Origin of the sequence: Blautia sp. AF14-40, assembly GCF_003479665.1 — a bacterium.
Lineage (GTDB): Bacteria > Bacillota > Clostridia > Lachnospirales > Lachnospiraceae > Fusicatenibacter > Fusicatenibacter saccharivorans.
The window spans coordinates 1-57671 of record NZ_QUHK01000021.1; the positions used below are offsets into that span (position 1 = coordinate 1).

Annotated in this window: 49 protein-coding genes and 9 pseudogenes (1 of these 58 running past the window's edge); 5 read left to right on the plus strand and 53 right to left on the minus strand. The window is 48.4% G+C overall.

Features of this window, described 5'->3' with window-relative positions:
* The 31 genes and pseudogenes from DWW13_RS13560 to DWW13_RS13715 all read right to left on the minus strand — a co-directional run.
* The coding region (locus DWW13_RS13560) for a hypothetical protein (protein ID WP_118720336.1) at nucleotides 1-645 on the minus strand (645 nt) is incomplete at its 3' end.
* An 80-nt stretch (nucleotides 646-725) separates the two neighbouring features.
* The gene (locus DWW13_RS13565; RefSeq protein WP_117682908.1) at nucleotides 726-1211 is read right to left on the minus strand and encodes a hypothetical protein; all 486 of its coding nucleotides are present in this window, start codon (nucleotides 1209-1211) and stop codon (nucleotides 726-728) included.
* An 81-nt stretch (nucleotides 1212-1292) separates the two neighbouring features.
* On the minus strand, nucleotides 1293-1460 hold the full coding sequence (locus DWW13_RS13570) for a transposon-encoded TnpW family protein (RefSeq protein WP_080786840.1): 168 nt from the start codon (nucleotides 1458-1460) through the stop codon (nucleotides 1293-1295).
* A 284-nt stretch (nucleotides 1461-1744) separates the two neighbouring features.
* Nucleotides 1745-3181: a virulence-associated E family protein gene (locus tag DWW13_RS13575; RefSeq protein WP_242995464.1), complete on the minus strand. Its 1437-nt coding sequence runs from the start codon at nucleotides 3179-3181 to the stop codon at nucleotides 1745-1747.
* Nucleotides 3096-3749: a CHC2 zinc finger domain-containing protein gene (locus DWW13_RS13580; protein WP_158568532.1), complete on the minus strand. Its 654-nt coding sequence runs from the start codon at nucleotides 3747-3749 to the stop codon at nucleotides 3096-3098. Before DWW13_RS13580 ends, DWW13_RS13575 begins: the two co-directional genes overlap by 86 nt.
* A 106-nt stretch (nucleotides 3750-3855) precedes the next feature.
* A complete protein-coding gene (locus tag DWW13_RS13585; RefSeq protein ID WP_147345089.1) occupies nucleotides 3856-5121 on the minus strand; it encodes a serine/arginine repetitive matrix protein 2 in 1266 nt (421 codons plus the stop codon).
* Nucleotides 5122-5390: 269 nt separating this feature from the next.
* Nucleotides 5391-5546: a hypothetical protein gene (locus tag DWW13_RS18875; RefSeq protein WP_158568533.1), complete on the minus strand. Its 156-nt coding sequence runs from the start codon at nucleotides 5544-5546 to the stop codon at nucleotides 5391-5393.
* 161 nt (nucleotides 5547-5707) lie between these two features.
* Nucleotides 5708-5887, minus strand: a complete 180-nt coding sequence (locus DWW13_RS13595; protein WP_055261479.1) for a hypothetical protein — start codon at nucleotides 5885-5887, stop codon at nucleotides 5708-5710.
* Nucleotides 5888-5896: 9 nt separating this feature from the next.
* Nucleotides 5897-6280, minus strand: a complete 384-nt coding sequence (locus DWW13_RS13600) for a TnpV protein (RefSeq protein WP_117682911.1) — start codon at nucleotides 6278-6280, stop codon at nucleotides 5897-5899.
* Nucleotides 6277-8160: a recombinase family protein gene (locus DWW13_RS13605; RefSeq protein WP_117682912.1), complete on the minus strand. Its 1884-nt coding sequence runs from the start codon at nucleotides 8158-8160 to the stop codon at nucleotides 6277-6279. The genes DWW13_RS13600 and DWW13_RS13605 overlap by 4 nt, the downstream gene beginning before the upstream one ends.
* Nucleotides 8161-8577: 417 nt before the next feature.
* A pseudogene (locus DWW13_RS13610) lies at nucleotides 8578-8922 on the minus strand (type IV secretory system conjugative DNA transfer family protein); the annotation flags it as partial.
* 113 nt (nucleotides 8923-9035) lie between these two features.
* Entirely contained in the window at nucleotides 9036-9761 is a 726-nt protein-coding gene (locus tag DWW13_RS20190; RefSeq protein WP_243004538.1) for a group II intron maturase-specific domain-containing protein, read from the minus strand.
* Nucleotides 9762-9773: 12 nt separating this feature from the next.
* Nucleotides 9774-10701: pseudogene (locus DWW13_RS20195) on the minus strand (reverse transcriptase domain-containing protein); the annotation flags it as partial.
* Between the two features lie 591 nt (nucleotides 10702-11292).
* Nucleotides 11293-11715 (minus strand): annotated as a pseudogene (locus tag DWW13_RS13620) (type IV secretory system conjugative DNA transfer family protein); the annotation flags it as partial.
* A 77-nt stretch (nucleotides 11716-11792) separates the two neighbouring features.
* Nucleotides 11793-13672, minus strand: a pseudogene (locus DWW13_RS13625) (AAA family ATPase).
* 37 nt (nucleotides 13673-13709) lie between these two features.
* Nucleotides 13710-15221 carry a MobQ family relaxase gene (mobQ, locus tag DWW13_RS13630; RefSeq protein WP_118697188.1) on the minus strand — a complete coding sequence of 504 codons (1512 nt, stop codon included), beginning with the start codon at nucleotides 15219-15221 and terminating at the stop codon, nucleotides 13710-13712.
* Nucleotides 15222-15454: 233 nt separating this feature from the next.
* Nucleotides 15455-15748, minus strand: coding sequence for a DUF3847 domain-containing protein (locus DWW13_RS13635; RefSeq protein WP_055228717.1), 294 nt, complete (start codon nucleotides 15746-15748; stop codon nucleotides 15455-15457).
* Nucleotides 15749-15830: 82 nt separating this feature from the next.
* Nucleotides 15831-16661 carry a hypothetical protein gene (locus DWW13_RS19440; RefSeq protein WP_070103256.1) on the minus strand — a complete coding sequence of 277 codons (831 nt, stop codon included), beginning with the start codon at nucleotides 16659-16661 and terminating at the stop codon, nucleotides 15831-15833.
* Between the two features lie 105 nt (nucleotides 16662-16766).
* On the minus strand, nucleotides 16767-17063 hold the full coding sequence (locus tag DWW13_RS13645; RefSeq protein WP_055228716.1) for a hypothetical protein: 297 nt from the start codon (nucleotides 17061-17063) through the stop codon (nucleotides 16767-16769).
* 133 nt (nucleotides 17064-17196) lie between these two features.
* Nucleotides 17197-17388 carry a transposon-encoded TnpW family protein gene (locus DWW13_RS13650; protein ID WP_006060444.1) on the minus strand — a complete coding sequence of 64 codons (192 nt, stop codon included), beginning with the start codon at nucleotides 17386-17388 and terminating at the stop codon, nucleotides 17197-17199.
* 79 nt (nucleotides 17389-17467) lie between these two features.
* Nucleotides 17468-19318 (minus strand): annotated as a pseudogene (locus DWW13_RS13655) (recombinase family protein).
* 56 nt (nucleotides 19319-19374) lie between these two features.
* Nucleotides 19375-19677: pseudogene (locus DWW13_RS13660) on the minus strand (recombinase); the annotation flags it as partial.
* Nucleotides 19674-20174 (minus strand): annotated as a pseudogene (locus tag DWW13_RS13665) (PcfB family protein). The pseudogenes DWW13_RS13665 and DWW13_RS13660, both read right to left, overlap by 4 nt.
* Nucleotides 20175-20272: 98 nt before the next feature.
* Nucleotides 20273-20584, minus strand: coding sequence for a DUF5720 family protein (locus DWW13_RS13670; RefSeq protein ID WP_008728385.1), 312 nt, complete (start codon nucleotides 20582-20584; stop codon nucleotides 20273-20275).
* A 50-nt stretch (nucleotides 20585-20634) separates the two neighbouring features.
* Entirely contained in the window at nucleotides 20635-21495 is an 861-nt protein-coding gene (locus DWW13_RS13675; RefSeq protein WP_007886611.1) for a DUF6017 domain-containing protein, read from the minus strand.
* 66 nt (nucleotides 21496-21561) lie between these two features.
* Nucleotides 21562-21852, minus strand: a pseudogene (locus DWW13_RS13680) (DUF5720 family protein).
* Nucleotides 21853-21864: 12 nt separating this feature from the next.
* Nucleotides 21865-22143: pseudogene (locus DWW13_RS13685) on the minus strand (ParB/RepB/Spo0J family partition protein); the annotation flags it as partial.
* 510 nt (nucleotides 22144-22653) lie between these two features.
* The gene (locus DWW13_RS13695) at nucleotides 22654-23895 is read right to left on the minus strand and encodes a tyrosine-type recombinase/integrase (protein WP_055195314.1); all 1242 of its coding nucleotides are present in this window, start codon (nucleotides 23893-23895) and stop codon (nucleotides 22654-22656) included.
* Nucleotides 23896-24046: 151 nt separating this feature from the next.
* The gene (locus tag DWW13_RS13700; RefSeq protein ID WP_118720340.1) at nucleotides 24047-25267 is read right to left on the minus strand and encodes a tyrosine-type recombinase/integrase; all 1221 of its coding nucleotides are present in this window, start codon (nucleotides 25265-25267) and stop codon (nucleotides 24047-24049) included.
* A gap of 84 nt (nucleotides 25268-25351) precedes the next feature.
* A complete protein-coding gene (locus DWW13_RS13705; RefSeq protein ID WP_008728422.1) occupies nucleotides 25352-25582 on the minus strand; it encodes a helix-turn-helix domain-containing protein in 231 nt (76 codons plus the stop codon).
* A 536-nt stretch (nucleotides 25583-26118) separates the two neighbouring features.
* A complete protein-coding gene (locus DWW13_RS13715) occupies nucleotides 26119-26532 on the minus strand; it encodes a sigma-70 family RNA polymerase sigma factor (protein ID WP_118375117.1) in 414 nt (137 codons plus the stop codon).
* Between the two features lie 218 nt (nucleotides 26533-26750).
* On the opposite strand from DWW13_RS13715, the gene DWW13_RS19060 reads away from it, so the two are divergent.
* Nucleotides 26751-26912 carry a hypothetical protein gene (locus DWW13_RS19060; RefSeq protein WP_015529866.1) on the plus strand — a complete coding sequence of 54 codons (162 nt, stop codon included), beginning with the start codon at nucleotides 26751-26753 and terminating at the stop codon, nucleotides 26910-26912.
* A 105-nt stretch (nucleotides 26913-27017) separates the two neighbouring features.
* On the opposite strand, the gene DWW13_RS13725 is transcribed toward DWW13_RS19060, so the two are convergent.
* Genes DWW13_RS13725 through DWW13_RS13750 form a run of 6 tightly spaced genes read right to left on the minus strand, consistent with a single transcriptional unit; the run spans nucleotide 27018 to nucleotide 33668 of the window.
* Nucleotides 27018-27386 (minus strand): metal-dependent transcriptional regulator, encoded by a 369-nt coding sequence (locus DWW13_RS13725; RefSeq protein ID WP_118505599.1) that lies wholly within the window; start codon nucleotides 27384-27386, stop codon nucleotides 27018-27020.
* 12 nt (nucleotides 27387-27398) lie between these two features.
* Nucleotides 27399-29108: an ABC transporter ATP-binding protein gene (locus tag DWW13_RS13730; RefSeq protein WP_118720342.1), complete on the minus strand. Its 1710-nt coding sequence runs from the start codon at nucleotides 29106-29108 to the stop codon at nucleotides 27399-27401.
* Nucleotides 29095-30864, minus strand: a complete 1770-nt coding sequence (locus DWW13_RS13735) for an ABC transporter ATP-binding protein (protein WP_118720344.1) — start codon at nucleotides 30862-30864, stop codon at nucleotides 29095-29097. Before DWW13_RS13735 ends, DWW13_RS13730 begins: the two co-directional genes overlap by 14 nt.
* Nucleotides 30865-30868: 4 nt before the next feature.
* Nucleotides 30869-32341, minus strand: a complete 1473-nt coding sequence (locus DWW13_RS13740; RefSeq protein ID WP_118505593.1) for an ABC transporter ATP-binding protein — start codon at nucleotides 32339-32341, stop codon at nucleotides 30869-30871.
* Nucleotides 32338-33063 (minus strand): energy-coupling factor transporter transmembrane component T, encoded by a 726-nt coding sequence (locus DWW13_RS13745; RefSeq protein WP_117485010.1) that lies wholly within the window; start codon nucleotides 33061-33063, stop codon nucleotides 32338-32340. The genes DWW13_RS13740 and DWW13_RS13745 overlap by 4 nt, the downstream gene beginning before the upstream one ends.
* On the minus strand, nucleotides 33060-33668 hold the full coding sequence (locus DWW13_RS13750; protein WP_008395298.1) for an MptD family putative ECF transporter S component: 609 nt from the start codon (nucleotides 33666-33668) through the stop codon (nucleotides 33060-33062). Before DWW13_RS13750 ends, DWW13_RS13745 begins: the two co-directional genes overlap by 4 nt.
* A gap of 180 nt (nucleotides 33669-33848) precedes the next feature.
* On the opposite strand from DWW13_RS13750, the gene DWW13_RS13755 reads away from it, so the two are divergent.
* Both DWW13_RS13755 and DWW13_RS13765 read left to right on the plus strand, forming a co-directional pair.
* A complete protein-coding gene (locus tag DWW13_RS13755) occupies nucleotides 33849-34820 on the plus strand; it encodes a helix-turn-helix transcriptional regulator (protein ID WP_008395299.1) in 972 nt (323 codons plus the stop codon).
* A 567-nt stretch (nucleotides 34821-35387) separates the two neighbouring features.
* Nucleotides 35388-35744, plus strand: coding sequence for a helix-turn-helix domain-containing protein (locus DWW13_RS13765; protein WP_005337966.1), 357 nt, complete (start codon nucleotides 35388-35390; stop codon nucleotides 35742-35744).
* Nucleotides 35745-35966: 222 nt separating this feature from the next.
* On the opposite strand, the gene DWW13_RS13775 is transcribed toward DWW13_RS13765, so the two are convergent.
* Nucleotides 35967-37379: a relaxase/mobilization nuclease domain-containing protein gene (locus DWW13_RS13775; RefSeq protein WP_118720348.1), complete on the minus strand. Its 1413-nt coding sequence runs from the start codon at nucleotides 37377-37379 to the stop codon at nucleotides 35967-35969.
* Between the two features lie 121 nt (nucleotides 37380-37500).
* Here DWW13_RS13775 and DWW13_RS13780 point away from each other — a divergent pair, with 121 nt between their 5' ends.
* Nucleotides 37501-38913, plus strand: coding sequence for an ATP-binding protein (locus DWW13_RS13780; protein WP_118720350.1), 1413 nt, complete (start codon nucleotides 37501-37503; stop codon nucleotides 38911-38913).
* 74 nt (nucleotides 38914-38987) lie between these two features.
* On the opposite strand, the gene DWW13_RS13785 is transcribed toward DWW13_RS13780, so the two are convergent.
* The 6 genes from DWW13_RS13785 to DWW13_RS19450 all read right to left on the minus strand — a co-directional run bounded on the left by DWW13_RS13785 (nucleotide 38988) and on the right by DWW13_RS19450 (nucleotide 48886).
* The gene (locus DWW13_RS13785) at nucleotides 38988-39287 is read right to left on the minus strand and encodes a CD1845 family protein (protein ID WP_055195345.1); all 300 of its coding nucleotides are present in this window, start codon (nucleotides 39285-39287) and stop codon (nucleotides 38988-38990) included.
* Nucleotides 39284-39586 carry a hypothetical protein gene (locus DWW13_RS13790; protein ID WP_015529855.1) on the minus strand — a complete coding sequence of 101 codons (303 nt, stop codon included), beginning with the start codon at nucleotides 39584-39586 and terminating at the stop codon, nucleotides 39284-39286. The genes DWW13_RS13785 and DWW13_RS13790 overlap by 4 nt, the downstream gene beginning before the upstream one ends.
* A gap of 151 nt (nucleotides 39587-39737) precedes the next feature.
* Entirely contained in the window at nucleotides 39738-40076 is a 339-nt protein-coding gene (locus DWW13_RS13800; protein WP_003526263.1) for a plasmid mobilization protein, read from the minus strand.
* Nucleotides 40077-40078: 2 nt separating this feature from the next.
* Complete coding sequence (locus DWW13_RS13805) at nucleotides 40079-40885, minus strand: DUF3849 domain-containing protein (protein ID WP_118720352.1); 807 nt, start codon at nucleotides 40883-40885, stop codon at nucleotides 40079-40081.
* Between the two features lies 1 nt (nucleotide 40886).
* The gene (locus tag DWW13_RS13810) at nucleotides 40887-47045 is read right to left on the minus strand and encodes an SNF2-related protein (protein WP_438940350.1); all 6159 of its coding nucleotides are present in this window, start codon (nucleotides 47043-47045) and stop codon (nucleotides 40887-40889) included.
* 1496 nt (nucleotides 47046-48541) lie between these two features.
* Nucleotides 48542-48886 carry a TnpV protein gene (locus tag DWW13_RS19450; RefSeq protein WP_438940351.1) on the minus strand — a complete coding sequence of 115 codons (345 nt, stop codon included), beginning with the start codon at nucleotides 48884-48886 and terminating at the stop codon, nucleotides 48542-48544.
* Here DWW13_RS19450 and DWW13_RS19455 point away from each other — a divergent pair.
* Nucleotides 48885-49487, plus strand: coding sequence for a hypothetical protein (locus tag DWW13_RS19455; protein ID WP_243026152.1), 603 nt, complete (start codon nucleotides 48885-48887; stop codon nucleotides 49485-49487). The two genes, DWW13_RS19450 and DWW13_RS19455, sit on opposite strands and share 2 nt — an antisense overlap.
* A gap of 261 nt (nucleotides 49488-49748) precedes the next feature.
* On the opposite strand, the gene DWW13_RS13815 is transcribed toward DWW13_RS19455, so the two are convergent.
* The 9 genes in view from DWW13_RS13815 to DWW13_RS13855 are tightly spaced (at most 29 nt apart) and all read right to left on the minus strand, a layout consistent with a single transcriptional unit that may run on beyond the window.
* Nucleotides 49749-49964, minus strand: a complete 216-nt coding sequence (locus DWW13_RS13815) for a transposon-transfer assisting family protein (protein WP_003526257.1) — start codon at nucleotides 49962-49964, stop codon at nucleotides 49749-49751.
* Between the two features lies 1 nt (nucleotide 49965).
* Nucleotides 49966-53217 carry a YodL domain-containing protein gene (locus DWW13_RS13820; protein WP_118720356.1) on the minus strand — a complete coding sequence of 1084 codons (3252 nt, stop codon included), beginning with the start codon at nucleotides 53215-53217 and terminating at the stop codon, nucleotides 49966-49968.
* Nucleotides 53218-53223: 6 nt separating this feature from the next.
* On the minus strand, nucleotides 53224-53502 hold the full coding sequence (locus tag DWW13_RS13825; protein ID WP_050005931.1) for a hypothetical protein: 279 nt from the start codon (nucleotides 53500-53502) through the stop codon (nucleotides 53224-53226).
* Complete coding sequence (locus DWW13_RS13830; RefSeq protein ID WP_118720358.1) at nucleotides 53499-55598, minus strand: type IA DNA topoisomerase; 2100 nt, start codon at nucleotides 55596-55598, stop codon at nucleotides 53499-53501. The genes DWW13_RS13825 and DWW13_RS13830 overlap by 4 nt, the downstream gene beginning before the upstream one ends.
* The gene (locus tag DWW13_RS13835; RefSeq protein WP_117529585.1) at nucleotides 55579-56271 is read right to left on the minus strand and encodes a conjugal transfer protein TraG; all 693 of its coding nucleotides are present in this window, start codon (nucleotides 56269-56271) and stop codon (nucleotides 55579-55581) included. Before DWW13_RS13835 ends, DWW13_RS13830 begins: the two co-directional genes overlap by 20 nt.
* A complete protein-coding gene (locus tag DWW13_RS13840; protein WP_118720360.1) occupies nucleotides 56268-56462 on the minus strand; it encodes a hypothetical protein in 195 nt (64 codons plus the stop codon). Before DWW13_RS13840 ends, DWW13_RS13835 begins: the two co-directional genes overlap by 4 nt.
* Nucleotides 56459-57223: a DUF4366 domain-containing protein gene (locus tag DWW13_RS13845; RefSeq protein ID WP_118720362.1), complete on the minus strand. Its 765-nt coding sequence runs from the start codon at nucleotides 57221-57223 to the stop codon at nucleotides 56459-56461. The genes DWW13_RS13840 and DWW13_RS13845 overlap by 4 nt, the downstream gene beginning before the upstream one ends.
* Nucleotides 57213-57464 (minus strand): DUF4315 family protein, encoded by a 252-nt coding sequence (locus DWW13_RS13850; RefSeq protein ID WP_006777886.1) that lies wholly within the window; start codon nucleotides 57462-57464, stop codon nucleotides 57213-57215. Before DWW13_RS13850 ends, DWW13_RS13845 begins: the two co-directional genes overlap by 11 nt.
* 29 nt (nucleotides 57465-57493) lie before the next feature.
* Nucleotides 57494-57671 carry the final stretch of a CHAP domain-containing protein gene (locus DWW13_RS13855; protein ID WP_118720364.1) on the minus strand. 1559 nt of this gene lie beyond the right edge of the window, so 178 of the gene's 1737 nt are visible here — the last part of the coding sequence; its start codon lies beyond the right edge, outside the window — the gene reads right to left on this strand; its stop codon occupies nucleotides 57494-57496.

Genomic DNA, 57671 nt, shown 5'->3' on the forward strand with positions numbered 1-57671 from the left:
CTTTTTTAAAGCGATCCATAAAACTATAAAAAAGAGGACATATACAATCATTCCCACCACAGTTGATTCCTGAGCATATTTTGTTGACAAATTTAGCAGTCCTTGTTCTTCTCCAATCTCTTTTATAATATCAAAATCTGCAAACTTCTCCATCCAATGTCTTAACTGCCATAGGTAATAAATGATTACAGCAAAATATATACCCGCAATTCCTCCTAATCCCAAAGTACAATTTTTCATAGATTTATTCCACAAAATTTTTTTCTTCGCAACACAGACATATAAAACAAAAATAATAGCACTTCCAAAAATAAGGATTCCCATTTCCATCATAAATGCTGTAACAATCAAATTTCCTGAAAATTTCGTAAAGTGTTCTATAATAGCGTCCAGCCCCATTTTTAAACATGCTGAAATTAAACCGAACACAACTCCAGTAAATCCAAGTTTTAAATAATTTTCATTTTCTATTTTAATAGCTAAATACAACATAGTGCTATAAAGCATCCACAAAATAAAAGATGCTATAAATAATTTATCAAAATACCCCCACGCCATATAAGGCACACCTACCAACCACTTTGAAAGCAGTCCAAATAAAATGGTTGATATGGTTACGATTGTTAAATTTTTACTATTTACCATTTGCCAAACCTTCTTTACTTATTTTGATAATTGCTTAGTGACATATTGCTTCATACTTTTTGATAAATTGTAAAGCAATATTATTCTCCTGTTTTTTTGTTACAAGTCACTTCTATCCAATATACTACATAAGCACATAAAAATATTGCAACTGGAATAAAAGATAACGGTTCAACATAATTTACAAGCTCTGATATGCCCGTAAAAAACGCATATTCTGTTTCAGACTGTGGGAAAATGACAGCATAACCATATGAATGTGATAAAAGTGTAATAATAAATGGTATTACAACACATACTGAAACTGCCATAATCGTATTCAAGACACCTAAAATAGTAGACTTGCTTGAATGTTCAAATATCTTCTTCTTTGAAAGAAACCACAATAAGATAAATACAATTCCGATTACAATAAATTCTCCAATTTGGTAAAAATTAAGAACGCTATTTTCTAATATTATTTCCCCATATCCGAGCATGGACTTTAAGAAAATTTTGGGTTGTAAACAAATAACCAACCCTAGAACTATATAGAGAACAAAAACAGCCATAGAAACATTCAGCATATTCGATTAAACCTCCTTTATAATTTCAGATTTATTACTCACATGATATCATATTTTTTCTTCATTTACATCCACCTAATTTTAATAAACTGCCATTCGGCTTGCTTCTGTAACCAGCATCCGGTTAATCTTCTCCTGCATTGTTTCCTTTGCATCTTCATTGAAATGATAACGGACAACATAGACTGTCTGCCCGATTTTCTTTGTAAATGTGTTCCCCTCTGTTTTTGTATTCATCATTTTTTCCATAATCATTTTTTCCTTTCTTTCCTGTGCCCGACAGAGAGAGGATTGTCTTTGTCCCTGCCGGAAGTTTATCTGTACACTGACAACATAAGTGTCAACATGGGGTTTGAAACTTTTTACTGGTTGTTTTTTTATTTTCCAAAATACTACTGGAAAGTTTTTTGAATGTTCTTGTTGACACCTGTAAAAAAAGCTGAAACGCCAGTAAATATAAGGGTTTTAGGTGTCAACAAATCTGTCAACAAGCGATAAATTTACAGAAGATTTGTAGCCTTCCGATATCAAAATCAGCCTTTCTCTCTGTCGGGCAGGTCAAATGGCAGCTCCAACTGTTCTGCCTTCGTCAGCTTCGTAAATCCGTCTTCGTCCGGTTCGTTGCCACCCTCTTCTGTTCCTTCCCTGACCCAGCTTCTCTGTCTGCCATATCCTTCCTTTGAAAATCTGTGGATTCCATCCCTCTTCCAGCCGGTGATCTGTGTATCCATAATGGAACAGATCTCATTTGTCTCGAATTTTTTCGGCTCCCGTTCAAAATGGTCAAAGGCTTCTTTCCAAATCTGGACGGAGCATACATGAGTTCCCTTGTAGGCATCTAGCCAGCCCTGAATCATTCCTGCCATCGTATCTTCCTGTGTGAACTGTTTCCGGTATTCACTGATCTTCTGTTCCATTTCTTTTGAGAATTTCAACAGACTGCTCTTATTCTCCGTTGACCAGTAGATTTCCATTGCTTCTGCCCATAGCTGGTCAAAATAGGCTCTGGCTTCTTTTTCATCATCAAGGATATGCTTCTCTGCCTTGCTGCTGTCTATGGCAATCGGCAGGAACCGTCTTGCCCCGGTACGGTCAAAGGGAATAAACTGCCTTGTGTTCGTTGACCCGGCAAAGATACACTGACGCTTCCGATCTTCCTCATATTTATCATAGGGATTCCGGTAAGTGTCTTTCTGCCTGGTCAGGAATGATTTGATCTCTTCATTGCTTTTCGCACTGATTGCTGCAATCATCTCTGACATTTCCATGATCCAGTGTCCCCGGAGATGCTCATATATCTTACTGTCGTTCAACTGTTTCAGGTCATCAGAAAACCAGTCATCATTCAGTGCAAGGAAACGGAAGAATGTGGATTTCCCGGCTCCCTGCTGACCTACCAAACAGAGCATTTCATCTGCCTTACAACCCGGACGGTAGATTCTGCTCAACGCTTCCATCAGGAAATGTTTCACAACCTCATAGACAAAATCCGAAGCATCAGCTCCCATATACCGTTGCAGTACATAACGGATTCTCTCCTGTCCGTCCCATTCCAGTTGTTCCAGATACTCACAGATTGGGTGGTATGCCCGGCTGTTGGCTTCTATGCGGAGTGCCTTATCCATACATTTTTCACTTGTGAGCTTGTAATACCGTTCAAAGAAATAATAAAAATAAGTCCTGCCATCATCGTCCAGTTTGCAGATTTCCTCATTCCACCAGAGTTTTTTCACAATATCAATCCTGCCTGTCAGCTTGTTGTACTTCATGCTCTCACGCACAAGCGGATCATTTCTCAGCACGACCATATAATTTCCTACCGTTGCTTTCGCAGTTCCCTTTTGTGTATATTCCAGCATCTGTTTCACTTCATCGACTTTACTTTTATCTGCCATCCGGAGCATTTCTTTCATGGCATCTTTCTGTTCTTTTGTAGCAATCTCCTTTATCTTCTCTTTCGCATTGCTCAATCTTCTCCATCTCCTTCCATTTTTCTTTGACAAGGACTTCCTTATCTGCCCTATCCCCGAAGAGCAAAATATCCAGATAATACTCAACAACCGTCAGTTCACTGAGAGAAATCATAAACTTTTCATTCCATTCTTCTGTCCATGTTTTTGGTGCATACTGCTCTTTCCATTCCAGAAGTAGGCTACGGTAATTCAGATATGCTCTCAGGCATCTTAGATATTTTTTCTGCCAGAGTTCTTCCGGTGTCGGCTTCGGCTTTTTTATTGGAACACGTCTCTTGTTCTGCAGTGATTCCCTGTCCTTGCCGGAATAAAGAATCCTAAAATCATCTGCCAGCTTCATAGCAGCATCTTTCAGTCCAATGCCAAACAGTTGTGCTGTAAAATCAATCGCATCTCCCGTACAGCCACACCCGAAGCAGTAATACCTCCGGTCAACTTTCATACTGGGTGATTTGTCATTATGAAAAATACAACGGATCAGTCCGCTCCTGTTGGGCTTCAATCCATACAATTCAACAGCCTGCCGGACAGTCACGTTCTGTTTTACTTCATCAAATAATCCCAATTCATTTCCTCGCTTTCTTATAACTGCTTCCCAAATCCGGGAATCACTTTTTACTCAAAAACAAAAAGGCACTTTGTCCTGTCCTTACGGAATCAACAAAATGCCCTTATAGTTCCAGATCACTAGAACATGATTTTCCTTTATTCAGTTGTTTTCTCTCTGCCTCTTCTCTTTGAATCTTTGCTACATTCTGTGCAAGTCTTTCCCTGATAGATGGCTTCACTTCTTTTTTGATTTCTTCTACAACAGCTTTTTTCTTCTCTGGCTGTTTTAACTGTTTAGTAATCCGTATGACCACTTTTTCCATTGCAGTTTCTATTTTTCTTATCAGCCCGTCCAGTCTTTTTATTGCATAATCCTTTTCTCTTTTGGAAGCCTTGTGTTTCGGATCCTGAATCCACTTTTTAGAATCTTCTGCCAAACGGATATCATCTCTTCTGGTAGCCAGCATTGCTTCTTTTGCTACTTTCTCCACTGCCTTGTCATAAGCTTCACTGGATACTTCATCAAGCAAGGTTTCCACATCTTCAATACGGATGGTAAGCTGTTTCAGTTCCTCTCTCTGTTCTTCAATTAGATCACCCTGCTTGAATATACGGTCTGAATTATTTGCAAATTCTGTATCCTGCTGTTTTATTTTTTCTTCCTGTGACTGAATAATTTCTTCATTTGCACGCACATACCTTGACTGTTTTGCAAGCTCCAGACGATTCTCGTTCACCTTATCAATCTGCATAAGAATTGTTTCCTGTTGATTCGCAATTTCTTCTTTCTGCTTCATACGGATATAATCTTGTTTTTCCAAATACTTTCTTCCACCATACGATGGTTCTTCATCAAGTTCCAGTCCGTGACGTTTACAGATATCTAAAAACATTGTCCGGCAGGCAGAATCAAAAACAACCTTGCGGTTATTTGTCTTTGATCTCTTCTTTTCTGGATCTGGAAGTTCAAATCCAAGTTCTTCCAATGCTGTTTCCTGTTTCGGCTCAATTTCTCCATATCGGTTTGTAGCATCGAAAACATGACGCTCATGAATATGAGGTGTTGCTTCGTCCATGTGTAGCGACCAATCAATAATATGCACGTTAGAGCCAAACCGCTTATCGAACTCTTTCTTAAACTCGTCAAATACTAAAATCAGGGTTTCCACAGAAGCATGTTCATCTATTGTTCCAAGCTGATAGATACTTTCTTCCGGACAGGTCTTTTTGTTTTTCCAAACATCTTCCACTTCTTTGCATCTGTCTGGGTGTCTGGCTTTCACATGTCTCTCATTTTGCTTCATAACGTAATTTCCATAATGCTCTTCATAGAATGCCAGCTCAATTTGTTCAAAAGAAAAATTATTCTCTTTTCCCTGATCTTCCATTGTGGTATATCCCTGATAGCAATCCCAGTAAATATTTTGCCGGACTCTTTCATTGTCGATATGCTCACTGTGTTCCGGATTAAATCTCCGATCATTATGAAGCGGATTGTAAACTCCATTTTTCCCAGATCTGCCATTATGCCTTGTTCCTTTCATTTCACATTTCTCCTTTCTTTCAAGTTGTTTCCCCGAAGGGATTGCAGCGAAGCTGCTTAAAGGCTCTGTCGCCGTTACAGATAGTACCCAGTACCATATGGCGAAACGCCATATCACTGGGCAATGGCTGCCGCCCTTAACCTGCTAAGGGCTTCGCCCCTTAACCCCAGCAAGGTGCTGCCTCCCTTTGCAATCCAGGCACAAAGGACTTCCAGTCCTCTGTACTCCCGGCAGACAAAACGTAATTCCTGCCGCTGTCCCTTCGGCATGATCTCCGTTCCGTCTGTTTTTCAAAAATCCTCTGCATCGGATTTTGTGGAAATATAATAATAGACAAAATAAAAGGCACTAACTTTTTACGGTTAATGCCATTTCCTTTACTCATTCACATTTTCAAATGCTTCCTGTGTATTTGAGAGTCCCATTCCTTTCACTGTTTCAGATAACTGCGATAGCTGTCTATCACAGAATCTGTAACACCGTTTTTGTACACTTTTCGGATATCAACAATTTTTTCATCTTTCAGTGCTTTCAGCCAATCCAACAAATCTTTTCTGCTGTTTACAAAATTACAGCATCTTCCGTCTGCATATTCAATCCGGTATCTCATAAGCCCCTCCTACACATACACCAATTCATTTAAAATGATTTCATCTACCCGGCTTCTCACATTGTTTGCCCGGCGAACCCATTCCATTTGATCTCTGCTTTTCAATTCCTCTGTAATACCTTCCTGTTCCATGATCTGATTCATGAGAAAATCTCTGTATTCTACGCACTGCTCATTTAAGTCTGCAAGGTAAGTCCAGAGTTCCCCAGTCAATGTCAGATAGGAATATAAGCCACCTTTGTAGTCTTTCAGATAGTTTCTGTGAAGGCTTCCATAAAAGCCAATATCACACTTTTCTTCCGACACAGCGATCAGTGGCAGATAGATTTCCCCGACAAGGATATAATCCAGACCATTGCTGTCATCGTGAACGATTCTTTCTAATTTACTCATGCTGATGCAACTCCTTTCTTCGGTTCTGCAGGTGGAAGCAGTGATACCGGAACGAACACACCCTTTGCAATATCTTCCTGACGGATTTTCTCTTTTTTTGCATCCATTTCAGCTTTCTTTTTTGCTTTTGTCCGTTCATAGTATTCTTGCTGCTTGCCACTTGCTTTTCTTTTCAGGTAATTCTGATGAAGCCTGTCTTTTCTGGCTTCCCGCTTCTTCATTTCTTCAATTTCCTCTGACGTCATTTCCACCTCACCGAAATGTGGCGGTAAATATTTTCCAATGAAATTAAAATAGATTTCCACTTCCTGAGTTGTCTCAATGCTTCCTTTTCGGTCACGCTCATGAACCACAATCTTTTCAACAAATTCGTTCAGCATGTAAGTGGTCAATTCATCAAAGTTTTGGTATTTATCAACCAGAGCAATAAACTTCTCCGCTGATCTGCGACCTTCTTCATAACCTGATAATTCAGCTTCCATATCTGCAATTTCTGCCGACAAATCTTTCTGTTCTTTAGAATATTGTCCGTCAAGAATCGCATAACGTTCATCTGGCAGCTTGCCAAGAATATTGTCCTCATAGATTCTGCAGATCAGTTTTTCCAGTTCCTGCACACGCTTTTTTGCTTCTGCTAATCTGCTTTTCAATCTTATGATCTCACTGGACTGCTGTGAAGTCTGTGCTTTTTTTACTGTCTCCAAAAATTCTTCACGATTCAACTGTGAATACTCCGCAACAGCCTTTAAAAGTTCCTTAATCAGCTCCATAACCACATCGGCATTAATTCTGTGCTGTGTCTGGCAGAGTGTTCCAACCGGAACTTTAGAATATGCAGAACAGGTATATTGTGGAACTCGCTTGCCATTATTTACCCGATGAACATACATTTTGGAACCACAGTCTGCACAATACATCAGACCTGTCAGTGGGTGGGCTTCTCCCCATCCATCTGGATACCTTCTCACATTGCTTCGGATTCTCTGCACATTGTCAAAAGTTTCCTGATCTATGATTGCTTCCTGCGTGTTCTCAAACACCGTCCAGTTATCCTCAGATACATAATGGCTTTTCTTATCCTTGAAATGCTTTCTGGTCTTGAAGTTCACTGTATGACCAAGATACTCTCTTTTCTTTAGAATACCGGCAACAGTAGAAGAGCCCCAGCCATAAGGATCTTTGATTTCTTCTACTCTGCCTTTCCATAATCCGGCATCTTTCTTTGCCATATGAACCGCTGGTATCTCAACCTTATCCTCTTTCAGTGCCCTGGCAATCTGATATGGTCCGTATCCATCCATTGTCATGTGAAAGATTCTCCGTACAACTACAGCTGCTTCTTCATCAACGATCCATACATTCGGATCATCCTTGTCTTTCAGATACCCATACGGTGTTGTACTTGCCACATGCTTGCCGGATTTCCCTTTCGCCTTGAAAGTGGATTTTATCTTTTTACTGGTATCCCTTGCATACCATTCATTCATGATATTTCGGAATGGAGTAAAATCATCGTCCTCCCGGAAGCTGTCTACATTCTCGTTGACTGCAATCAGGCGGACATTTTTCTGTCGCAGCAACTCCATATATTGTCCGACTTTCAGATAATCTCTTCCCATTCGGCTCATATCTTTAATCAGGATCGTTCCGACTTTCCCTGACTCAACTTCTTTCATCATGGCAAGAAAGCCTGGACGATCAAATCTTGTACCGGAGATACCATCATCAGTAAAATGAACAAGATTGGTAAATCCATGTTCTTTTGCATATTGTTCCAGCAGTTTCTTCTGATTCGAAATACTGTTGGATTCTCCGTTTAATTCATCATCACGACTAAGACGTTCATACAACGCTGTCATGAATCCTTGTTTCTCTGTCATAGTCAGATGCCCTCCTTCCTTTGTTTATTAAATTCCTGTTCTCATCCCATATCCGTTCCTGTACCGGGTGCTGATGTTTCCGGGACGTATTAACCAGAAAAGACACGCTGAATGCCTATTCAGTTCTGGTATCACTATGGGCAGGCTGTTTCGTTTTCAAAGTTCGTGTAAGAAGTAAAAAAGTTCTTTACACTAAACGAAATGCTCAGAGGTCTTTTTACAGCCCCCTTACTACATTTTTTTGATTTCGTGTCATCTTTTTAAAGTTCCTTACACAATCTCTGTACTGACGAAACAAAATACGGACATGTTTTAAAATTGTTTTTTACAAAATACAATTTTGTTCTTTAAGGTAAAAAAATAAGCCTCAAGAGACTTTTTAATCATTTTGGAGCTCCAACTCTTTAAAATTGATTGATTAAGAAGTCTCTTCAAACTTACTACACCGGCTGCCAGCTTATATTTCTTATACTGCCGCACTGCGAAGTGGTTTGGCTTTTCCGATTCCAGTGCATCAAACATCAGGTCTACGGGATTTTTGAACTCCTCGTCATCCTCCCGGACTTCCATGGCGTTGATGAACTCGATGAGGGTGGAGAAGTTTTGCTCCTCCACCGGAGCTTCATAGTGGATATATCCGATCAATGCGCAATACAGCAATGTTTCCGCCTTGACCCAGAAATCGTCTCCGGCCTTGCCCTCGCCTTTGGTATTAGCGATTAGCGTTGTCACCAGCTTCAGAATATCCTTTTCCGAGTGGATGTCGGGTAAGAGACTGGCATTGCTGCCAGCCCCTCCCCTAAGAACCGTACGTGACAGTTTCCCGTCATACGGCTCAAGCCTATCGTAAGGCCTCGTGTAAAACGAAACCCGGCTCAAATCAAGTAGTCCGGCTCATGCAGATTTCGATGACACCAGGGATGTACCATAATAGCAGGCCACTTCCTGTTGTTTTCGGTGATAAAATGCGTCTTAAATCCTGTTTCAGATGTAATTCTTTCTCCGCATACAGGGCAGCACCGTTTTTGGTTGTTCCAAATTTTAACGAGTTTTTCTCGTCCTTTGGTGCTGTTCAGCATTCTTTCCCCGTCACGTTCCTCATAATATCCCGTCCATTTTTTATCGAATGGGTTGGCTTCGGCGGTGATTTTCTTGAATCGGATGATTTTAGTATTTGCCGCGTATTCCAGCTTGAGGTATTTTTCATCGAAATCTTTACCGCGGAAAGCAGGCTCTGCTGCAAACGTCCACGTCCGGTTATCAATATGGTGCCAATATTTGTTGGCAATCCATTTCCTACCTTTTCGTTTGTGTCTGCGGCAAGCCCACTTCCATAGGCACTCGAAAATCCTGTGGTCAACTAATCCAAAAATATCCGCAGAAACTACATAGCGGTGGTAGTTGACCCAACCGCGAATCACAGGATTTAGTTTGCGAATGAGCAAGTCCTGCGTGGCGGTTTTGTTCTCCTTAACAATAGTCCGCACTTTTTTGAGGAAAGCTTTTACTGCATTCTTTGACGGCTTTATAAGCAATTTTCCGTTGTATTTCCGAATGTTCTGCCCAAGAAAATCAAAGCCGTCGCTGATATGTGTAATCACCGTTTTTTCCTCTGAAAGTTGCAGGCCGCGTTCCGCCAGAAAGTCCTTGATAAGCGGCATAACCTCGTTACGCAAAGTTTCCGGGCTTTTCCCGGTGACGATAAAGTCGTCGGCATATCGCACGAAATTAATCTGGTCGTAGATGGTTTTACCTGCCACCGTCCGTCTCATCGGGAATCTTTCTTTTAGAATCCGCTCCAGACCGTCCAAGGTCATGTTCATCAAAACTGGCGATATTGTGCCGCCCTGTGGGGTCCCTTCCTCTGTCGGAAAGATTTTTCTGGTTTCCACAAAGCCACATTTCAGCCATTTTTCGAGCATTTCCTTGTCCATTGGGATATTTTTTCATTAACCAGCTATGACTGATATGGTCAAAGCACCCTTTAATATCTCCCTCCAAAATCCATTGAGGCGAATCGGCTCTGCACAAATCGTTAAAGCATTGCCCGATGGCATCGTGTGTGCTTCTTCCAATTCTAAAGCCGTAGGAGTTCGGGTCTGCCAGAGTTTCTGCCAATGGTTCCAGTGCAAACTTATATAATGTCTGCATGGCGCGGTCTGTCATCGTTGGAATACTCAGCGGGCGTAATTTTCCGTTTTTCTTCGGGATATACACCCGTCTGAGAGGTTGGGGCTTATAGCCCCGGCGTTTGAGTTTGTCAATCGCCTCGAATTTGCCTTTTGGCGTTTTCCATAATTCATGGTCTACACCAGCGGTATTTTTGCCTTTATTACTTGTCACACGTTTCACTGCCAATGCCTTGGCATAGAAAGAGTGCGTCAACAGCCATTGCAGAGTTTTCACTTTGCTGTAATGACCGTCTTTTTGAGCCTTTACGATACGCATTTGCAGCTTTTTAACATAGGCCTCCGCTTTCTTCCAATCAATGGATTCCCAGCTTCGTGCCCTGTCAGCAGGCGCACACAGTTTCCTGTTCATTTGCAATTCCTCCTCTCAAAAGTTCTGTAAATTCTCTCGTAAAGATAGACCTGCTGGAAGTCAGCCCGCTTTCGCGTGGGATGCTGTTTCAATCCCTATCCGTCCTCATTACAAGGTCGGCGTTCGCTTTTTCCAGCGTTCCTTACCCGCGTTTCTATCGGCTTTCCTTGCGGTCAGCTTTCCGAATATACGGAGAGAGCGCGGGCTTAACACGTTTCACGTAATCAACCGTGTAGGTTAGGTGCCGCCTATCCGCCGGCAGTCATGTTTGTCCATGTGTTCCCAGCTTACAGGAGAACATCCGACTGCACACCTTTTGGTTCAGGCCTATCAGCAACTTTAGCCTGGTTCCCGCTAACGACGTTTAACAGCGATTTACTTACATTCACCATACTACACAAGCCAAGCTCCCCAGCCGGACGTTGCTTCCAGCTTTTCGCCTCTGCCTCGAGGTTTCGGCTTAACCCTTTCGGGAGGGCTACCTTTTCTCGTCATGCTGCCTCACGGCCGTTGCCAGCCGCTTCGGTGACGATAGGCTACTGCTAATGGAATAACAGGTTCGGTCAGCGCCGAACAGTTTAATTACGCGACCTCGTGTCGCGCGTATGCAAAGGGGTTATAGTGCATGGACTTCTTGAAGTTGATGGTATTTAGAACCTTGATGCGGTAAGGCTCATAAATGACCTTGCCATGCTTATCCTTCATGGGCTTTCCGTCCTTCCCCAGCTTGGGCGCACCCCTTTGGAGCATTTTTCCGCACTCCACCAAAATGGTTCCCTTCGGGTCAGTCACGACGTAGCTGCTGTGCATCTGCATCAGGTTGGGTTTCAGCCAGAATCGGGTCTTACCGGAACCGGAGCCGCCAATCACCAGTACATTTTTGTTTCTGGCAGTCTTGGGGTCCTTGGGGCGACTGTTCATGGTCAGGCTCTCCGTTTTCGTCAGAATCACATTGTTCTGAAATACAGGATCAACGTAAGGTGCAATATCCTCACGGGTTCCCCATGAAGCGTTTTGTCAAGTGCTTTTTTGAGTTATTGACGCAAATTATCGTGAAAGTGCAAAGTGCAAAGGGTCTGCGTTTTGCACTTTCAGCTTGCGGGTTCGGGTGGCTGCTTCTTCTTGATGAAGTTGTACCATTGACCGCCGACACGCCTTGCGCCTAAAATGCCGCCCATGTTGCGCTTGGCGTTCTGTACCGTCCTTTCGGATATTCCGGCTTCGGCTGCGGCTTTTACAATGTCCTCGCTGGCAAGCTCTTTCCCGTCTGCAAGCAGGTCAAGTATCAGCCTTTCGGCTTGCTCGGTCTTGGTGGCGGTGTTGCCGCCCGCGCCGGACAGCAGCTCGTCAGCGGTGATGTCGTATTCGCCTATCCACGAAAAGCCCGTTTCCGGGTCAAGGCAAAAGGCAACGGGCTTGCCCTCCGGCGCAAGGGAAGATTTGTCATGGACGATAACGCGCACATTCGGTTCTCGCTTCACGCGCCCGATCAGCAGGACGCTCCTTGCTGCGGCGCGGAAGTCGATAGAACCTAAGCCCCGGTATGCGCTCTGCCCTCCGGCAGCTTTGTTGAGATGTCCGATAAGGATAACGGCGCACCCGGTACGCTCGGCAACATCGGCAAGGCGGCGGAACATGGGGCGCACTTCGTTTGCCCGGTTCATGTCGGTTTTTCGCCCATGTACGCCTGTATGGGGTCAAGGATAATCAGACGCGCCCCGTTCTGCGTGATTGCCTTTTCTATGCGCTCATCGGACAGGGTAAGCTCCCGCTTGGCTTCATCAATCACAAGCACCCGGTCAAGGTCGGCTTCGGCTTCTATCAAGCGGGGCTTGACGGTATCGCCCAGCCCGTCCTCGGCGGTCTGGTAAATCACTTGGAATGGCGGCAAGGGCTTCATTCCCGGCAGCGTTCCCCCGGTGGTGCAGGCGGCGGCAAGGCGTAGGGCAAAGGTGGTCTTGCCCTCGCCGGGATTGCCTTGCACAATGGTTACTTTCCCAAAGGGGATATACGGCTCCCATAGCCATTCAACGGTCTGTGTGTCAACCTCGCTCATGCAGATAATCTCAACGGTTTCTTCCTGCGGCGGCTCTTTCAAGCCATAGACAGCTTCCCGCAGATATTTCCCGTCTGTGATTTCTGCCCGGTGCTGCAATACCTCGTTCCAGTCCTTGAAAAGAGGGATAAGCCGGTGAACGGTCAAGCCCTCCGGCACAAGCTCTGCAAGGCGGCTACAAGCGTCGTTTCCGGCTTCGTCGCTGTCAAGGCAGAGAAAAACGGTCTTGATGTTCGGACGGTCAGAGAGAAAGCGCAACAGGGCTTTTTCTCCCACGCCGCCCAACGCCAGATAGCTTTGCTTCTGCCAGTCCTTTTTGAACAGGCAGAGGGAAGATAAGAGGTCTATCGGGGCTTCAAAGACAAACAACCTTTCGCCCTCGCCACGGTAGCAGAAGTTAAAGGCCTTGTCGCTGCCTTTCACATCAAGCCGAAAACTCCCGGCTGTGCCGCGCTGATGGGCGTATCGCGGTATGCCGCTTTCATCTCTGCCGACGAATACGGCGTTATGGTGGGCGGCTTCCTCGTAAATATCCCCGGTGGAAAAGAAAAAGCCCGTCACATCTTCATCAATACGGCGGGCTGCTGTGAGGTAGTTCCTCGCTATGCGGTTGTCGGTGCTGCGGGGTGGCAGTCGGAAGTCGGATAGGGGCGCGGGGCTTGGTCTGTCCGGCGGCGGGGCGGCTCCTTTTTCGCCTGTCAGCAGTTCAACGGCTTCGGTGAAGCTCTTGCCGAAAAACTCCATGACAAAATCAATGGGTGCACCGCCCTTACTCTGGCTGTGCCTGTACCATTTGTTTCCCCGGACGGTCAGGCTGTCGTGCCGCTTCCAGCGGTATTCATTTCCGGCACGGGTAAGCTGCTCGCCCTGTGATTGCAGGAAAGAAACAAGGTCGGCTTGTTTGGCGCGGTCTATCTGTTCTTGGGTGTAATACGTAAAAGTTCAACTCCTTTCAGCGGTCTATATCATGCCGTTTGGTGCGGCTCTGCGTCTGCTCCGGTTGGTCGGCGCGGAGTGCAATATCCACGCACCTGCGGATTTTTTGAAGCTCGGCAACCTCGGCGCGGGTTTCTTTCAGTTTGGTATAATCGCCGTCCCTTTGTGTTTTGAGGTCAGCATATTCCTGTTCCCATTCCGCAATAGGCAAGGTCTTTGTTCCTTTCGGCAGATTTGCATGGAGATAGCGATTTGCTGCGTTCCATAGGGTCAGCTCGGCGCGGTGGGCTTCCTCGTACTTGTCGCGCTTGTTTGTCCAGCCGTTTTGCAGCTTTTTCAGTTCATCGTGAATGGGCTTGTACTCTGTGTAGTTCTTCCCGTATTCAATTAACTTTTGTAGCTTCTTCATGCGTTCCTCGGCGGTTTTCATTCCTGCCCGGATTGAATAGGCTCTATCACTGACAGAGGAAAGAGAAGCGTCCAGCTCGTCAAGATTAGAGATGCCATGCTCGGAGAGATAGTTGACCGCTGCCGCTATGGTTTTCAGTTCATCGGCTGTGTGCTGTTGTTGCCAACGCTGCGAATACTTCCGGCTCTTTTCTCTCTGAACGCTCAAATACTTCATCAACAGATTTGCAAGGTTGGGAGATTGCGGCGGCTGCTTCGGGGCGGTTTCCCACACTTTGAACAGGTCGGCAATCCATTCTTTGAGCTTGCTAACCTGCGCCCGGATTTCCCGTATAAGGCGGTTTGCTTTTTGGATATTTCGGTTCAGTTCGCCTTTCTCGGTGGCTACACCTTTCTTCTCCATTTGACAGGCGGCTACGCCCATATGGACGGTCGGTATTTCGTCAATGCCGCGCTCGGCGTTACTGCGGTGGTCGATACGCTCCGGGCTTCCGGCACGCTCAAGATAGTCGTTTGAAATATCAGCCCATGCCTTGCGCCAAACAAGCGCATTCTCTTGGCTGTTCCAGCCCGTGAGGTCAACCTTGTGCGTCTTATATCTGCCGCTTGGCAAGCAGATACGCTCACCGTTTTCATCAAGGTCATATTCCTTTTTGGACTTTGCCGCCCACGCGCCGCGCTCGTCAAGGGGGCGCATAGTCAGCATGATATGACAATGGGGATTGCCGCTGTCGGTGTCGTGAATGGCAAAATCCACACACATTCCTCTGGAAACAAATTGAGAGGAACAGTATTTCCGGACAAGCCGGATCTGTTCCTCTCTGGATAATTCTATGGGGAGTGCTGCGTCAATCTCACGCGCAAGCTGGGCGTTCCCGGCTTTCTCGTAAAGCTCCACGCTGTTCCACAAGGTTGAACGGTCAGAGAATGAGGGCGGCGCGAGGGGCGGCAGCATGATTTCTGTATGGACAACGCCGCCTTTGCGAGTGTAGTCATGGGTCATTCCGTCCCATTCGTTTGTCAGCTTTTCGCCGCTTCGGTAGGCGGCGGCAACGGCTGATTTGCCTTTTCCTCGGCTCACAATGCCGATGTTCCAATGGTAAATGGCTATGGGTATCACCTCCCGGATAGGATGATAAAACCCTCAAAAATGGTACAGACGCCAAAGGCGGGTGTACTGTTTTTGTGGGTGTGCAGGGATAGCCGCGAAGCGGCGCAAGGGGTGCAGCCCCTTGTTGCGGCAAAGCCGCCATATCGGAGCGCGGGGAAATCTCCCTGTGCGGAGATAAGCCCTCGGCAGAGCGCACACGCCCGTAAGGGTGTATAAGTGCGCCCTTAGTTCCTAAGGGATTTTCAGCTTGTCGTTTCCTCGGCTCGTTTTTTCAAAAACTCCTGTGCTGGCTCGCTCGTCAGGGCAAGCCGGAAAAAGGTCTGCGCATCCTCGTCCGGCATGGCAATAAGCTCCGGCACAAGGCTTTCCATGAAGCCGCCGCGCTTGCAAAGCCTGTGGTTTCTCGCCTTGCGTTCCTCGACGGATAGCTTCTGCTTGATGATTTTCTCCCGGTTCTCAAGCTGCCGGATTTTCTTCTTTCCGTCCTCAATCTCGGCTTGCAGCTCCTCGCGGGTTTTCTCTCTTGGCTTTGTCATGGTTGGTCGCTCCTTTCTGCTCATAAGCATAGAAAAAGGACAGTCGATTTTCTCGGCTGCCCTTGTGGGTGGCTATTCAATTTTAGTCTGCTGTTTTCAAATATATAAAATAGCTTGCTGTTCCGCCATAGCCATTTTCAGTATTCCATTCAGCTGTTACTTCATAAATATATCCGCCCAGTTTAAGAGTGAGTACGTTTCCAACAATAGTTACATCTTCGCTGTTTGCAGCAGGCTCTCCCCAATGTTCGTCACTCCAGCACTGCACACTTAAAATTGTATCTGGGTCTTCTGTAAATCTTAATGTAGCTGTTGTTTCTGTTGTTTCAAATGGCGGGGACAACAGATCCTTGCACTCTAACGGGTGTGGGCTATCAGCTATTGTGCTTTCAGCAGTTCCGTCAATATTTGTTTTTTGCCACGAATAAGTTCCTAATACTGCACCGATAGCGGTTTCGTCACTCACAACGCTTAATGTGGGCGGTTCTTCCAAAATTATATTGGCAGTCCCAGAGTTTAGTAATTCATTTGCATAGTTGTTGAGTGCTTCACATGGCTCATATTTTGTCTTATAACCGATACCGTCAATGACAATAAATGGGTTATACGCCATAATATCTGTTTGTGTACCGTCTACCATAGTCAAGGTAAAAACAACGCCTTGTCCAGCATACTCTGTGTAAGAATTATCCTCATTATAGACAACAACATCATTCAAATATTCAACTAATTCTTGGATATTTTCAATCTCAATCGTTTTGTCTGGCGGTGTTAATAACACTTTAGCGGAAACAATCTGCGCTGCGTCCAAATCCTTATACGGTTTTTTCCCCTGTTGTGAAAAAAATACGATTACCGCGATACCTACTAAAATGATACAAGCTATTGCAATCATCAATCTCTTTTTTCTCATGGAACAAGCCTCCTGTTCTTCTCTGTTACTTGTATAGATGAAAAAATTGAAAGGAAGTTTCACTATCTATAAATATCATAGCACATGGTTATGAATAAATCCACCTCATTTCAGCCTGTCAGTGGCCTTGTTTTCTCTGGCAGACCGCCGCGCAGCTTCCCGCCGTTCCTCGTTGTATGGGGCGGTCAGACGGAAAGAGAAGCGCCCCTTTGCAATCTCAAACTCCATGCAGCCCGTTTCGGGGTCTGCGTCGGTCTGGCGGCACTGGTCGGGGTGCTGTCTGGTGTAGGCGGCAAGCCGCTTCTTTAAGTCGGTGTTGTGGGTGCGGATATGGATAAGGGGGTCTTTCTCGTCAAACCAAATATCGGTGGTCTTTTCCTGCTTCGTAAGCCCTGTTCTCATGTAAGCTCCTTTCTGCGCCCCTGTTACGCAATAGGGGCATTTTTCGGGTGTTTTTTCCGGCTCTTGACTTGGGGGAAATGAGAATTTTCAAATAGAAACCGTCCAGACAGGGAATGGTTCGTCGGGGCGGCTGTTATCGCAAGATTTCCGTTTTTTCCGGCTCTTGACCGTCAGACGCAGATAAACGCGAACTGTCGGCAAGTACCAGTTTGAGCAGCTTGTCGCGGAACGTTTCTGTGCTGCTGTGATTGAAAAACAACTCCGCAACAATGGTCTGCCCGTTCCTCTGGGTTGTGATGATACTGTCGGGGGTCTGTTCTGCCATAGGCGGCTCCTTTCTTTGGGCGCAAAAGAGGGATTTCCCGTAGTTCGGAAAATCCCTCTTGGTTGACGGTTATTCTGTTTTACTGTGTGGGCTGTGCGGCGGCAGCCTGTGCCTTTCGCCTTGCCCGGTATTCCCGCGCTTTCATGCGGTCATACTCCCGCTGCTTTTCAAGGTTTCGCGCCCGGTACTCCCTTGAATACTGCCGGTGGTATGCGCGGCTCTTTTCCTTTTTGGCTTCTTCGATTTCCTCCCGCATTTGCCGGATTTCCTGCTCGGTCGGCTCTGCAAGCTGTGTCACTTCATTCTCAAACTTGCCGATATAATTGAAATATATGCTGATGTGCTGGATTGCGTATCTCGCCCTTTTCTGGTCGCGCTCATGCACTTCAATCCGGCTGATAAACTCGTTGAGAATGGCGGGGGTCAGGTCGGTAAAGGCGGCATGGCGTTCCGTCAGCTTCAAAAACTTCTGCGCCCGTCCTCCCGCGTTCTCATAAGCGGATAGCTGCTCTTGGAGCGTGGCAAGCTCCGCTTTCAGCGCATAGTATTCTTCCGAATACTTCTGCGACATTTGCTCATAACGGTCTTGCGGGATAGTGCCGAGGGCGTTGTCCTCATAGAGCTTATTCAGCACCTTGTCAATCTGTTCAAGGCGCGTCGTGATTTGCGGAATACGCTTCTGCTGCTTTTTGGTCTAGTCGGTCTGCTGCATGGCAAGGTTCTTTTTCACTAAGGCTTCAAACTCCGCCCGATTGCTGATAGAATAGTCCTCGATTTTCTTCAGCACTTCTGCGATGGTCTGCATGAGCAAGTCCGCGTCCATGATGTGCGGGGAATTGCATTTCAGATTTCTGGCTTTCCCCTTGTGGTACTCGCTGCAATAGGCAACATGCCGCTTGCCGCCGTTTCGGTAATCTATACGAATGTGCATTTTTGCGCCGCAGTCCTTACAGAAAAGCAAGCCGGACAGAGGGTGGATTTCCCCGTCCCCGTTGGGGCGTTTGACGGGTGCGTTTTCCAAAATCCGCTGTACGGTTTCAAAATCGCTGCGGCTGATAATCGGCTCATGCACATTTTCTGTGATGTGCCACTGACTCCGGTCTACATAGTGGTTATGTTTATCTCGGAAATGCTTTGTGGTCTTGAAGTTGACCACATCGCCGCAATACTCCTGCCGTGTGAGGATATTGGTCAAGGTGACTTTGTTCCACTTGCAGCGGTTATCCTCGTTGAGCGTCTTATTTTTACAGGTTCCCCACCCGCGGTCTTTCATGTAGAAAGTGGGGGTTGGGATTTGCTCCTGTGTCAGATATATGGCGATTTGATTGCGGTTCTTCCCACCGATAAACAGACGGAAAATCAAACGGACAACCTCGGCGGCTTCTTCGTCGATTATCCAAAAATCCTTGTCGTCCGGGTCTTTGACATAGCCGTAAGGGGCTTCGGTGACAATCGGCTTTCCACTCATGCCTTTGGTCTTAATGCCCGTTTTCACTTTCTTGCTGATGTCCTTTGCGTACCACTCCGACATGATATTGATAAAGGGCGCAAACTCCAATGTGTCGGGCTTCTCGCTGTCAATGCCGTTGTTGACCGCGATAAAGCGCACATTGTTCCGTCTGAATATCTCCATAGCGTTTCCGACTTGGAGATAGTCACGCCCCCAGCGGGTAAGGTCTTTCATAATGCAGACACCGATTTTCCCGTTTTCCACATCGTCCATCATGCGGGAGTATGCGGAACGGTCAAAAAACCTGCCGCTTTCGTCATCGTCGATGTAGTGCCGGATATTCGTCAGCTTTAACTGTCTGGCGTAGCTTTCCAGAAATTTCTTCTGATTCTGTATGCTGTTGCTCTCGCCGCCGTCCCTGTCCTCGTCGCCCACGGAAAGGCGGGAGTAAAGGGCTGTAATTTTGCTATAATCAGTCATGTGCATAACCTCCTGTGCGTCCATGTATGTGTCATTTACACTTAAAATTATGCACTCCAGCGGGCCGAACCATATTCCAAACCATGTCGATATTTCTTGGCGTTCTTGCTTTTAAGATACACCGCCAGCCTCAGACTGCCTCCACAACACAGCCCTACCAACAAGTCCAATGGATGCAGGCTTGGCCAGAAACTTTCCAGCGCCCCAGGCAGAACCGCAATCAGCGAAAGAAACTTTTCTGAAGCATCCGCCCCTTTTGCCATTCGCCATGCCTCTCCAAAATTGGTAGCAAACAGTCCCATCAGGATATACGGCATATTCAGCAAAATGAGCTTTTTGATGTCCAATGTCTTTTTCATCGTTCCAGCTCCTTTCGCTTGGTGCGATCCACCACAGCATTTTTAACCATCTCTTTGAACTGGTTAAGTTTTGCCAGTACGGACGAGCGCTCTGTTTTCGTTGCCTTTTTGACCTTTTTGTTGGTGTACTCTGTAAAAGCTGCTGTCAGAGCATCTGCATCACGGCCTTTGAAAAAAATTAGGTACTTTGGCGGAGAACTGCTGCGGTCCTTTTTCACCGCATAATCCACACCATATTTCCGGGCGATTTTCTCAAACTCCTTGATAGAGGGGTCTGTGATCTCAATGTTGGATATTCCCTAATTCTGCCCGACAAGCTGCTTCACAGTCTGTTTTCCATGCGGAACAACCGGTGCATCACGGCTTCTCTGTTTTTCCAGCTTCTTTTCCTTGCGATGTGCCATGTACTTGCTTATGGCAGCCTTTAACATTCTGCCGGTAAACTTTGTTCCACTGACAACCAGCGTCAAAGTTCTGTTTTCCACTTCTTCCTGCATTTTCTCGCCTCCTTTCCACGAAGTTTGCAGGGAATCTCTTTTTTTGCTAAGGCGGAACCACCAGCCGCCGCAGAAGATAACGCTTCATACCGCCCTCCTTAGCGTAACTGGTCAGAACGGTCATAGTGCAGATTGCCCTGACGTACCTTTGCGTGGCTCAAAATCTTAATCTGCCCCTTTTCCTGACTATCCAGTGCTTTTTCATAACCGGTATCCGACAGGAACAGGCGGGTTCGTTCGCCTTTCCAGCCAACAGGGGAATCGTTCGTCAGCACATCAAAAATAATCATGTGCCGGGTGTCCTCCGCAAAACGCTGGAGATCCATATATCCATGACCGTGATAATTCTGCGCTCCTGCCTTTGCCCGCATTTCTTCCATCAGCTGCCCTATGGTCTTTCCCTCAGACATCATGCTTGCTCCTTTCTCCCGGCAGTTCCGGGCAATAAAAAAGCGACCATTTACCAGCCGCCATACAGATCGTGATTTACTTGTGAGGTGTAATGATTGCTTATCGTGGTCGGTGCATTGAACAGAACGGTCAGAAGATACTGCTTCATGTTACGAATTTCCGTGGTGTTCTTCTGTAAACAGTCCATGACAAACTCAATGTGCGAGTTATCCAGCTTCAAGAATCTGGAACGAACGATTTCATGCGGAAAATCACTTCCTGCAATACGGGTGGTCTTTCGCTTTGCACAGACCGTTTCCACGATTAGCTCCACAATCTCATCCAAATCCTCCCGATAAGTTTCATACTGCTGACACAGGTATTCATACCCGATATTCTCCTGAATCAATTCCCGATAACTCTCTATCTCTGTGAGTGACATCGCATCCCTTCCTTTCCGTTCCGGCAGACAATCTGCCGCGCAATCCCGGAAGGGAATGGAATCGGTACTTGATCCATAAATATTTTGTTTTTGAGTATTTGATTTCTCTATATTTAATTCTGCGGGCTTTTCCGTATCCGGTTTATCCATATACGGGTTTTCCGTATCTGGTGAATCCGTATCCGGTTTTCTAAGCTGTGGCTGCTCGTATATGACATACTCTGTATCGCTGATGCGTCCCTGCCGGTCACGCAGCTTGTGCCGCACAATGTAACCGGCAGCCTCCAATTCCCGCAACGCAGCGCCTATGGCATCCACGCCCTCCTTACAGATCTTTGCAAGACCACGGGTGGTGTAATTCCAGTCCTCTGGCAAAGATAACATCATGGAAAGCAGTCCCTTGGCTTTTAACGACAGGTTTGCATTTCGTAAATGATGATTGCTCATCACGGTATAATCACGGGTCCGTTCAATGCGAAAAACGGCCATCGACCTCACTCCTTCCGAATTTTGGGTACAAAAAAACCACAATCCTAAATCAAAGAATTGTGGCGTTCAACTTTCTCTATATTTTCTTGTGCATTTCTTTCCCGGCTTAAAGTCGAGGATGTGTCCCTCAACAACACGGGCATACCGCTTGATTTTGATTTTCCGGCGCTGATGATCTTGGAGAGCGTTCTAATAGCTGTCCTCTGCAAGAAACAGACGCATTTCATCACCTCTGCTCCCGTAAGCACTGCACGGATGGAGAACAACAAATTCAATCATCCATCGGGTGCTGTCCTTAAAGCGTTCCACAGCAAGAATGTTATGTCCTTTCAGCTCCCTTGCTAAAATATCTTTCATAGGCGGCTCCTTTCATCGCTCCTGGTCTCTCTGACGTTTACGCTGCCATTGTTCCAATAGCTTGATAATGGTCTTCTGCATCCTGGCTGGTGTGTAGCTTCTGGGAAAATACTTCCGCAGAGTGTCAGAAGTAAAAGTAACCCTGTCCAGCAGTTCGGGAATCAGTTCTGTCAGTCGAATAAATCTTTGAACCTGATTTCTACTTGACCCCGCCTGTTGTGCCAAAATTTCGTCAGCCCGCAACTTCGTCCCAACTTGGGACGAAGTTAAATCCACTCGCTCTCCCTGATGCAAGCACGATAGTCACTTTCCTCCTCGCCATGACAAAAAGCACCCAGTTATTTGTTACTGAGTGCCTGCATTAGAATCGTATTTAATTGTTCAGATTTGGTCAGATTATGCCAAACCCTCCAGCGAAAAATCCGGTGTCTGAGAGTGCCAAATCACCCTCAAAAATACCCCCGAAATTGTTCTCTGGTTGTCCTATTTTTTAACCACTAAGACCGTTTTTTGACCCCATTTTTGCCGACTGTCCTATATTTAACCACTAAAAATCGGGTGAAAACGGCTCTCGTTTGGTCAAATGAGGTCAAACTATATCAGCCTGTTTAGGTATAAGAAAACCCCGGAAAACCTTGATTTTCCGGGGTTTTGTAAACCTTTTGATATAGTCTGAGCAGTCGATTATCGCTTGCTGAACTGCGGTGCTCTACGAGCTGCTTTGAGACCGTACTAAACATCTCTATGGTGCGTTTTTCCTTGATATTACGGGCTTTTTCGCATTTTCTGTTGTCGGTTGTCCTATTCCTTAACCATAGAAATCGGTGATTTTTCATCGAAATTCTCCTGGTTCAAAGCATCATTCACTACCTCGAAAAGTTCCTCTGGTTTATTATACTTGACCCTCGCGTAAATGTCCATAGTTGTCTTACTATTCTCATGCCCTGCCAAATACTGAACTGTCTTAGGGTCAACGCCCGCATAGAGCAGATTCGTGATGTAGGTATGCCGCAACAAGTGCGGTGTTACATCGAAATTCAGGGTATAGCGAATCTTGGGATTGTTCCTCTGCGTTGTTCCTAATGTCGGCTTGACGGTATATTTAATGCTCTGTCCATTCACATATTTATAGTAGGCTCTCTCTTTTGCAGAACGAACAACTACATACTGCCAAACTCTTGTAAACTGAGAATAGGAAAGCGGCTGTCCCTCGCTGTCGGCAATCACATACTCCGATATGGAATTTGCTTTTGCTTCCCGCAGACAGTCCACCAGACACTTCGGAATGGGAATATCCCTTTTTGCTGCTTTTGTCTTTAGGACGGTAGAAATCACCGGCCTGTTATGCTCTGCACGCCATGCACGTCTCACAGAAATATATGGGGTGGATTCATCTATGAATACACAGTCCCATTGCAATGCAAGAATTTCTTCCCGACGCAAGCCGGAATACAAACCAATCATAATAAAAAGATATGGCGGAAGCTCTTTCACCGTATCCAGCAGAATTGCAACCTGTTGATCTGTTAAGGCGTCTTTCTTTTTCGATGCTTTTCCGCCCTTTGCTGAAATTCCTACACACGGATTATCGGTTATCAGCTGACTGCGCTCTGCCGAATAAAACACACACTTAATCAGCATATTTACCGTATCATACAGTCCTTTCGATTTTTGAGACAGCGGAACAAGCGCCAGACGAATATCATCCGCAGTCACTTCCTCCATATACATATCTCCCAGAGAGTTAATGACATAATTCTTCATATTCTGTCTGTATCCTTTTATAGTAGCCGTAGACACTTTTGCTGACTGCATCAGCAGCCATTTCTCACAATACTCGGCAACCGTTGGATGCTTTCGGTGAAAGATGATCTCCTCCACCTGTCTCCGGGCCTCCAACTGCTTTTCATATAATTCTTCACAGGTGGTCGCATATAAGCTGACCTGCTTTCCATCGGCATCTGTAATTCTGGTTCTATAATACAGTGTTCCTTTTCTTGTAACCGTTCCGTACTCTGGAACGCTTTGTTTTTTCTTAGCCATACAAATCTTCCTTTCCTGATAATGAGGGTTCCTAAATTCACACCTTCGTTTTATCAGAAAGCACCCACTTAATCAAAGATACGGATTATGTAAAACAAAGAGCGAGACATCCTTGCCTCGCTCCAGCTTTGTTTCCTGCTCTTTATAATTGTTATGCCTGTGCTGCATCCCACTGGGCAAATGCACCACCCATTGTTCTTACCAGCTCATCCGGTCTGTTGTATTTGACCTTTGCGTAAATATCCATCGTAATTTTACTACTCTCATGCCCCGCCAGGTATTGAACCGTTTTCGGGTCCACGGACGAATGAATCAGATTCGTAATGTATGTATGCCGCAGCTGATGCGGCGTCACTTCAAAATCCAAACTGTAAATCACTTTGCCGTTATGTGCTGCCTTTTCACCGAGGACCGGCGTAACCGTGTGCTTTACACGTTTTCCATCCTCGTAGCGATAATAGAAACGCTCCTTGACTGTTCGGGTTACAATGTACTGCCAGAGCCGCTTGAACTGTGTATAGGACAGCGGATCACCATCCCGGTTCGGCACTACATATTCTGACTGTGAATTAGCTTTTGTCTCTTTCAGACACTCTGCAAGGCAAACCGGCAACGGAATATTTCGTTCCGCAGCTTTCGTTTTCAGCTCGTCCAGAATGACCGGCCTGTTATTTTCTGTATGCCATGCCCTCCGTACCGTTAAATAAGGGTAATCCACATCCAGATATACAGAATCCCATTTCAGGGCAAGAATTTCTTCTCGTCGCAATCCTGCATACAGCCCCAGCATCACAAACACATACGGTGGAAGCCCCTGAATAGCATCCAGCAACCTGGCAGCCTGTTCATCCGTCAATGCTGCTTTATCCTTTTTCGGAACACCTCCGCCTTTGGCTGTAAGGTAAATTGTTGGGTTGGTATCAATAATCTTACTTTCCTTTGCTGCCCGGAAAATGGATTTATATAAGATAACCACCGACTTATATACCGAAGCAGATTTTTCGGAAACAGGGACAAGTGCAAGCTGAATATCATCCAGTGTCACATCTGCCATCCGCATCTGTCCCAGTTCTTTTATAATGTGCCGTCTGACCTTTGATGTGTAATCTATCAGCGTAGTTGCCCGCACGTGAACCGACTGCATCAGAAGCCATTTTTCACAGTAGTCTGCAACCGTCGGGGATTTCCGGCAGAATGTATCGTTGTCAATCTGCTCTATCGCTCCCAACTCTTTATCATATAATTCTTCCGGTGTTCGCGCATAAAGAGCTACCAGCTTTCCATCTGTGTTCTGAACTCTCGTTCTGTAATAATCTATGCCGTTAAGCGTAACTGTACCATATTGTGGAATTGCTCTTTTTCTTTTTGCCAATTCCGCCACCTCCTAAGAATATACTCCAGCGCTGTATCTATGTTTTATCAGACCATTATGATTTCGACAAGGATACGGACCGGCTCACACTCCAGCTCTGCGAGGTTTACGATATGTTGCGTTCTTTTCTGCTGGCTTTGCTCTGTGGGTGCATTTTGCGATATACTCCTGAAGGCCCGCCGAGGTAAAGTACACACAGCCATTCTGCACATATTGCACATAAGAAATAAGGCCATTGTTACGGGCCGCGTCCAGCGTTGCAATGCTGATACCCAAAATTTCTGCTGCTTCTTTTCGCGTAATAAGTTTTTCCATAAAGCATATTTCCTCCAATCCGTCAAGTTTGTCATCGTGTTTGTTCAAAATCACATGAATACGCTGGCAGCCGAAACCACCAGCGCATGGTATCTGATTTTGAACAGAAAGCGGCAAACGCTTCCTATTTATATTTCTCAGCTTTCGTCACATTTGCCACGCCCCCTGACGATGGGAACACAATAGGTCTCCGCTGGCGCGGATGTCATAACTCCGCAGCATCGTTCGTATCGTGTGCCGCAGGGTTCCCCCCAAGTCTTTGGCGGGCCGTGAGGAAGTATCTTTAAGCCCCCATGTAGTCATCGCGCCAAATCTGCCACCATTCTTTTATGAAATCGTAGATCGCTCCGAAGCAGTGCTTTCATCACCTCCCTGACTGCTCCATCCTCGCGGCGTTTCATATTCGCTCGTACATGGGTTATGTACCTGTTGTGCTGTCTATTCGATTGTCAATGTGCAGATGAAGGAGGAAAACTTGTCCTTCTTATTAACACTGACAAAAAAGGCAAAAAACAGGCGCATCAAATGAAACTTTATCAAAAATATTTTCCGAGCTGCTTTAAGCCACGGCGGATACTGTCTCGAACACGGCTTGGATCTACACCTTCTACTTCGGCAATTTCATTTACCGTCATTCCCAGATAGTATCGGGCATAAATTCGCTTTGCCTGTTTCTCCGGCAGCTTCATCACAGCGGCATAGACCTGCTCCTGAAACTGTTTTTCCTCCAGAAGCATCTCCGGTGTCTGCGGCTTCAACAGCACCGCATTTTCAATGCCATTCTCGCAATCCAGAGAATACTGTGCTTTATAACGATACATCTTTCGCTCATACGCAGCCTCCGCACGTTCAGCTGCTCGAATAGTCTCCATTACTTCCTCTGTCACATCTACAAAAAAGTCTGTTGTATAAACATCAGGATAAAGTTCCCGAAGGTTAATTTTCTTCATTATGTACCTCCATTTCGATTCACGGGTGATTGACGAGTGAATCGAATGGAGGTGGGGAACGACACCGGTATACAGCCGGATTATCTCCGAAAAAAAGGCAACAAAAAACGCCAGATTCCCGCAATGGGAAACTGGCGCACCAAGAACAGTCATTATTATGCTGAATCACATGGAACGATAATGCCGATGCAATGCTATACTTGCCCGGAGGAGGGGCAATGCTTTTTTTAATTGATGTAGATCATGGGAGCTTTGAAAAAGCAAAAGAGACACGGCAAATTAACCTCCAAGCGGCTACCGTGTCCCTGCAAGTCGTCATTAGTTTGTGTAAACGCAAAGAAACGGCGGCTCTGAAATTGTCCTTCAAAACCGCCGATTGAGTTTAAACCTTAAAACAGCGCACGAAATTATCTGCCCCAGTCAACGGTTTTTTTCTTTCCCCGGACGGGGCAGATAACTTATTATGCAGAGCGAGCCGATGTGCGCTAATCGGTTCCTTGTACTTTCTCCTTCAGCTTTCGGAAAGATGTATCACTGATGGCGTGTTCAATGCGGCAGGCGTCTTGTTCCGCTGTTTCCTGATCGACGCCAGCAGCGATAAGCTGCTCCGTGAAAAATCGGTGACGCTCATATATTTTCTCAGCAACCTCATGGCCTATGGCGGTCAAATGGAGGAATCCATCTTCATCCACAGTTAGAAAACCACCGTTCTTCAAAATGCCTACCGCATGGCTGATACTCGGCTTGCTAAAACCCATGTGCCGGGCAAGATCAACAGAACGAACCATGCCTTGCTTCTTTTGGAGTATCAGCACAGCCTCCAGATAATCCTCCCCGGACGCATGAATCTTCATCGTAGCCTCCTTTTAGGCGGAAAGCTGCTGTTCTGCGTTCCACATGGCAGCGTACTTTCCATCCTTTGCTAACAATTCTTCGTGTGTACCAGCTTCGGTGATCCGGCCATCGGAAACCACCAGAATCTGATCGGCATTTTTTACGATGGATAGGGTATGTGCGATCATCACCACGGTTTTTTTCTCTTTCAGTAGGTTCGCAATCGCCTGCTTTACCGCCAATTCATTCTCAATGTCTAGGGAGGCCGTCGCCTCGTCAAGCAGCAGGATCGGGCTGTTTTTCAAAATGGCACGTGCTATGGAAAGGCGCTGGCGTTCGCCGCCGGACAGGAGATTTCCATTTTCCCCAATCGGCGTATCATAACCCCTCTCCATCTTGCGGATAAAGCCGTCACAGTTTGCCTCTCGGCAGGCCACTTCAATTTCTGCGTCCGTAGCATCCGGACGGGCATGGCGGATATTCTCCCGCACTGTATCATCAAACAGGAACACATCCTGGTCCACCATAGAAATCTGGTCTAATACCCGTTCCGCAGCTACATGATTGATCGGTCTGCCTCCTATGGAAATCGTGCCGCCAGATACTTCATAGTATTTTGCAATCAGGTTCAGGATGGTAGACTTGCCGGAGCCGGAATCCCCCACAATGGCGGTCAGCTTCTGATCCGGCACAGTAAAGGAAGCCTGTTTTAACACCGGTTCCCCGGGAACATAAGAAAAGTTCACATGGTCAAATACAATCTCATGGGAGGCTGCCTGTAGCGGCTCCATGCTGCCGGTTTCTTCCGATTCCTTCATCACAGCCATGATTTTATTTTTCGAGATCATCAGATTCTTATAGCTGGTGAGGTCTACAAAAATGGAATTTGCCAGCTTCGCACAGAATAAAGGCAGCATACAAATCAAAAGATAGGACACGGTATCTAAAGTTCCGGCTGCCCAGGGGCCATAGGCCGTCCAGATCACAACCGGGCAGGACAGCCAGCTCAAAATACCAAATCCCGCACCTATCGGGAGAACCTTGGCTTCATACACAAAGCTGATCCTGCTAAACTCCTGCATGGCATGGATCACGGTTTTGTTTTTCAGACCGCCAACGCCATAGGCCCGGAAAGTCTGGATACCGGATACATACTCCACAATGCTGCTGACATTCTCTGCACAAATATCGTTCTTCTCTTTGCCATACTTCGCTACCTGCCGGAAAGAAAGCCACAATCCGGGGAGCAAAAGCAGGTCGGCAATCAGGAGGATCAGCCCGGCTGGAAAGTAGATCGTCATCACAAAAACAATCAACATCAGCGACAGGGCAAAGCTCTTTGCAATGTCCCCGATCTTATGGGTCAGAATTTTTTCATAGTTATTTACATCACTGGTAATGGTGTTGATATAATCGCCTGTCTGCCCTTGTGTAAACCGGGAAAGCGGGATACGCTTGAGATGGTCGCCCATAAACAAGCGGATATTTTTACTGACTTTTGCGCCGCCGATCTGTGCTTTGGTATAGCCATAGCTGTATATCAAAATACGGAGCAGAAAGATAAATGCAATAACACCTGTCAGGACCAGTACACGGTTCATATCAAACTGACCGTCCCATAAAAACCGCATGACGGAATAAAGCAGCATAAACAGGCTACCGGAGAGCAGCCCCTCCAGGACAGTCCCGGCAACGCCAATATAAAACTCCCGGTTCTTCTTCCATACGTTATTCGGATTCATTCTGCCCGCCTCCTTCCAGTTGATAAGTAATTCCCCTCGCTGTTTCGTAGTCCTCCCATGCTTTCCGATAATAAGCGTTCTCTTTCCGCACTTCCTCATGGGTACCGACGCTGGTGATCGTATGACTCTCTACCACCGCCACACGGTCGCACATTTTCAAGGCGCTCAGCCTGTGCGCTACCACAATGACTGTCCTGCCTTTGCAGAGGTTCTGAATGGCCTTATCAATTTCCATCTGATTTTCCGGGTCAGAGGCGCTTGTCGCTTCGTCCAGAATCAGAATGGGAGCATTTTTCAAGATCGCCCTTGCAATAGCAATCCGCTGTTTTTCCCCACCGGAGAAACGGGAGCCGAAGCTGCCTACCTTTGTGTCATAACCATCCGGCAGCGACATGATGAAGTCATCAATCTGCGCCTCCCTGGCGGCAGCCCGTACTTCCTCCAGGCTGGCGTCTGAACCCATGCGGATATTTTCCAGTACACTGTCACGGGTAAGGAATGTCTTTTGAAATACAATGGCAATATTCTTCAGGATGGTATCGTAGTTCAGTTCATTCACGTTGATCCCGCCGATCAGCACCTCCCCCTCCTGCACATCATAAAACCGGGAGATCAGTTCAATCACGGTACTCTTGCCCGCGCCGGACTGTCCCACAAGTGCCATGCGTTCCCCATCCCTGATCTTGAGGTTGACGCCTTGCAGGACATCCGTTTTCCCATCGTAGGAAAAACGTACATTCTTAAGCTCAATATCATGGTTTTCCGGGAAGTCCATTCCACCTTCATAAACAGGAACGTCCAATATTTCTTTCGTTTTGGTAATGGCGCCCAGGACATTCGCAAAGTTTGTCCCCAATTCCTGTAAAGGCCGGATCTCCGTCAGATACATGGAGCCGACATAGACGAACAGCAAAAATGCACTGGCCGCCAGGGAGCCTTTCAGAAAGAACATCCCGCCCAGGGGAACCATCAGCAGCATCCCACATTCAATCAGAACCACAAAGGTTGCATAAGGAGGCCCCATTCTCCGGGAGGTTTCATTCCACATGGCATTCTCTTCCTGGATCGCACCGGAAAATTTCTGGAACGATTTGCTCCCCATGTTGTACGCTTTAATCAGTTTCATACCGCTGATATACTCGATCATAACGGAATTGAGCGTTGTAATGGATCGGTTCGCCCGGTCCATCAAATCGTCCGTATTCCGAAACATAACCCCCATTACCACAACGGCCAAAATCAACGGCACCAGGGAAACCAGTGCCAATGGGATATTTACTGTCATCAAATAAATGAAAATTGCTACCGGCCCTACCATATAGCACACAAGGTCTGGAAGGTTATGGGCTAAAAACAACTCCAGCTTTTCAATATCTTCATTCAGAACCGTTTTAATATCCCCGGTCCGCCGCTCATTCAATGTACCAAGGGGGACTTTTGCCAGATGTTCCGCCACCATGCAGCGCACCTTGAACAAAGCACCGTAAGCACCTTTATGGGCCGCCACACCGGAACACCCGAATAAAACAAAGCGCAGGGCCACAGAAACGGAGATCATCATTACCGTCTGTACGACAAGCTCTTTTGTGCAGATATGCTGGAAAGCGGCATCCATCAGGCGATAAATCCCGATATACGGGACAATGATACACAGGCCGCTTGCCATGGCCAGCAGGATTGCCAACAGCAGCCAGATTTTTTGCTCACCGGCCCATTGAAGCAGCAGTGCAATCCTGTTTTCTTTTTTCTGTTTCATCACTTCACATCTCCTTTCTCTCTGAAACAGAGAACAGTTCCCGGAGCTTTTGAAGGGAATCCATCACAACAGGGATGTCATCCGGCATTTCCCCTTCATCAAAATGCAGGACACGGGAGCAGGTACGGCAGACAAATTCAAAATCGTGGGTGACAATAAAAATGATTTTCCCCTGTTCGGATAACCGTTTTATCAGACCTGCCACCTGCGCCATGCTGTCAAAGTCCAGGCCGCTGGTGGGTTCATCGAACACCAGCAAATCTTTTCCACAGATCATGCTGACTGCCACAGCCACACGTTGCTTCTGTCCACCGGAAAGCGTGTTGGGATGGCGTTCCCGGTAGGCTGTAAGCCCCAATTCCTTCATGGTTTCCTCTACTAAATCTTGATCCGGGTTTCGGATTCCGAAGGAACATTCTGCCTCCACACTCTCCGCAAACAATTCATAGTTCACATCCTGCATAACCATATAAGAGCGTTTCAACCTCGCCTTGTGTTCCATCGGCTGGTCGTCCCAAAGGAACGCGCCTTCACAGTCTTTATGAAGCCCACACAGGGCGCGAGAAAACGTGGTCTTTCCGGCTCCATTATGACCGACCACCCCAATGACTTCCCCCTTTGCCGCAGAAAGAGCAATCTGGTGTAGAATCGTCCGTTTTTTATAGCGCAGAGTAACATCATGGAGTGCTAATGTGGGAGAGGAAATGGGCGGATGACTGGCCGGAGGGAGCACCCTTGCCAGATCAACCGCCCGCAGCCCCATGTGTTCCCGTTCGGTTTCGGGCAGCCGGAGAAATTCCTCCGGCGTGAAAATCCTTGCTATTTCTCCATCTTCCAGATAAACAATGCGATCTGCCAGCTCCATCAGATAATAGAGTCTGTGCTCCGCAATCAAAATGGTTTTCCCCTGGCTTTTTATCAGCCGCAGATGTTCTTTCAATTCCTGGATGGAAGCCATGTCCAGATTCGAGGATGGTTCGTCCAGCAGATAGATTTCCGGGTTCATGGCATAGACAGACGCAAACGCGATTTTCTGTTTCTCCCCACCAGACAATTCAAAAATGTTGCGGTTCCGTAGCTTTTCAATATGCAAATCTTTTGTTGTCTGTTCTACCCGTTCCTCCAGTTCCTTTACCGGCCTGGCTTCATTTTCAATTCCAAACGCAATCTCACTGTCCGTATCCACATTGAAAAACTGCGTCCGGGGATTCTGAAAGACGGAGCCCACCTTTGCGGCGATCTGATACATGGGCAGGTTGCTGATTTCCTGTCCGTCCACCAGCACACGCCCTTGAATTTCTCCCTGGTAAAATTGTGGAATCAGGCCGTTTACCAACCTTGTGACCGTTGTTTTTCCACACCCGCTACGGCCACAGAACAAGACACATTCCCCGTCTGCAATTTTCAGGCTGATTCCATGCAGACCACCATGCTCCTGTCCCTCATAAGAAAATGATACATTTTCAAATTCAATCACCCGGTCACACCTCCCCGCATACATAATTCAAAAATAAAGAAAGCAACAGCAATCAACATCGCCATCCAATCTGCAATCCCGCATTTTATCTGGACAAGGCAGGTCCGGGGATTGGGATTCTCAATCCCGCGAGTAACAGAGGCAATGGAAAGCTCGTCCGCTGCTTTGGAGGCCATCATCATCAGCGGCACATAAATACACTCTACCGTCATCCCCGGATGGGAAAGGAATCCGCCCAGGGAGGGCGATACATCCCGCATCCGCATGGCGTCCTTAACAAAATGCCAGTCCTCCTGGATAGTTGGAATATAGCGCAGCATGACCGCAAATGTGATGACAAATTTTTTCGGGGCATGGATGCGGTTCATGGCAGATAAAAACTCGCTGACTTTCGTTGTGGACAGGACAATCCCTGCCAGCATCCCACAAGCATAAACTTTATGGTACAGTCCAAGGAACGCAACAAACATGGTCCGTAGCGTCCCCGTCATGGCCGCCATGATCCAGACCGTCAGTACACAGACCACGGCATAAAAGCAGACCCCTTTTATGGAATATTTCCACTTTCCGCAAAGCACTCCCAATACAGCAATCAGCAGGACAAGTGCAAACTGATACGAAAGGGAAGGTGCGAACATGGAACACAGTACGCACATTAAAATAAGAAAGAGCTTGGCCCGCGGGTCAAGCCAAAGCCCTTTCTGGACGGTGTTACCCATCATGCTGTAATACCTGCTTTTTCAAACTGCTTCTTCAGCATTTTGCAGCCCACAAATGCACTGATAGAAGCTGTTACAAGGAGAGCGGCAAACATGGCGATAAAGATTCCCGCGTTTGCGGTCGCCTGCATGGTGTCGATATAGCTTTGCTCGGTTCCATTTCCCAACATGGTCTGTGCCCAGCCCTGGGGATCAGCGAAGAAAACAAGGTACGACCCTGTTCCGCCCAGGGAGAAAAGGATATAGGACAGGCTGTTGATTTTCTTGCTCTTGTACTGCTTTGTACCGGCGACAAAATCCGCTACGACGGCCATAATGAGATAGCCCAGCGCAAACGCCCAGTGCATACCGGTGACAAACCAGATGATGGCCATTATAACGCCCATGATCGTGATACTCCAGCGCTTATGTACTTTTGCGATCATCAGCAGATAAACCGGCCCGGCAAGCAGAGCACTCCCGGCGGGCATGAAAAAGGTCAGCATCGGGTTGGTAGCAAAAAAGACGCCACCCACCATGATGAATACGAACAAAAGTGCGGTGAAAATCCCTGTTGTTACTAAGTCCTTGACGGACAATCCTGCCTTTGCATTTACTTGATTACTCATATTTTTTCCTCCTGCTTCAAGAACGGTTGACCTACCGCCTGAAATCTGTTATATTATGATTAGTTGCTGCTAACCACGGTCTATATGATACTAACTTTCCGGGCGGTCTGCAATACGTTCCGGGCATCTTCGTCCTTTCATTGCAAAGCTCCGTCCAATCGTTTCAAAGGAGGCCGTCATTTGAACAATAGCATTATTGCGGATTACTATGAGCCGCTTTTAACAGATAACCATTTTATCCCGGTAGATAGCAATAACCGCTTCAATTCTGCCGGACAATGCTGGCGGTTATCGCCTGAATTTGGGGAAGGCCTTTACTGGGTCTATGCGAAAAAAGACCTGTACGACATTAAAATCCACGATTTCTATTTTCACGAAGATTTCTTCATGGAATTTAACCTGCCAGAAGCCTTAAGCATTACCCAGTATGAATCTATCTCCGGGGAGGAATTAAATCCCTATCGGCGGATGTCTGCCGGATGTATTAAAGCCTTTATCGGCGGTTACAAGCCATACAAGGCGCTGATCCACAAAAAAATCCCCATCCGTTCCATCGGTATCGAAGTCATGCCGGCATACTATGAGGATTATCTCCAAAAGCAATATCCAGGGGATTATATCAGCCCGCTTGCAGCTTTCCGGCAGATCGATCAGACAACAGATTTCCCAGCTATGGCTAAATTGCTCCATGAAGTAAAGGTCTACCGTGGGGATGGGATTGCCGCAGGATTATTCTATGAAGCGAAAGTAGCCGAGGCCGTATCTCTTGTCGTGGAAGAACAGAAAAAAATTCTGTCCCGTAAAGAGAAACGTTTGTCCGAGCAGGATGTGGCGCAACTGAAAAATGTGATTGCTTATCTCAATGACCACTATGCTTTTGATATTCCATTAGAACGTCTTGCAAAAATCGCCTGTATGGGAACCACTAAGCTGAAAACATCTTTTAAGCAGCTGCAAGGCTGCACGATCACAGAGTACATTCAACAGCGCCGCATGAGCCAGGCAGAGCATTTGCTCATCGATACGGATTTCACAATGGGACAGATTGCGGAAATGATCGGTTACTCTACTTCTAGCCGGTTTGCGGAATTATTTCGCAAGAGTACAGGCCTCCTGCCGATTGAATATCGGAAAATGGCTCAGCAAAAATAAATTCACAATGTAATGCCACGACAGATCACTCTACAACGGAGTTTCAGTCGTGGCATTTTTCTGCTTTTCTTTACGGATATAGCCATTTTCCCCTTTCCAAATTGTAGTATTAGTAGAGAGAAAAATAGAAGGTAAGGCTTGATAACAAGCACAGCAAGCGAGTACCCGCTTGCGATTTTTCGTATTTTCAGATCTCTTGACCGAAAATGAAAAATGTTTGTTGAGATAATCTCAAACTCTTATGAAGAATGGAGGCAGCGCATGGCGAACCGGAAACGGAATATCCAGATGAATTTTTATGTCACAGAGAATAAAAAACGGCTCATAGATGAGCGGATAAAACTGCTAGCCTCCCTACCGCATTCAATATCATTCTCGTTTGGCAACGAACTAAAAGCTGAAATCTGCAATTCATCCTCATAGTTCAATTAGTAGCCGGAAACGCCATAATCATGGAGCAACCATGTTATCAAAAAGGAATCGGCATAATCAGTCCTGTTCTCAAGCACAATAAGGTTATTCCTTTGTGCAAATCGGAACGATAAAATATATTTGAGGTGAACGATTATGCCGATTGATGATTTAACTGCTTTAGGGCAAAAAATGCGGGAAGCCCGAAAGAATAAAGAACTGACACAACAGGAACTTTCCGATCTAAGCCATGTTTCTGTAAAGCAAATTGCCAATATCGAAAAAGGGAAAATGAACCCGTCCTATTTGATTTTGAGAGCATTGGCAAAGGTCCTGCACATCTCTTTAGATACGCTTATAAATCCAGATGTTTCTCTGGAGGATGAGGGTGTCAATCAGATGAAAATGCTTTATTCCAGCTGTCCGCCAGAAATGCGTGACACCCTGCTGCATCACACCCAAGAAACGGTGAAGGAACTGACAGAGTTATCCGAGAAATTTGAAACGAATTGAGCCAGTGAGTGAAATTTAACGATTCTCTCACTGGTTCTTTTTATTTCCAGAGAAAAGAGGCAAGCAATGCCTGTGTTAATACACACAGGCCCGCAGAGAAGAAAATCCCTTTGTGATTTTCCTCTCTGCTTGCTTGTTGAGGGCAACGCCCCCAAGCCCCTTTGAACACAGAATTTCATTCTGTGGCTGCGCGTTCTGCGAACGCTTTTGACCAGGACCAGCTTACCGCTGGCCGTGGTCTTTTTCTTTTTCAACATCCTGTTCTACCTCCATTTTCAGCACTCGATCCACATTGGCCTTTGCCGTTAAAAGCTCGCGCATTTCCTCACGGGAACGCCGGTACTCGGCATAGGTCTTTTTCTTTTCTTCCAGCAATTTCGCGTACTCCGTCTGCAACTCTTTGACCTTGGGAAGTTTCTTGACTCCCATCTCATCAAAGGCATTCTTAGCAGCCTGGTGGAGCAGAATTTCTTCCTCATGTTCCCCCCGGAATTTCTTAGAGTAACCCGCCTTGCGGTATGCCACATAGACCTCACGGGTTTTAGCATAATTTACGATGTGAGTACGCAGAACAGCAATCTCTGCCATGCGCTTTTCAGCCGCTTTAATCTGCGCCGAAAGTTCATTGTGATGTGCCGTGGCAGCCGCAGCCTTTTCTTCCAAAACCGCATACTCCAGCAGGTTATTCTCTGACAGGTAATTCATGGTCTGCGCCATTTGCTTCAGATTGAAAACTTTAGCCCATCGCGTATAGCCAGCACCTTTTCCAGCCTGCAATTTTTCCTGAATGTCCACCAGCAGATTGATCTTTGGCGGCTCTGCCCGTGTGACTGTTTTCTTTCGCGGGGTATGTGCTTTCTTCCCTAAGAGAACTGCCCGCAAATCTTCCAATCCATATCCTTCGCCAAGACTGTCCATGCGGGCGGCTTTCTCCCAACCAGAGAGTTTCAGTCGATACGATTTTCCGCGCTTTGAGACTTCACAACCATACTCTTGCAACAGTTTCAGCAGTTCTTCAAAGTCAGCAGGACTTTGTGATAATGCGTTGTCAATCGCCACACGCAGCAGCTCTCGGTGAGAGGGCTTTGCCTGATCTCCCAGCCACTTGTTATAGCTTTTTCCGTGAGGTTTCGGATTCTCTACAATGGACAGTCCGTTTTCAATGCAGATTGTATCACTTAACCGGCGAACCGCCTTGGTGCTGCCCCAAAAGTTTCGGAATTTCCGGTCATATTCTAAGCTGACCGATGACCAGATAATGTGATTATGAATGTGCGACTTGTCTATGTGAGTGCAGACCACAAAGGCATGATTGCCTTTAGTAAAACGCTTTGCAAATTCTACGCCCAGCCGGTTTGCTTCTTCCGGGGTAATCTCACCAGGGCGGAAGGACTGGCGCACATGATAGGCGATCACATCATCTGCGCCGCGCACCCGTCCGGTAGCGGCAATGTACTGCCGCTTTGCCAGAAGGAACTCCGCATCCGCAGTCCGGCTGTCACACGCATAGCCGGTAATGAGCTTGCCGTTATCTGTTTTCTGTGGATTTGCTACATAGTCGATGATGTCACTGATTGCCCGACTTTCTGTGCGACCCTTGCCAACATGAAGCGGCATGATTCTTGTAGTTGCCATAATAGAAGGCCCTCCTCTCATAAATATTTTTTCGCTGAACTCTTTGCTTCTATCGTTGCAATACCTTTCTCCGCTGGGTATAATAAAAAAGAACATTCTACAACCTCAAAGGAGGGATTTTATGATAGAACAGCTCATTGCCGAAGCAACGGAATGTGATTTCAAAGTTGCTCTCGAAACAAAAAAGCCAAAAAGCTGGTTAAAAAGTGTCAGTGCCTTTTCCAATGGGATCGGCGGCACTCTGTTTTTCGGAGTCTCTGATGACCGGGAGCCTATCGGCTTGTCAGATGTTCAAAAGGATGCTGAAGCGATCAGCCGCTTAATCAAAGAACGAATCACACCATTACCTCAGTTCATCTTAAAACCATTACAGGAAGATGGTAAAAATCTATTAGCTCTGGAGGTTTCTCCCGGCCGCAGCACCCCATATTATTACAAGGCAGACGGCGTGATGGAAGCATATATCCGTGTTGGAAATGAAAGCGTAATTGCCCCTGATTACATTGTGAATGAACTGATCTTAAAGGGAACCAATCAGTCCTTTGATACCCTAACAACAGACGCGGTAAAAAAGGATTACAGCTTTACACTTCTGGAAGCAACCTATCTGGAACGGACCGGTCTCCGCTTTGAGCCATCCGATTATGTTTCCTTCGGGTTGACTGATAAAAATGGACTCCTGACCAATGCCGGAAAACTCATGACCGATCAGCACACGGTTTATAACTCCCGCATGTTCTGTACCCGGTGGAATGGCTTGGAAAAAGGCTCTATCTTTGATGATGCGCTGGACGATAAAGAATACGAGGGAAATTTGATTTATTTACTGAACAGCGGCAGTGAATTTATTCGCAATAATTCCAAAGTCCGTTTTGTCAAAAAGGCACAGTATCGTGTAGACAAGCCGGATTATGCTGAACGAGCTGTGACAGAGGCTCTTGTTAATGCGCTTATCCATCGTGATTATATTGTGCTTGGCAGCGAAATCCATATTGATATGTTTGATGATCGGGTGGAAATCACATCTCCGGGCGGTATGTTTGGCGGCGGCTCAATTCAGGAATACGATATTTACAGTATCCGTTCCATGCGACGAAACCCTGTGATTGCTGACCTGTTCCACCGCATGAAGTACATGGAACGCCGTGGAAGTGGCCTACGCAAAATCGTCAGTGAAACTGAAAAGCTGCCTGGATACACAGCGGCATATAAGCCTGAATTCTCCTCAACAGCGACAGATTTCAGAGTCATCTTGAAAAATGTAAACTACAACTTAGAGGGTGACACCCACCAAGTTATCCACCAAGTTACCCACCAAGTTATTGAACTATCAACGGTATCCAAACAGATTTTGACTTTTTGCACAACACCAAAATCCAAGAAAGAGCTTGCAGTATTTTGCGGCTTCAAAGATTTAAGAAACTTCACTTTGAAACATATCAATCCGCTTTTAGAATCCGGGCAATTAGAAATGACTATTCCCGATAAACCTAAAAGTCGCAATCAAAAATATATTACAGTTCGTTCCGAATAAACAGAGAAGCAGGGCATTGGGTCTCATCTCCCATTGTCCTGCTTCTTTTTCATTCCAAATTATATTCACATCATTTACCTATACACCCAATCCTGTATCGCAAATTTCAAACTCTGCACCTTTCCCAGTAGCCAGATCGCAGCCAGCGGCAGCCCCATCGGGCTAATCAAAAATGCCATAACCAGCAAAATCACACCATTCTGCGGGGAATAGGTAATCAGCACAGCCACGCCAAGCAGAGCAATTACCGTGCTTAGTAGACCAAGCACCAGACCGGATATGTAGATCAGCCCCGTGCAGAGCCAGACAAAAAGCGTCAACACCAAAATGACCGGTGCAGTTACGATCATCAGCAGACATTTCAAAATCTTCATTTCTGTTCCTCCTTCCAACGCTCCAGATACTGTTTGCATAGGGCATCCGCTTCTCTCTCATCATCTTCCGTCACTTCCCGTTTTCCTTTGGTCAGTTCAATCTCCAGATAAGTCCGGTAATCATCGGCTAAGAGGTCGAACAGTTCCTTGGGAGTATGGCACACCTCGCCAGAGCAATAGTGAAAATCTTGGTCAAATTCAACTCTTACACATCCATGGCGGCTGATATAAACTTCTATGGTCTCGTCTGCGGTTAGGTAATCCGCAAAAATCTCCAGCACCTTTTCAAAGGTCAGCATCTGTTTTCACTCCTTTGCTACGCTTCTTATTCTACTCATATTATCCGGTACGGACAGGCAAAAGACAAGGATACAGACAAAAAGAAAAAGCGGAGGAAGGTGCGGCGAAGAAACGCCGTTCCTCCCTCCGCAAATGGAGTATCTATCCCTGTTATGAAAGTTTGGAGAGTTGGGTAAGGATTTCCTTCACACCCTCCCACAGTTGTTCCTGCCGCTGGGATATATCCTCCAAGTCAGCATTATAAACCCGCCCGGTCTCATGCACTTTGCGGGTCAGCTGGTTCAAGTTGTTGCTGCTTCGGCGCATCAGGGAGACCAGCTCCTTCAGCTCTGGCAGTTCCAGCTTGACCACATAACCATCCAGCGCCATTTTCCGCAGATAAGCGCTCAAATTCTCTGTCCCGTATTGCTGCATCTTTTGATGGATCAGTTCCAGTTCTTCTGCGGACACCCAAAACAAAACCGGCACATCCCGCTTGCGCTTTGCCATGGTTATCGCTCCGGCTCCCGTTTTTTCGGGGTGGCAGGCTTGCGGGCAGGCGGTTCCTGCTTGAGCTTTTGCAGGACAGAGCTTTTCTGCTGTTCTTGAGCGACTTTTCGGAACTGTCTGGTGAACAGGTCGGTCAAACCGGGATTGACCTGATCTACCACCAGATAGGCACAGTGGCGGGAAGCGCCGCTGTCCTCCAGCGTAGGAATGGTTTTTGCCCATGCTTTATTGTCCTGAGAGATACGCCCGTCATAGTTCTTGCGCTGGATGGTGTTGGCAAGAATAAACTGTACCCGTTCCGTCCCGAACTTTTCCAGCACATCTTTGACCGCAGCCTCCGTATCCAGCCGATTCTCTGCATAGTGGGCGCTGATGGTCTGCTCAATGGCTTCTTTGCAGGCGCTGTTCGCCTGATATGAGAGGTTGTACTGTGCCATTTCCCCATGCTCGGACGCATAGGCAGCAGAATATGGATAGACCGGTGTTGTTCGCAGTTCCTCTTTGGCTCTGCACACATCGTCGGCACGGCTTTCAATGCTGTCCCGGATCACACCCATATAGCCGGTCTCCAGCTTTTCAAAATAGCGGTACACATCCGTCAATGGAGAGGGAGATTCCAAAAGTGCCTGAGCCTGGGTGTCGGTCAACTCCAGTTCCTCCATTGCCATCACGATGTCCTCGCGGATGGTGTACTCATAGGCATGGTTTAAGACTTCTTCCGGGGGCTGGCTTTTCAGCCAGTCCCGGAACTTGTCCTGTTCGGCAGCCATCTTTTCATAAAGAGCTGTATTCAGATCGTTAGTATTCATGTTACCGCACCTCCTCATGCTGTTTTGGTTTCTTGTCTGTACTGCGGGGTTGCACCGGGCGTTTTAGGTTATCCAGCACCGAAGGCCGTGTGCTTTTGGCAACAACAGACTCGGTGTGTGCCTGCCCCTTTCCGTCGATGTTGAGCAGGGTATCCAACTCCACCAGACGGGCGTTTTTGCTTGTCAGTTCTTCTTCATAAAGGAATGGCTTTCCGACTTCCTCCTTTGCGGCAGCCTGCTGCTGATAGAGGTTATCCAGCTGGGCCTTTGCCGCCTCCAAACGCTGGGGCATCTGGGCGAGGGCATTGTCGATACGGGTAAGATTTCCGCGAGGGTCTGTACCAAGGGTTGCCCGGTGGGTCATCTGTCCTTTCAGCAGGAGCGTATACTCCTGTTTCCAAGCGGAAAATTCCACGGACATGGCATAACCCCGGTAGTTGCCGATCTGCACCGGATCGGAGGTTTTGACCTCCTTGCAGGCATCCAAAAGGGCTGCACCGGCGTTCTCCTTATCGGTCAGCAGGTCTCCACGAATCTCCATACCAGCAAAACCGTCCTCCGGGTGCGGGTGAGCTGTCAAAACCTCCAGATCGGATTCAAAGCCCTTGATAAAACCTTTGTGCTTTTCAATCTCCTCCGGGAAGTATTTGAGCAGCTGGTCCTCCAGACGATATTGCTTGCTCTGGTGGTCGGCTTTCATCAGCTTCAGGCGGGATACCTCCACATCCAAATCCATACGCTCCTTGATGCGGGGATCTCCGGCACACAGAGCCTTGATCTCGGCAAAACTGAGGGCTGTTTCATCCACATCATCGCAGGAGCGCACCGGCGATTTAGAAGTCATGATCTGACTGATGAATTTCTGCTTGTTCTCCACCGTCTGCCAGAGGTATGCGTCAAAAGTTCCTTCTGTCACATAGCGGTACACATGGACAAGGGGGTTCTGGTTGCCCTGGCGCTCGATACGGCCCTTGCGCTGGGCAAGGTCTCCCGGTCTCCACGGACAGTCCAGGTCATGAAGTGCCACCAGACGGTCCTGCACATTGGTGCCTGCGCCCATCTTGGCGGTGCTGCCCAAAAGGACACGAACCTGACCGGTACGGACTTTAGAGAACAGCTCCTTTTTCCGCACTTCGGTATTGGCTTCATGGATAAAAGCGATCTGGTCGGCAGGCATCCCCTGGGCAATGAGTTTCTGACGAATATCGTCATATACCGTAAAGACCGGTTCCTGCTCCGGCAGAGGCACAGCGCCTTCCAGTGCGTGAAGCAGTGGATTATCCAGCGTTTTCGCCGCCTTGCTTACAGGAGCTTTTGCCTGCGGGGTAGAAATGTCGCAGAACACCAGCTGGGTCAGCTTGTCAGCTTTGCCGTCCCGCCAGATCTGCATGATGTTGTCCACGCACTGATTGACCTTTGTTCCGGGTTCATCCGGCAGCATCTGGTTGACGATCCTCTGGTCAAGCCCCAGCTTGCGGCCATCCGAGGTAATCTTGAGCATATTATCCTGGGACGGGTCAACGGTTCCGCTGTGTACCAGCGATGCGCGCTCCGAAAGAGCCTTGACCATTTCCTGCTGATGTTCGGTGGGTTGCGCCACGATGTTGTGGTACTCCACTTCCGGGGTAGGGAGATTTAACTGATCGGCAGTCTTAATGTCGGCCGCTTCTTTGAACAGGTTCATCAGCTCAGGCAAGTTAAAGAACTTGCTGAATCTCGTTCTTGCCCGGTAGCCGGTGCCTTCCGGTGCCAGCTCCAATGCTGTGACGGTCTCCCCAAAGCGGGAAGCCCAGCAGTCGAAGTGGGTCATGTTCAGCTCTTGCAAGCGTTCATACTGAAGGTAACGCTGCATGGTGTAAAGCTCGGTCATGGAGTTGCTGACCGGGGTGCCGGTGGCGAAAATCACGCCACGGTTTCCGGTGATCTCATCCATATAGCGGCACTTGGCAAACATATCGGAGGATTTCTGCGCGTCCGATGTGGAAAGACCCGCCACATTCCGCATTTTTGTGTATAGAAACAGGTTTTTATAGTTGTGGGCCTCGTCCACAAACAAACGGTCCACACCCAGCTGCTCGAAGGTTACCACATCGTCTTTTCGCCCCTCGGCTTGCAGCTTTTCCAGTCTGGCTTCCAGAGACTTTCTGGTACGCTCCAGCTGCTTGACGGTAAAACGCTCGCCGCCGCTGGCCTGCACCTCTGCGATGCCCTCGGTGATCTCGTCGATCTGCTCATAGAGAAGCCTTTCCTGGCGCTCCCGGCTGATGGGGATACGCTCAAACTGGCTGTGTCCCATGATGATGGCGTCGTAGTCACCGGTCGCAATACGGGCGCAGAACTTCTTGCGGTTATGGGTCTCAAAGTCCTTTTTGGTTGTGACTAAGATGTTGGCAGAAGGATAGAGGCGCAGAAACTCCGATGCCCACTGCTCAGTCAGGTGGTTGGGAACCACAAAGAGAGATTTCTGGCACAAGCCCAGGCGTTTGGCTTCCATCGCAGCGGCCACCATCTCAAAGGTTTTGCCCGCGCCTACTTCGTGTGCCAGCAGGGTATTTCCGCCATACAGCACATGGGCGATGGCACTTTTCTGGTGTTCCCGCAGGGTAATGGCCGGGTTCATGCCGCCAAAAGTGATATGGCTGCCATCATACTCGCGGGGACGGGTAGAGTTCATTTCTTCGTTATACTGGCGCACCAAAGTCTGGCGGCGCTCCGGGTCTCTCCAGATCCAGTCCCTAAAGGCTTCCCGGATCGCCTGCTGTTTTTGGGCAGCCAGAGTGGTCTCCTTGGCGTTTAGTACGCGGCGCTCTTTTCCGTCTGCGTCCTCTATGGTGTCATAGATACGGACATCCCGCAGGTTTAAGGAATCCTCCAGAATCTTGTAGGCGTTGGCGCGGCTGGTTCCGTAGGTGGTATAAGCTGCCACATCGTTGTAGGATACAGAAGATTTCCCCTTGATCTGCCATTCAGCAGTAAAGGAGGAATAGTTGACCTCAATGCTGCGCTGGAGATAAAACGGGGTGTTGAAGGTCTCGTACATAAACTGCTGGATGTACTCCTTGTCAATCCAGGTAGCGCCCAGACGCACCTCAATTTCCGACGCATCCAGGTCTTTGGGCTGGGCGGCGGTAAGAGCTTCCACATTGACTGCAAAAGAAGGGTCCTGCTGTGCCGCCCGCTGCGCCTGACGCAGTTTGCGGCGTACATTGCCGGAAAGGTATTCATCAGCAGTCACATAATGGGGTGTGCCGTCCTGTTCCAGCTGTCCCGGCACACGGAAGATCACGCCTTGCAGTTCTCCGGCCAGTGCTTCTTTTGTTTTTCCGGTAAGCCGACTCATATAGCCCATATCTACGCAGGCTTTTTCCGAGATGGACACCGCCAGTGCTTCGCTTGCCGTATCCACAGTAGCCACTGCCTGATGGGGCTTGATGGTTCGTTTGGTGAACATATCCGCCTTACGTTCCAGTTTCCCGTCCTCGTCGATGACTTCCAGCGCACAGAGCAGGTAATAGGAAGAATCATCTGCATAGGCCAGCCGATTTGCACGGTCATTGATAAGGCCATATTTTGCAGAAAAGCTGTCATAGAGGCTGTTCAGTTCCGCCTGCTTTTGGGTAATGGTGCTGTCTGGAACCGCTGCATCCATCTGAAGGTCGATCAGTTCCTGCACACAATCACGCAGTCCCACAAGACCTTTCACACGGGCTTCGGCGGTGGCGTTGAGGTCAGGGCGCACCATGCGGCTGTTTTCCCGATAGTACACCTGCCCGTCTACAATGGCATAGGAATAGTTCTTCACATTTGGGTCGGCAGGAATGGAGGTGTCAATGGCTTCGCCTTCGCCCAGCTCCGGCAGCTCTGCCTCCTGATAAGTGCCATGAATGTACTTCACAGCATCATGCAGCTGGTCGGAAAGCTCCAGTCCCTCGATAGGGTTCACGGTGTAATCCATACCATGAGCAGTGCTTACCGGCTCCTGTCTGCCCAGCACCATTTCCGGGTGGTCGATAAAATACCGGTTGATGGCAAACCCATCCTCCGTTTGTCCGGTCTGCGTCCACTCTGGTGCAATGTCCAGCGGACGGTCCCGCTTTTGGAGAAAGATGATGTCCGATACAACCTCGGCACCGGCATTCTTTTTGAACGCGTCATTAGGCAGACGGATCGCTCCCAGCAGCTCGGCACGCTGGGCAAGATAGCGGCGCACGGTGGAATCCTTGGCATCCATGGTATAGCGGGAGGTCACAAAAGCTACCACACCGCCGGGACGCACCTGATCCAATGCTTTGGCGAAAAAGTAATTATGAATGTTGAAATTCAGCTTGTTGTAGGCTTTGTCATTGACCTGATACTGACCAAAAGGCACATTGCCGATGGCAAGGTCAAAGAAGTCCCGCCTGTCAGTGGTCTCAAAGCCGCCTACTGTGATGTCCGCCTTGGGATAGAGCTGCTTTGCGATACGCCCGGAAACCGGGTCAAGCTCCACACCATATAGACGGCTGTTTCGCATTTCCTCCGGCAGCATACCGAAGAAATTTCCCACACCCATAGATGGCTCCAGAATATTTCCGGTCTCAAATCCCATACGGCCCACAGCATCATAAATCGCTTTGATGACCATAGGGCTGGTGTAATGAGCGTTGAGGGTGGAGCTTCTGGCGGCGGCATATTCCTCCGGGGTCAGCAGCTCTTTCAGCTGGGTATACTCGGAAGCCCATGCCGGTTTCTCTGGGTCAAAAGCATCAGGAATACCGCCCCAGCCCACATAACGGGAAAGAATCTCCTGTTGTTCGGGGCTTGCCTGCTGTCCGGCAGATTCCAGCTCTTTCAGCAAACGAATGGCATTAACATTTGCCTGGAACTTGACTTTTGGACCGCCTTCGCCCAAATGCTCATCGGTAATGCGGAAGTTCTGTGCATTGCGGCGCAGGTTAGCCTTGTATTCCTCATAGGAGGCTTCCTCGGCAGCTTTGGCATTGGGGAAGGTCTGCCACTGGCCGTTGACCTGAATGGAAACCGGGTGTTCATCCAGCACTTCCTCAAAGGTTTTCTCCGGCTCTGTTACAGGGGCTGGCGGCTCCGGCTCCTCAATATGCAACCGTTCCACCACCACATCATAAGGCAGATGGTTCTTATCGCCCGGATAGACGGCCATGGTCTCGGAATGGAAGGTCGGGGATTCGGTAGCCGGTTGGGGCTGTTCCTGTCCAAAGCCGTCCTGCTGACGGGCATACATCCCGCGCAGCAAAGGCGCAACCTCATCCCAGCGGAAATACAGCACAGCCAGACGCTTTTCCTCTGCGTCCAGGACTTCCAGCTCCATGCCCTGTGCCGTGGTACGGTAATCGGCAATATCGCCGGTCTCCAGATTCAGGGTCTCAATCTCATGAGGGTAGGCTCTGCTCAGCCAGTAGGCGATCTCACTGTTGCTCCTGCCAGATTGCAGTAGCGTGGAAAGCTGCTGTTTATCCGCTTCATCCATCAGTCCATGGGCCAATACATCCCGCAGGTCTTGATCTGCCTTGTCCGGGTCAATGGGAAGAAACTCGGTATAGTAAGCATTGCGGCGGTCTGCCCGAAGCAGCTGCTCGAACTGTTCTTTGCGCTCTGCCCGATAGATGGGATATACCATGCCGGTAGGCAGAAGCTGCACGGTGTCATCCCGTAGCTCGGTGATCTGATAGGCGTCATCCTCGATATACACGGTATCGCCCACGGCATAAACCGGGGCGGCAGGATCATAGGAGGTTCTTTGCGGAGTCGGGCGGCGAACTGCATCATATTCCTCATCGGAAATGGAAACCTCGGAAGTCTGTTCTGTCTCGGCAGCTGCGATCTGCTCGGCATCCGACATCACCTGTTGGATAAACGGGTCATTGTCCAGTTTTTCCGGGTCTGCCACCTGTCCGTTGACGATCCCTCTTTCCTCCAGGGCTTCCCGGATGGCGATAGGGTCGATATTGTCAAAACGATCCTGTTCTTCTTCGGTATAGAACCGGTCCTCCTGAATCAGCTGGGCAAGCCTGCGCTGTACCTTCGGCCAGGGCAGCTGTGTTTCCTCCGGGCTTCCGGCACGGACAACGAACGGGCTGTTGCTGCCACCGTATTCCTGAGCCAGCCATGCAGCGGTATCCTTCTCTCTTGCATGGTCTTTCATATAGCGGACGACAGCGTGTTTACTCTCGATATTGCCGTTCCATGCACAAAGGGCAGTATCAATATCTTCCTGAGAAAGAGGGCGCAGAAGCTCATGGAGCTTTGGATAGGTTTCGTCGATCACTTCCCGGTGCAGGCGCTGGCGGAACTCCGGCACATCCGAATAAAGGCGGATCAGCTCCATATCCTTAGAGCCAAGAACCGCACGGCGCACAGCGGCATTGCCCTCGATGACAGCATTTTCACGGTCGGAATGACCGCAGGCATTGCGGTATGCGGCATCCTCAGATATGGCGGCAGTCACCACAGGCTTATACTGCTCAAACTGCTCCCGAAGGGTAGGCTTTGGCGTTTCTTCCTCTATCTCCGGCTGCTGGGCTTGAATGGCATCTTCTTCTGCCAGATCCTTTTCAGCCTGGATCTTGTCATACTGCGCTTGTTCCTGTTCGGTAAGATAGCGACCTTTCTGGACAAGTGAGGTAATGCGCTTGGAAACCTTTTCCCAGTTCAAGTGAACATCCGGGCAGTCCTGCTTTTTATAGTGCAGTCCTTTCCCATCGTGATCTTCGCCGCTGTGTGTTGCGCCGGACAGGGCATGAGAGCGTCCGCCAATGCCATACTCGTCTTTAAGGAATCTCACTTTTTCCTTATCCGTATGGTTTTCCATGAAGAACGCATAGATACGGCCTTTTCCTCCGGCGAAACTGCTTCCGCCGGTCATGGCGGCGTCGATCTCATCCTCGGTAATAAAGTGCTGGACGGTTGGCACTTGGGAAAGCTCTGAAGAAAAGGTCCTGCGGGGCAGGTCAAGGTCCTTCAGGTTCTCCCAGATCTCCCTCGGTCTATGATAGTGAAAACGCAACAGGTCACGGTCCTGCTGATAGGCAGTCCAGAAGGCAGCGTATTCTTCCTTGAGGGTCTGGCGGAAAGCCGGTTCACTCAGCTGCTCCGTCAGACGGCGGGTCTCCTCTGGGAATCCATTGCCTTTGATCTCTGACAGGCAGGACAAATATCCGGCTTTTCTGGCGTCCTCACTGAGATCGTGATACAGATGCCAGAGCTTTTCCGAGAGGAGGGATCGTTCATAGCCTGCCGCTTCTGCAAGCTCCACATTGGAGGCAAACTGACCACTTTCCAAAAGCTCCCCGATACGCTCTGCGGCTCGCTCCCAAGAAATGACCTGGGCAGACCTGTCATAACGGACAGACTTCCCGTGGGAAAGATGGATGCCATCCTCGGCATACCATGCACTCACACTGCCAAGGCCGTTGCCACCGTGGTACAGCGTTTTCAGTATCTCGGCAATCTCAGCGGTGGTTTTCTGCTTTTCAAAGGCTGCAACCACACGCTCCCTCTGACGGTCTGTATTGCCTCCCAAACGCAGCACATGGTCAATGTCATTTTGGGCAAAAGAAAAAGCAGAGGATGTATGTGCTACATTCTCTGCTTCATCTATGGATTGGATCTGTTCCGCTTCGGAGAGGAACAGGTTTAGAGTCAGCTGTTGATAAGCTCCGCCATCAGAATCTCCTCTGCCTGAGCTTTGCAGGTGTTCATCAGCCCCACCCACTTCATGGGATCGCTGGCTTTCAGTTCCTCGGTGGCTCCCGCTTCCTTCGCCAGCTGGGGCATCATCTGCTCCAGTCTGCTCTGGGCGGTCTCGTCGATCTCCAGAAGGTGCGGGTACAGTTTCTCGCTCAGCAACATCTGGTTGTAGAGGATGGGACGATGTTCCTTCAGGTAGGTTTTCCTCATCCTGCCGTACTTGCCCAGGGGTTTCTCCGGCTGCTGGCTCAGCTTCAGGTCGGGAATCTGATAGTCTCCGTTCTGGATGTAGGTCATGGGATTGTTCATCTTGCTTGCTCCTTTCTTGGTTGGCTTCGCGCTCTGCATTTCGGACGGTAACGCCGATCTGCCGCAGCACCTGCTGGTTGATCTGGCTGACCGCTGTTCCCAGCGCCCCGATGGTGGACGGGGTGTTGAAATCAAAGATCGCCATGAAATCTTCGTGGTCGAAGTAGCGTTCCGGCTCCAGTCCACAGCGGGACATCAAAGCGTAAGTGATGCTGACGGTGGCGGCTGCCTTGAACTGCACTCCGATGTTATACTCATCATATTCCTCCAAAAAGGAACCGTCAACGATATAGAAGAAGTCCTGCTGATGCTCCGTCCAGTATTCCTCGGCCAGTTTTCCAGCTACCTCCGTGAGCTGTCCGGCAAGATCATCACCGGAAACATCATAGGTGCGCTCCAGCATGGCCTGCACGGAATCCAGATGGCGCTCCTCCAACTGCCACAGCCAGGGAGTGCGGGAATGTTCACGGGTTCCGGTGTCGGAAATGTCAAAGACATAACGCAGGCGAGGTCTGTCCCCGGAATCATCCACCAGAGCGATTCCCTTGGAACCGCGCCTTACATAACGGCCCATCTTTTCATTCCATAAATCGTACTCTGCACAGGCGGTAGCGTCCGGTCGCTGGGCATAGATCATCAGCTGCTCATGGAACGGGTACTTGTAAAGGCGGGAAGCAGTGGTGAGAAACCCTGCCCATTCCTGCCAGCTCCCCGTGAGCTGCGTTGCCACCTTGTCCGCCATCTGTGCATATAGTTCAGCTTTGGTTGGCATAGTGTTCTGTCCTCCTTTCAGTTTTGGGGTAAAAAGGTGGGGTGGCAGATCGCCACCCCATCCCTGCGGTTATGTTGTTTACTGGTCAAAATCCGGGTACAGCTCCAGTTCGGCAAACTTCTCATCGGTCATCGCACAGAGCTTCGTAAGGGCGCTGTCGGTCAACTCTCTCAGCTCCGTTTCCTCCGGCGAAAGCTCGCCGCGCATCTCACGCAGACTGTCAATCAGCCCGGTGCGGCTGCCGGTATTGTAAATGCACATCAGGTTCATTTCCTCAAAAGTAAAGTTTCCCATATCAAATCTCCCTTTCCGCACTCTTTTTGGGTGCTGTCTTTTTGTGTTCTGTCTTGGGCTGGCCTTTCAGCTGCTCCATGACGGACTTTTTCTTTTCCCGTTCCTCCCGATGGGTGGCGGCTGCCAACTCCATCAGGGAAATGGGCTGACCGCTTCGGGCCTGCTGTTCCAGCTCTGCCACCGTGGGTTCTTTTGCGCCATTGTTGATGATACCGTCGATCATGCCGTAATCGTCCTCCAGCATCATTTCCGCATTTTTCAGCGGGTTTTCTGGCAGGAATCCGGGGATCTGGGTAAAACCAACACTGTCACAGTAATGACAGGATACCTTACCGTCCTGTCTGATCGCAACGATGTCGCTGACGCTCATGGAGGGACTGTGAAAGTCCACGGGCTTTTCCAGATTGAATTGCTGATAGAGTTTTTCCAGCTGCTCCGGCACAGTGCCAGACTCCCTCAGAGGAGCTGTGTAAATGAGGTCATAATTGCTGCGGTCTATGGAAATGTTATGGGACTTTAACCAGTCCAGATTCATAAAGCGCACATTCTGCGGATCGTCACGACTTACCTGATAGATGGCAAAGCAATCTCTGTTCTGGGAGAGAAATGCCTGTTCGCGTTCCTGCTGATGTTCCTGACGCTCCATGACCTTTTCGTGGAACTGAGGGCTTTTCTCCCATTCCTCATGGTCCACACCGAAAAGACCGCCATGATCCATGATTTCCTGCGGGTCAAACACCATGCTCTCCGTATTGTCCTCATGTAGCACATAGACGGTCAAACCGGCGGCATCCAGTTCCAGCGCCCGTTCTCTGGTAACAGGGAGCATCCCATCATAGGAGTAGCCATATTCCTGCATATCCGGTGTGGATACCTGCTCATCCGGCATGGGGTATTCATCCAGTGCCTGCTCCTGCGCTTCCGGCAGCTGGGAAGAAGCAGTCATCTGACTGGTCTCTGCCTGCATTTGCTGATAGGCCGCTTCCTGCAAGGTCTCAATCATGGACATAGGAGCGTGTCTGAGCGAAGTGCTGTCCAGATTGTTGTCATCACAAATCTGGAGAACTGCATTTTTGCGGGAAAGCTCCGGCATATCCAGCTGACCGCCATCCAGCTCTTTCATGGATGCGGCATCGTAAAGGGTATAGTCCCAGCCACTGTCACAGGGCTGGATATGAAGATAAGTGGCATCGTCGATCAGAAACAAAGCCTCCTGCTGGTTGGCGTCCGCTCCCAGCACCTCCATTTCCGGCATGGCCGCAGCCAGTTCCTTTACCGCTTTTTGCACCAACGGATTATCACGGTAATAGTCGATTGCCTGAATGGTGTCCATGTCAATGGTCTGCCCGGTCAAAATCGGAAAAGGTCCTTCATAGTCGCTTCCATCTTTCAGCTCAAAGCCAATGCCCTTGATCCCGTTCATTCGCTCTGCCGGAATCTCCTGATAAATGCGGACCGCCTCCTCCAAAGACAGGTTATCGTGATATTCTCCAAGGTTTGGAAACTCCATGCACTCTGCTACATAGTAGGTCAGATTGCCGGTTGGCTGCTCTATCGGGGCGGTTTCCGGCTCTGCCTTTGCATGGGGATCAATCCCACGCTCTTTGCAGATTTCCTTATAGTGGCGCTCAATGTCAGAGATCAAAGTGCCGGAGGTCTTATTGATGGTCTCCAAACTGGCTCTCAGCTCTTTCAGTTCCTTGCCCTGACTCCAGCTTGCAATATAGCCGAAGCTGTTTTCTCCGGTCTCAATGCCAAAATATTTGCAGACCGCATAGGAGATGCTTTCAGCCTCCACTTCCTCCGTGTGGCGATTTTTGATTGCCTGTTTTTCTGCGGTTGGATCTTCCTCAACTGCAAGACGCCATTCAAACTGATTTTCGTCCACATAGCGCCAATCCATATCAGAAGCAAACTGTTCAGCTTCTCTTTCTGTGGCAAAATCCAGCTTGAAATCATGCTTGGTTCCACCTTCACTCTCCAGCACAACCTTCCATGACGGTAGCATTTCATATTTTTTAGGGTCATGGAGCTTGCTGTGGGCAATCTCATGTACTGTGGCCGAAACCGTCTGCACCTCACTCATGCCCTGACGAATGGCGATTTTCTGATGATCGGCAGAAAAATAGCCGTCCGTATCGGCGGCCATTGCTTCAAAAGTGATCGGCACCGGCGCACTGCGGCGCAGAGCCTCCATGAATGCCTCATAATTTGGCACATTGCCGGAAAGGGAGGAAGCAAGCTCCGGCAAAGGTTTCCCGTCGGTCTGGCTCACATCAAAAACCTTGACCGGACGGAACATAGGGATCTCGATTTCTTTTTCCTCTGTGACGATCTTTCCGTCTTTATCCAGAATCGGAGCCTTGGTATCCGGGTCCAGCTTCTGCTCCTCGATTTTCTTCTTATACGGTGTGGGGGCGATGATGGTAATGCCATGCTCGCCCTTTTTTACATGACGCTCAAACTGGTCTTTCCACTTATTGTATCCGGCTACCAATGTAGCGTCCGGCTTCTGCATATAGATGAGCATGGTGTTGTTTACCGAATAGCGGTGGAAGCGGGACATAACGGACAGATAGCGCATATACTTTTCACTCTCAAACAGTTCTTTGATGCCCTGCTCGATGCCATCTGTGATTTCCCTTATCCGCTCTCGGTTGGTGGGTTTGTTCTCAGCCATGATTTTCAATCTCCTTTCCAAGTGTGTGATTTCTGCTGTGTGTTCTGCAATCCATGCCCTTTGTTCTTCTTCACTTTCATACAGAAAAAGGTCCAGCAGGTACTCTACATAGGTTTTTTTCTGGATTGCTTCCACAAAACGGGGGTGCGGTTCTTCCTCCGGTGTCCTGGGAGAACGGTCGGCCTCCCATTTTTTCAGCAGATAGTAGTAATCGGACAGTACGCGATAACACCGCTGCCGGTCCTCCCGAAACTTTTGTGCCTCGTTTTTCTGCCGGACATACCTCCTGCGGGGAGGGGCCTGACTGTCATAGATCAGGCCAAAGTCCTGTGCCAGTTTCTCCGCCGCTTCTTTTGAGGAGAGGTCAAAGAGCTTTGCGGTAAAGTCGATCACATCCCCATCTTCACCGCAGCCAAAGCAGTGGAACCGCTGGTCTACCTTCATGCTTGGGTTCTTATCATCGTGAAAGGGACAGCAGGCCATGCCATTTCGTTTGACCTCGATCCCATAAAACGCTGCCGCATCTCTGGTGCTGACCGACTGCTTGACTGCTTCAAATACATTCTCTGTCATGTGCCTTTAACTGCCGGACTTTCGCATAGGAGGCTGGTATCCGGCGGCTTTCGCACGCTCACTGGCGGCTTTGCGGCGTTCTGCGCTATATGGCTCCCGGACTGATACACACCGCTTGGGGACGGTAAAGTTATGGGCGTCCTTTCGGATGATCTGGTCGGGGTGCTTTTTTGCCAGCAGATCCAGCTTCTCCATCAGACGGGGATCATGAGTATAGATCTCAGCCATTGGTTCTGCCTGGTTATAGAGGAGAATGGTTTCCCGTTCCACTAAAGAAAGTTTCATCGGCTGCCTCCTTTCCGCTGGTCAAATTCCAGCTTGAAGTTGGCGTACTGTCCATCATCCTCCAAAACCACAGCGGCATCGTAGGTCTTTCCGGTTTTCTCCGAATATAGGCCCGTCACACGGACACGGCCATCGTTAAGCAGTGCAGACACCACAGCCTTGGTCGGCTGTTTTTTCTTGGCAGCCCACCATTTGTTATTTTTCCAGATTGCAAATTTACAAGAATCATTCTGACAGAAGAAGCCTTTTTGCAGTTCTGCAACTTCACCGCCGCAGCGAGGGCATTTGCCCACCACCTCACGGGGCGGAGTGAACAGGTACTCAGTTCCCTTGATGACCTGATAAGTTCCCACCAGGTCTTTCAGCATGGTGCTGATCCCGTCCAAAAACTCCTCCGGGGCAAGCTGCCCGCGCTCGATCTCGCCCAGTCGGTACTCCCACTCGGCAGTCAGAAGCGGCGATTGCAGCTGTTCCGGCAGAACGGTAATCAGGGAAACTGCATCGTGGGAAGGGAGAAGCTGCACCGTTTTCCTGCTCTTTTTTCGTTCCAGAAAACCGGCAGATACCAGCTTTTCCAAAATACCAGCACGGGTGGCCGGTGTCCCCAAACCTTTTCGCTCGGCATCCTCCGGCATATCCTCTTTTCCGGCAGTCTCCATCGCGGACAATAGGGTATCCTCCGTAAAGTGCTGAGGCGGACTGCTTTTGCCTTCTTTGACGATTGCCGCAGCAACCGAAAGGGTCTGTCCTTCAGTCAGCTCCGGCAGGGCTTTCTCTGCGCCCTCTTTTTTCGGCTCCGCATCCTTCATTTTGGCACGGTAGGCGTCCTCCAGTGCTTTCCATCCGGGGTGCTTCACCGTTTTTCCTTTGGCGGTAAACTCCCTACCGGCACAGTCGGCAATCACAACGGTTTCCGAATAGATATGGGGCTGGGCTACGGCACACAGCAGACGCAGGGCTACCAGCTCCAGCACCGCTTTTTCTCCCGCAGGAAGGGCAGAAAGGTCTGCATCCTTGAGATTTCTGGTAGGGATTACTGCGTGGTGGTCGGTTACTTTCTTATCGTTGATGACTGTCTGCGGATCACAGGAAATGGAGATTCCTTTGCGAAACGGCATAGCATTGGCAACCAGATTCACCAGCACCGGCAGGCTGTCTGCCATATCACCGGTCAGATAGCGACTGTCAGTACGGGGATAGGTGCAGAGCTTCTTTTCATACAGGCTTTGCAGATAGTCCAGGGTCTGCTGGGCCGTAAATCCAAGCAGACGGTTGGCATCTCTTTGCAGGGTAGTCAGGTCATAGAGGGCAGGCGGCTTTTCGGACTTTTCCTTGCGCTCCACCTTTTTGATTGTGACATTTGCACCCTGACAGGCTTCTTTCAGCTGTTCGGCAGCAGCTTTATCCGCCATGCGCTCCCCGGATACGGTAAGACCGGGCAGCTCCAGCGCCACGGTATAAAAGGGAACTGGCTTAAAGGTGTCGATCTCAGCTTCTCGCTGGACAATCAGTGCCAGCGTTGGGGACATCACACGCCCGATGTTGAGGGTGCGGTGGTACAGCACGGAAAAAAGCCTTGTGGCATTGATCCCTACCAACCAGTCGGCCTTGGCACGGCAGAGAGCAGCATCCCGAAGTCCATCATAATCTACACCTGGGCGCAGGTTTGCAAAGCCCTCCCTTATGGCGGAGTCCTCCATCGAAGAAATCCAGAGCCTTTTCATCGGCTTTTGGCAGCCTGCCAGCTCATAGACGCTGCGGAAGATTAGCTCGCCCTCGCGTCCGGCATCACAGGCATTTACTACCTCCGTCACATCCGGGGCGTTCATCAGCTTTTTGAGAATATCAAACTGCTTTTTCTTATCCTTTCCCACTACCATCTGCCAATGCTCCGGCAGAATAGGCAGGTCATCATATCGCCACTTGGCATACTTGGAGTCATAGCTGTCTGCATCCGCAAGACCGGCCAGGTGGCCCACGCACCAGCTGACACGCCAGCCGTTACCCTCCAGATACCCATCCTTACGAGCAGTTGCACCGATTACCGTGGCCAGACTTTGTGCAACCGATGGTTTTTCAGCAATCACTAAATTCATAATCTTCAGCCTCCCATTTTTCCCGCACAGGCGTGTGCAGTTTTTTCTCTATGCTGTTTTCCTCATCCAGTAGCAGGTTATAACCAAACCGGTAGTCATAGCGGTACAGTTTCCCCAGCAGGTCATTGATGATGATACGGCAAGCCAAAATGACACGGGTTTTATCCACCTGCATCAGCTGGTAGCGTTGATAATTGCTGTAATATTCTTCGTGACGGCGGGTATTGCAGGCGGCATCTTCAAGTAAACTATCTACTGCATCCTGACAACCATCTTCTTTTTCCCCTTCCATGCAGTTCAGAAGTTCCATCATCAAAGGAAAGCTCTGTTCATCCATAGGAGCTTCTGCTGCAAGAAAACCGATCAAAGCGGATAAGAGCAGACGAGCCGCCGTCTGTTCTTGTTCCGTCAAAACGGCCATTGTTTTCTCCGCATTTGGCAGGATCTTTTCTTCCACAAAATCTGCCGCATCGTCGGAACAAAGCTGACGGATAGAATCTATGGACAATGAAACTGTCACGGTATCTAAGGAGAAATCAAAGGGGTCATCTTGCTTTGGCTTTCTCCGAAGTTTGTTTAACATGGTAGAAAGAATGTCGCCGCCAAAATACACGGCGATCACCAGCAGGTCAAAAACAGCAATCAGCTTGATAAATATAATCAGAACACTCATTTTTTTCGTTTCCTTTCTTTGAGCCAGCGTTCCATCTCACGATGGCAGATACCTACGCAGGGGTTTCCATAACTCCCGCAACCATAGCAGGGGTGGTTGTGGGGTAAAGAAGGAGGACGGGAAGTTTCCCTCCCGCCCTCCGGCCTGCGTGTCATCATGCGTTCATAGGGACTGTCTGTGAAACGGGTCATTTCACGCTGTCCTCGTCATCTTCTTCTGTGCTGCCCCCGTCAGCGTCAGGCTCATCCGACTCCTCATTTTCGGTTTCCCATTCCTCGGAATCTTCCTCGCCATAATCATAATCGTCCAGACTGTCATTGCCCTTGGTCTTAGGCTTGTTCTTAACGAGCTTCAAATAGGCAAATACGCCACCGCCACCAAGCAGAGCCAGTAAAAGGACCAGCGCAGCCGGGTTCAATCCGGCAGGCTTCTCCTTTTCCAGCTCCGATGTTTCTGCCGGAGGTTCCGGTACTTTGCCCGTACATTTACTCTTATCAGTTGCACAGACCGGACAAGCCGTATTGACTGCCCCTGCTTCACATTTTGTCGTGCAGCTACACACAGCAGACGACTCCTCTTTAGCATTTCCATCTTCCATCAGTGCCATCAAATCCGCTTCATCCACCTGATTCAGAAAGTGAACAGCAGTCTTTTTATCCTCATTCGCCCTGTCAATCAGGATGTAAAAGTAATTTCCAGCTTTGGTCGTAACAGTAATAAGCTGCTTGTTGCCTCCAAAATCATCCACCAGTGCCGCATTCCCCTCCGGTGTAAGTGCCGGTGCCGGTTCTGTTTCTTCCACAATCACGTTGCTATCATTGGTAGAATCCTCTGCCGGTGCCGCCGGAGCCTGTTCTGACCCCTGTGCAAAAGCAGGGATCGTAAAGCCAAATGCCACAACCATTGTCAGGCAAAAGGCGGAAAGTGTTCGGAGTAATCGTTTATTCCTCATAGCTGTTTTCCTCCTGTTCGTTATTGTCATCAGCCAAACTGCCGGGAACTGTGCCACCGGACAGCATGGCGCTCAACTGGGTCGGGGTCATACGCAGGGCGCGCACCATCTGGACGATCTCCAGATTTTCTGCCTCGGTTTTCTGTGCTTCCAGCGCCTTGAGCTTTTCCTGATACTCTGCGATCTTCTCGCGGACCTTTGTAATCTCCTGGTCAATGCGCTCAATTTTGTTCTTTGCCATCGTCTATCACTCCTTCTTAAAAATCTCTGTTACCAGTTCATCAGGCCGTAGCCCTTAATGCTTTGATAATTCAGGTCATAACTTTTAATCTTGCAGGCATCGCCGGAATTTCCCTCCACGGTATAAACACGGCTGCCATCCGTACCGATCACGATACCTACATGGTCTGCTGTCCCATCCAAATCCCAGTCAAAGAAAATTGCATCT

Excerpts from the sequence above, each read along its gene's own strand:
- DWW13_RS13565 (WP_117682908.1), bottom strand. The coding sequence starts at position 1,211 with ATGCTGAATGTTTCTATGGCTGTTTTTGTTCTCTATATAGTTCTAGGG.
- DWW13_RS13570 (WP_080786840.1), bottom strand. The coding sequence starts at position 1,460 with ATGGAAAAAATGATGAATACAAAAACAGAGGGGAACACATTTACAAAG.
- DWW13_RS13585 (WP_147345089.1), bottom strand. The coding sequence starts at position 5,121 with ATGGAAGATCAGGGAAAAGAGAATAATTTTTCTTTTGAACAAATTGAG.
- DWW13_RS18875 (WP_158568533.1), bottom strand. The coding sequence starts at position 5,546 with ATGCCGAAGGGACAGCGGCAGGAATTACGTTTTGTCTGCCGGGAGTAC.
- DWW13_RS13595 (WP_055261479.1), bottom strand. The coding sequence starts at position 5,887 with ATGAGATACCGGATTGAATATGCAGACGGAAGATGCTGTAATTTTGTA.
- DWW13_RS13600 (WP_117682911.1), bottom strand. The coding sequence starts at position 6,280 with ATGAGTAAATTAGAAAGAATCGTTCACGATGACAGCAATGGTCTGGAT.
- DWW13_RS13605 (WP_117682912.1), bottom strand. The coding sequence starts at position 8,160 with ATGACAGAGAAACAAGGATTCATGACAGCGTTGTATGAACGTCTTAGT.
- DWW13_RS13635 (WP_055228717.1), bottom strand. The coding sequence starts at position 15,748 with ATGACAAAGCCAAGAGAGAAAACCCGCGAGGAGCTGCAAGCCGAGATT.
- DWW13_RS19440 (WP_070103256.1), bottom strand. The coding sequence starts at position 16,661 with ATGAGAAAAAAGAGATTGATGATTGCAATAGCTTGTATCATTTTAGTA.
- DWW13_RS13645 (WP_055228716.1), bottom strand. The coding sequence starts at position 17,063 with ATGAGAACAGGGCTTACGAAGCAGGAAAAGACCACCGATATTTGGTTT.
- DWW13_RS13650 (WP_006060444.1), bottom strand. The coding sequence starts at position 17,388 with ATGGCAGAACAGACCCCCGACAGTATCATCACAACCCAGAGGAACGGG.
- DWW13_RS13670 (WP_008728385.1), bottom strand. The coding sequence starts at position 20,584 with ATGTCTGAGGGAAAGACCATAGGGCAGCTGATGGAAGAAATGCGGGCA.
- DWW13_RS13675 (WP_007886611.1), bottom strand. The coding sequence starts at position 21,495 with ATGGCCGTTTTTCGCATTGAACGGACCCGTGATTATACCGTGATGAGC.
- DWW13_RS13695 (WP_055195314.1), bottom strand. The coding sequence starts at position 23,895 with ATGGCTAAGAAAAAACAAAGCGTTCCAGAGTACGGAACGGTTACAAGA.
- DWW13_RS13705 (WP_008728422.1), bottom strand. The coding sequence starts at position 25,582 with ATGGAAAAACTTATTACGCGAAAAGAAGCAGCAGAAATTTTGGGTATC.
- DWW13_RS13715 (WP_118375117.1), bottom strand. The coding sequence starts at position 26,532 with ATGAAGAAAATTAACCTTCGGGAACTTTATCCTGATGTTTATACAACA.
- DWW13_RS19060 (WP_015529866.1), top strand. The coding sequence starts at position 26,751 with ATGCTTTTTTTAATTGATGTAGATCATGGGAGCTTTGAAAAAGCAAAA.
- DWW13_RS13725 (WP_118505599.1), bottom strand. The coding sequence starts at position 27,386 with ATGAAGATTCATGCGTCCGGGGAGGATTATCTGGAGGCTGTGCTGATA.
- DWW13_RS13730 (WP_118720342.1), bottom strand. The coding sequence starts at position 29,108 with ATGAATCCGAATAACGTATGGAAGAAGAACCGGGAGTTTTATATTGGC.
- DWW13_RS13735 (WP_118720344.1), bottom strand. The coding sequence starts at position 30,864 with ATGAAACAGAAAAAAGAAAACAGGATTGCACTGCTGCTTCAATGGGCC.
- DWW13_RS13745 (WP_117485010.1), bottom strand. The coding sequence starts at position 33,063 with ATGATGGGTAACACCGTCCAGAAAGGGCTTTGGCTTGACCCGCGGGCC.
- DWW13_RS13750 (WP_008395298.1), bottom strand. The coding sequence starts at position 33,668 with ATGAGTAATCAAGTAAATGCAAAGGCAGGATTGTCCGTCAAGGACTTA.
- DWW13_RS13765 (WP_005337966.1), top strand. The coding sequence starts at position 35,388 with ATGCCGATTGATGATTTAACTGCTTTAGGGCAAAAAATGCGGGAAGCC.
- DWW13_RS13775 (WP_118720348.1), bottom strand. The coding sequence starts at position 37,379 with ATGGCAACTACAAGAATCATGCCGCTTCATGTTGGCAAGGGTCGCACA.
- DWW13_RS13780 (WP_118720350.1), top strand. The coding sequence starts at position 37,501 with ATGATAGAACAGCTCATTGCCGAAGCAACGGAATGTGATTTCAAAGTT.
- DWW13_RS13785 (WP_055195345.1), bottom strand. The coding sequence starts at position 39,287 with ATGAAGATTTTGAAATGTCTGCTGATGATCGTAACTGCACCGGTCATT.
- DWW13_RS13790 (WP_015529855.1), bottom strand. The coding sequence starts at position 39,586 with ATGCTGACCTTTGAAAAGGTGCTGGAGATTTTTGCGGATTACCTAACC.
- DWW13_RS13800 (WP_003526263.1), bottom strand. The coding sequence starts at position 40,076 with ATGGCAAAGCGCAAGCGGGATGTGCCGGTTTTGTTTTGGGTGTCCGCA.
- DWW13_RS13805 (WP_118720352.1), bottom strand. The coding sequence starts at position 40,885 with ATGAATACTAACGATCTGAATACAGCTCTTTATGAAAAGATGGCTGCC.
- DWW13_RS13810 (WP_438940350.1), bottom strand. The coding sequence starts at position 47,045 with ATGAAAGACCATGCAAGAGAGAAGGATACCGCTGCATGGCTGGCTCAG.
- DWW13_RS19455 (WP_243026152.1), top strand. The coding sequence starts at position 48,885 with ATGGGATTGTTCATCTTGCTTGCTCCTTTCTTGGTTGGCTTCGCGCTC.
- DWW13_RS19450 (WP_438940351.1), bottom strand. The coding sequence starts at position 48,886 with ATGACCTACATCCAGAACGGAGACTATCAGATTCCCGACCTGAAGCTG.
- DWW13_RS13815 (WP_003526257.1), bottom strand. The coding sequence starts at position 49,964 with ATGGGAAACTTTACTTTTGAGGAAATGAACCTGATGTGCATTTACAAT.
- DWW13_RS13820 (WP_118720356.1), bottom strand. The coding sequence starts at position 53,217 with ATGACAGAGAATGTATTTGAAGCAGTCAAGCAGTCGGTCAGCACCAGA.
- DWW13_RS13825 (WP_050005931.1), bottom strand. The coding sequence starts at position 53,502 with ATGAAACTTTCTTTAGTGGAACGGGAAACCATTCTCCTCTATAACCAG.
- DWW13_RS13830 (WP_118720358.1), bottom strand. The coding sequence starts at position 55,598 with ATGAATTTAGTGATTGCTGAAAAACCATCGGTTGCACAAAGTCTGGCC.
- DWW13_RS13835 (WP_117529585.1), bottom strand. The coding sequence starts at position 56,271 with ATGAGTGTTCTGATTATATTTATCAAGCTGATTGCTGTTTTTGACCTG.
- DWW13_RS13840 (WP_118720360.1), bottom strand. The coding sequence starts at position 56,462 with ATGACCCGTTTCACAGACAGTCCCTATGAACGCATGATGACACGCAGG.
- DWW13_RS13845 (WP_118720362.1), bottom strand. The coding sequence starts at position 57,223 with ATGAGGAATAAACGATTACTCCGAACACTTTCCGCCTTTTGCCTGACA.
- DWW13_RS13850 (WP_006777886.1), bottom strand. The coding sequence starts at position 57,464 with ATGGCAAAGAACAAAATTGAGCGCATTGACCAGGAGATTACAAAGGTC.